This window comes from Pinibacter soli (assembly GCF_029961145.1).
Lineage (GTDB): Bacteria > Bacteroidota > Bacteroidia > Chitinophagales > Chitinophagaceae > Pinibacter > Pinibacter soli.
Genome location: NZ_JASBRG010000007.1, coordinates 2,895,588 through 2,953,258, shown reverse-complemented (window position 1 = coordinate 2,953,258; position 57,671 = coordinate 2,895,588). Strand labels below are relative to the sequence as shown.

At 39.8% G+C, this 57,671-nt stretch carries 50 protein-coding genes; 34 read left to right on the top strand and 16 right to left on the bottom strand.

Annotation, left to right across the window (positions count from 1 at the left end; genetic code table 11):
* Positions 1–155: 155 nt before the first annotated feature.
* A complete protein-coding gene (locus QJ048_RS22395; RefSeq protein WP_282336672.1) occupies positions 156–905 on the bottom strand; it encodes an LOG family protein in 750 nt (249 codons plus the stop codon).
* Positions 906–1,044: 139 nt separating this feature from the next.
* Between QJ048_RS22395 and QJ048_RS22390 the strand changes: the two genes are divergently transcribed.
* The 4 genes from QJ048_RS22390 (at position 1,045) to QJ048_RS22375 (ending at position 3,212) form a co-directional block, all read left to right on the top strand.
* Positions 1,045–1,812: an exodeoxyribonuclease III gene (locus tag QJ048_RS22390; protein WP_282336671.1), complete on the top strand. Its 768-nt coding sequence runs from the start codon at positions 1,045–1,047 to the stop codon at positions 1,810–1,812.
* A 29-nt stretch (positions 1,813–1,841) separates the two neighbouring features.
* Positions 1,842–2,162, top strand: a complete 321-nt coding sequence (locus tag QJ048_RS22385) for a DUF4286 family protein (protein WP_282336670.1) — start codon at positions 1,842–1,844, stop codon at positions 2,160–2,162.
* 187 nt (positions 2,163–2,349) lie between these two features.
* The gene (locus QJ048_RS22380) at positions 2,350–2,727 is read left to right on the top strand and encodes an HU family DNA-binding protein (protein ID WP_425607796.1); all 378 of its coding nucleotides are present in this window, start codon (positions 2,350–2,352) and stop codon (positions 2,725–2,727) included.
* Between the two features lie 362 nt (positions 2,728–3,089).
* Positions 3,090–3,212 (top strand): 30S ribosomal protein THX, encoded by a 123-nt coding sequence (locus QJ048_RS22375; protein ID WP_282336669.1) that lies wholly within the window; start codon positions 3,090–3,092, stop codon positions 3,210–3,212.
* Between the two features lie 118 nt (positions 3,213–3,330).
* On the opposite strand, the gene QJ048_RS22370 is transcribed toward QJ048_RS22375, so the two are convergent.
* Positions 3,331–4,017 carry a Bax inhibitor-1/YccA family protein gene (locus tag QJ048_RS22370; RefSeq protein ID WP_282336668.1) on the bottom strand — a complete coding sequence of 229 codons (687 nt, stop codon included), beginning with the start codon at positions 4,015–4,017 and terminating at the stop codon, positions 3,331–3,333.
* A gap of 168 nt (positions 4,018–4,185) precedes the next feature.
* The gene (gene typA / locus QJ048_RS22365; RefSeq protein ID WP_282336667.1) at positions 4,186–5,994 is read right to left on the bottom strand and encodes a translational GTPase TypA; all 1,809 of its coding nucleotides are present in this window, start codon (positions 5,992–5,994) and stop codon (positions 4,186–4,188) included.
* A 316-nt stretch (positions 5,995–6,310) separates the two neighbouring features.
* Between typA and QJ048_RS22360 the strand changes: the two genes are divergently transcribed.
* Positions 6,311–7,315 carry an alpha/beta hydrolase gene (locus tag QJ048_RS22360; RefSeq protein ID WP_282336666.1) on the top strand — a complete coding sequence of 335 codons (1,005 nt, stop codon included), beginning with the start codon at positions 6,311–6,313 and terminating at the stop codon, positions 7,313–7,315.
* Positions 7,316–7,532: 217 nt separating this feature from the next.
* Here QJ048_RS22360 and QJ048_RS22355 read toward each other — a convergent pair whose 3' ends face one another.
* From QJ048_RS22355 to QJ048_RS22345, 3 genes are all read right to left on the bottom strand, one after another.
* The gene (locus QJ048_RS22355; protein WP_282336665.1) at positions 7,533–8,633 is read right to left on the bottom strand and encodes a PA0069 family radical SAM protein; all 1,101 of its coding nucleotides are present in this window, start codon (positions 8,631–8,633) and stop codon (positions 7,533–7,535) included.
* Positions 8,634–8,665: 32 nt separating this feature from the next.
* On the bottom strand, positions 8,666–9,295 hold the full coding sequence (locus tag QJ048_RS22350; RefSeq protein ID WP_282336664.1) for a 2'-5' RNA ligase family protein: 630 nt from the start codon (positions 9,293–9,295) through the stop codon (positions 8,666–8,668).
* A 238-nt stretch (positions 9,296–9,533) separates the two neighbouring features.
* Positions 9,534–9,995, bottom strand: coding sequence for a c-type cytochrome (locus tag QJ048_RS22345; RefSeq protein WP_282336663.1), 462 nt, complete (start codon positions 9,993–9,995; stop codon positions 9,534–9,536).
* 146 nt (positions 9,996–10,141) lie between these two features.
* Between QJ048_RS22345 and QJ048_RS22340 the strand changes: the two genes are divergently transcribed.
* Complete coding sequence (locus tag QJ048_RS22340) at positions 10,142–11,179, top strand: 2-oxoacid:ferredoxin oxidoreductase subunit beta (protein ID WP_282336662.1); 1,038 nt, start codon at positions 10,142–10,144, stop codon at positions 11,177–11,179.
* Between the two features lie 585 nt (positions 11,180–11,764).
* Here QJ048_RS22340 and QJ048_RS22335 read toward each other — a convergent pair.
* The gene (locus QJ048_RS22335; protein WP_282336661.1) at positions 11,765–12,637 is read right to left on the bottom strand and encodes a cupin-like domain-containing protein; all 873 of its coding nucleotides are present in this window, start codon (positions 12,635–12,637) and stop codon (positions 11,765–11,767) included.
* Positions 12,638–12,749: 112 nt separating this feature from the next.
* Here QJ048_RS22335 and QJ048_RS22330 point away from each other — a divergent pair, with 112 nt between their 5' ends.
* Entirely contained in the window at positions 12,750–13,361 is a 612-nt protein-coding gene (locus QJ048_RS22330; RefSeq protein WP_282336660.1) for an L-threonylcarbamoyladenylate synthase, read from the top strand.
* Between the two features lie 6 nt (positions 13,362–13,367).
* On the opposite strand, the gene QJ048_RS22325 is transcribed toward QJ048_RS22330, so the two are convergent.
* Complete coding sequence (locus QJ048_RS22325; protein WP_282336659.1) at positions 13,368–14,861, bottom strand: lipopolysaccharide biosynthesis protein; 1,494 nt, start codon at positions 14,859–14,861, stop codon at positions 13,368–13,370.
* A 207-nt stretch (positions 14,862–15,068) separates the two neighbouring features.
* Between QJ048_RS22325 and QJ048_RS22320 the strand changes: the two genes are divergently transcribed.
* The 3 genes from QJ048_RS22320 to QJ048_RS22310 all read left to right on the top strand — a co-directional run bounded on the left by QJ048_RS22320 (position 15,069) and on the right by QJ048_RS22310 (position 17,715).
* Complete coding sequence (locus QJ048_RS22320; RefSeq protein WP_282336658.1) at positions 15,069–16,016, top strand: DnaJ C-terminal domain-containing protein; 948 nt, start codon at positions 15,069–15,071, stop codon at positions 16,014–16,016.
* Entirely contained in the window at positions 16,009–16,350 is a 342-nt protein-coding gene (locus QJ048_RS22315; protein ID WP_282336657.1) for a hypothetical protein, read from the top strand. The genes QJ048_RS22320 and QJ048_RS22315 overlap by 8 nt, the downstream gene beginning before the upstream one ends.
* 300 nt (positions 16,351–16,650) lie before the next feature.
* Positions 16,651–17,715, top strand: a complete 1,065-nt coding sequence (locus tag QJ048_RS22310; protein ID WP_282336656.1) for a polysaccharide deacetylase family protein — start codon at positions 16,651–16,653, stop codon at positions 17,713–17,715.
* 229 nt (positions 17,716–17,944) lie between these two features.
* Here QJ048_RS22310 and QJ048_RS22305 read toward each other — a convergent pair whose 3' ends face one another.
* From QJ048_RS22305 to QJ048_RS22295, 3 genes are all read right to left on the bottom strand, one after another.
* Positions 17,945–18,490, bottom strand: a complete 546-nt coding sequence (locus tag QJ048_RS22305) for an ExbD/TolR family protein (RefSeq protein ID WP_282336655.1) — start codon at positions 18,488–18,490, stop codon at positions 17,945–17,947.
* An 86-nt stretch (positions 18,491–18,576) separates the two neighbouring features.
* Positions 18,577–20,148, bottom strand: coding sequence for an ArnT family glycosyltransferase (locus tag QJ048_RS22300; RefSeq protein WP_282336654.1), 1,572 nt, complete (start codon positions 20,146–20,148; stop codon positions 18,577–18,579).
* A 9-nt stretch (positions 20,149–20,157) separates the two neighbouring features.
* Positions 20,158–20,877 carry a phosphatase PAP2 family protein gene (locus tag QJ048_RS22295; protein ID WP_282336653.1) on the bottom strand — a complete coding sequence of 240 codons (720 nt, stop codon included), beginning with the start codon at positions 20,875–20,877 and terminating at the stop codon, positions 20,158–20,160.
* Positions 20,878–21,206: 329 nt separating this feature from the next.
* Here QJ048_RS22295 and QJ048_RS22290 point away from each other — a divergent pair, with 329 nt between their 5' ends.
* The 7 genes from QJ048_RS22290 to QJ048_RS22260 all read left to right on the top strand — a co-directional run bounded on the left by QJ048_RS22290 (position 21,207) and on the right by QJ048_RS22260 (position 29,174).
* The gene (locus QJ048_RS22290) at positions 21,207–22,358 is read left to right on the top strand and encodes an O-antigen ligase family protein (RefSeq protein ID WP_282336652.1); all 1,152 of its coding nucleotides are present in this window, start codon (positions 21,207–21,209) and stop codon (positions 22,356–22,358) included.
* Between the two features lie 39 nt (positions 22,359–22,397).
* Positions 22,398–22,916, top strand: coding sequence for a hypothetical protein (locus tag QJ048_RS22285; protein WP_282336651.1), 519 nt, complete (start codon positions 22,398–22,400; stop codon positions 22,914–22,916).
* A 226-nt stretch (positions 22,917–23,142) separates the two neighbouring features.
* Entirely contained in the window at positions 23,143–24,480 is a 1,338-nt protein-coding gene (locus tag QJ048_RS22280) for a T9SS type A sorting domain-containing protein (protein ID WP_282336650.1), read from the top strand.
* A 57-nt stretch (positions 24,481–24,537) separates the two neighbouring features.
* Entirely contained in the window at positions 24,538–25,062 is a 525-nt protein-coding gene (locus QJ048_RS22275; protein WP_282336649.1) for a hypothetical protein, read from the top strand.
* An 81-nt stretch (positions 25,063–25,143) separates the two neighbouring features.
* Positions 25,144–26,397: a DUF1016 N-terminal domain-containing protein gene (locus tag QJ048_RS22270; protein ID WP_282336648.1), complete on the top strand. Its 1,254-nt coding sequence runs from the start codon at positions 25,144–25,146 to the stop codon at positions 26,395–26,397.
* 50 nt (positions 26,398–26,447) lie between these two features.
* Positions 26,448–27,983: a hypothetical protein gene (locus tag QJ048_RS22265; RefSeq protein WP_282336647.1), complete on the top strand. Its 1,536-nt coding sequence runs from the start codon at positions 26,448–26,450 to the stop codon at positions 27,981–27,983.
* A gap of 42 nt (positions 27,984–28,025) precedes the next feature.
* A complete protein-coding gene (locus QJ048_RS22260) occupies positions 28,026–29,174 on the top strand; it encodes a hypothetical protein (RefSeq protein WP_282336646.1) in 1,149 nt (382 codons plus the stop codon).
* 93 nt (positions 29,175–29,267) lie between these two features.
* On the opposite strand, the gene asnS is transcribed toward QJ048_RS22260, so the two are convergent.
* Positions 29,268–30,707, bottom strand: a complete 1,440-nt coding sequence (gene asnS, locus QJ048_RS22255) for an asparagine--tRNA ligase (RefSeq protein WP_282336645.1) — start codon at positions 30,705–30,707, stop codon at positions 29,268–29,270.
* Between the two features lie 332 nt (positions 30,708–31,039).
* Between asnS and QJ048_RS22250 the strand changes: the two genes are divergently transcribed.
* The 8 genes from QJ048_RS22250 to QJ048_RS22215 all read left to right on the top strand — a co-directional run bounded on the left by QJ048_RS22250 (position 31,040) and on the right by QJ048_RS22215 (position 42,193).
* Positions 31,040–32,353 carry a M16 family metallopeptidase gene (locus QJ048_RS22250; RefSeq protein WP_282336644.1) on the top strand — a complete coding sequence of 438 codons (1,314 nt, stop codon included), beginning with the start codon at positions 31,040–31,042 and terminating at the stop codon, positions 32,351–32,353.
* A gap of 124 nt (positions 32,354–32,477) precedes the next feature.
* Entirely contained in the window at positions 32,478–34,553 is a 2,076-nt protein-coding gene (locus tag QJ048_RS22245) for a M16 family metallopeptidase (protein ID WP_282336643.1), read from the top strand.
* A 56-nt stretch (positions 34,554–34,609) separates the two neighbouring features.
* Positions 34,610–34,837 (top strand): carbamoyltransferase C-terminal domain-containing protein, encoded by a 228-nt coding sequence (locus QJ048_RS22240; RefSeq protein ID WP_345774541.1) that lies wholly within the window; start codon positions 34,610–34,612, stop codon positions 34,835–34,837.
* 384 nt (positions 34,838–35,221) lie between these two features.
* Positions 35,222–38,521 carry a TonB-dependent receptor gene (locus QJ048_RS22235; RefSeq protein WP_282336641.1) on the top strand — a complete coding sequence of 1,100 codons (3,300 nt, stop codon included), beginning with the start codon at positions 35,222–35,224 and terminating at the stop codon, positions 38,519–38,521.
* Between the two features lie 136 nt (positions 38,522–38,657).
* Positions 38,658–39,641, top strand: coding sequence for a 2-hydroxyacid dehydrogenase (locus tag QJ048_RS22230; protein ID WP_282336640.1), 984 nt, complete (start codon positions 38,658–38,660; stop codon positions 39,639–39,641).
* 116 nt (positions 39,642–39,757) lie between these two features.
* On the top strand, positions 39,758–40,843 hold the full coding sequence (gcvT, locus tag QJ048_RS22225; protein ID WP_282336639.1) for a glycine cleavage system aminomethyltransferase GcvT: 1,086 nt from the start codon (positions 39,758–39,760) through the stop codon (positions 40,841–40,843).
* A 57-nt stretch (positions 40,844–40,900) separates the two neighbouring features.
* On the top strand, positions 40,901–41,374 hold the full coding sequence (locus tag QJ048_RS22220) for an SRPBCC family protein (RefSeq protein WP_282336638.1): 474 nt from the start codon (positions 40,901–40,903) through the stop codon (positions 41,372–41,374).
* 99 nt (positions 41,375–41,473) lie between these two features.
* On the top strand, positions 41,474–42,193 hold the full coding sequence (locus QJ048_RS22215) for a 2-phosphosulfolactate phosphatase (protein ID WP_282336637.1): 720 nt from the start codon (positions 41,474–41,476) through the stop codon (positions 42,191–42,193).
* Positions 42,194–42,337: 144 nt separating this feature from the next.
* On the opposite strand, the gene gloA2 is transcribed toward QJ048_RS22215, so the two are convergent.
* Positions 42,338–42,724 carry an SMU1112c/YaeR family gloxylase I-like metalloprotein gene (gloA2, locus tag QJ048_RS22210; protein ID WP_282336636.1) on the bottom strand — a complete coding sequence of 129 codons (387 nt, stop codon included), beginning with the start codon at positions 42,722–42,724 and terminating at the stop codon, positions 42,338–42,340.
* 196 nt (positions 42,725–42,920) lie between these two features.
* Between gloA2 and QJ048_RS22205 the strand changes: the two genes are divergently transcribed.
* Entirely contained in the window at positions 42,921–44,060 is a 1,140-nt protein-coding gene (locus QJ048_RS22205; RefSeq protein ID WP_282336635.1) for an endonuclease/exonuclease/phosphatase family protein, read from the top strand.
* Positions 44,061–44,420: 360 nt separating this feature from the next.
* On the opposite strand, the gene QJ048_RS22200 is transcribed toward QJ048_RS22205, so the two are convergent.
* Entirely contained in the window at positions 44,421–45,110 is a 690-nt protein-coding gene (locus tag QJ048_RS22200) for a hypothetical protein (protein WP_282336634.1), read from the bottom strand.
* A gap of 281 nt (positions 45,111–45,391) precedes the next feature.
* Entirely contained in the window at positions 45,392–45,955 is a 564-nt protein-coding gene (locus QJ048_RS22195; RefSeq protein WP_282336633.1) for a hypothetical protein, read from the bottom strand.
* A 254-nt stretch (positions 45,956–46,209) separates the two neighbouring features.
* Between QJ048_RS22195 and QJ048_RS22190 the strand changes: the two genes are divergently transcribed.
* The 8 genes from QJ048_RS22190 (at position 46,210) to QJ048_RS22155 (ending at position 55,245) form a co-directional block, all read left to right on the top strand.
* Positions 46,210–48,006 carry an ABC transporter ATP-binding protein gene (locus QJ048_RS22190; RefSeq protein WP_282336632.1) on the top strand — a complete coding sequence of 599 codons (1,797 nt, stop codon included), beginning with the start codon at positions 46,210–46,212 and terminating at the stop codon, positions 48,004–48,006.
* A gap of 426 nt (positions 48,007–48,432) precedes the next feature.
* On the top strand, positions 48,433–49,545 hold the full coding sequence (atpB, locus tag QJ048_RS22185; protein WP_282336631.1) for a F0F1 ATP synthase subunit A: 1,113 nt from the start codon (positions 48,433–48,435) through the stop codon (positions 49,543–49,545).
* A gap of 174 nt (positions 49,546–49,719) precedes the next feature.
* A complete protein-coding gene (gene atpE, locus QJ048_RS22180) occupies positions 49,720–49,938 on the top strand; it encodes an ATP synthase F0 subunit C (RefSeq protein ID WP_282336630.1) in 219 nt (72 codons plus the stop codon).
* A 114-nt stretch (positions 49,939–50,052) separates the two neighbouring features.
* A complete protein-coding gene (gene atpF, locus QJ048_RS22175) occupies positions 50,053–50,547 on the top strand; it encodes a F0F1 ATP synthase subunit B (RefSeq protein WP_282336629.1) in 495 nt (164 codons plus the stop codon).
* A 47-nt stretch (positions 50,548–50,594) separates the two neighbouring features.
* Positions 50,595–51,158, top strand: coding sequence for an ATP synthase F1 subunit delta (atpH, locus tag QJ048_RS22170; RefSeq protein WP_282336628.1), 564 nt, complete (start codon positions 50,595–50,597; stop codon positions 51,156–51,158).
* Between the two features lie 85 nt (positions 51,159–51,243).
* Positions 51,244–52,821 carry a F0F1 ATP synthase subunit alpha gene (atpA, locus tag QJ048_RS22165; protein WP_282336627.1) on the top strand — a complete coding sequence of 526 codons (1,578 nt, stop codon included), beginning with the start codon at positions 51,244–51,246 and terminating at the stop codon, positions 52,819–52,821.
* A 101-nt stretch (positions 52,822–52,922) separates the two neighbouring features.
* Positions 52,923–53,999, top strand: coding sequence for a carboxypeptidase-like regulatory domain-containing protein (locus QJ048_RS22160; RefSeq protein ID WP_282336626.1), 1,077 nt, complete (start codon positions 52,923–52,925; stop codon positions 53,997–53,999).
* A gap of 199 nt (positions 54,000–54,198) precedes the next feature.
* Positions 54,199–55,245, top strand: coding sequence for an NAD(P)-dependent alcohol dehydrogenase (locus QJ048_RS22155; protein ID WP_282336625.1), 1,047 nt, complete (start codon positions 54,199–54,201; stop codon positions 55,243–55,245).
* Positions 55,246–55,419: 174 nt separating this feature from the next.
* On the opposite strand, the gene QJ048_RS22150 is transcribed toward QJ048_RS22155, so the two are convergent.
* Positions 55,420–57,621, bottom strand: a complete 2,202-nt coding sequence (locus QJ048_RS22150; RefSeq protein WP_282336624.1) for a hypothetical protein — start codon at positions 57,619–57,621, stop codon at positions 55,420–55,422.
* Between the last annotated feature and the right edge of the window lie 50 nt (positions 57,622–57,671).

Here is a 57,671-nt window from a genome sequence, read left to right as displayed (position 1 = left end):
AAGAATGATAAATTAAAAGGATTTGAAATTTGATTAATTGATCAAATTTCAAATCCTTTTTAAGTATACTGACTTCTAAAATTTCAAAGCCATTTCAGCGATCGGAAAAATCTGTGTAAATCAGTCCAATCAGTGTCATCTGCGTTCCATTCTCTCTACGCAGCTTGCTGTTTGCCTTCAAACAACCACCATTTTCTCTTGCGTATCTTGATGGTGTAATTGGTTTTGATGTATTTTTCGATGTGTGCAATCGCTTCATCAATACTATCGGTTAGTAGTACCAGGTTGAGGTCTTCCGGCGAAATTGTTTTTTCCTCCGCCATTTTATTCATGTAGTCAAACAATGTTTTGTGATATTCTTTGCCAAATAGAACGATGGGAAAATTGATGATCGTTTTTGTTTGCACCAATGTTAGCGTTTCAAAAAACTCATCCATCGTGCCAAAACCGCCTGGCATTATAATGAACGCATAAGAATATTTTACCAGCAATACCTTTCTCACAAAAAAGTGTTCAAAGGTTATAGACTTCTGTACATAGGGGTTTGGCTTTTGTTCAAATGGCAATTGAATGTTACAACCTATAGAGTAGCCGTTATTTTCAAAAGCACCTCTGTTAGCAGCTTCCATGATGCCGGGACCACCTCCGGTAAGCGTTGTAAAGCTCATGTCAGCAATGCGTTTTCCAAATGTTCTCGCCGCTTCGTAATAAGGATGATCTTCTTTGAATCTGGCAGAACCAAACACGGTAATGCATGGTCCAACAAAATGAAGTGTCCTGAATCCTTTAATGAATTGCCAGAAAACTCTAAGCGCAAATCTGAATTCATATCCACGGCTGCGTGGCCCTTCGAGGTAAATTTGTTTCTTGGCCTTAACGACTTTCTTTTCTTTTTCCGGGGTCATTTCAATTGATCTTGGGTGAAACAATAAAGAGGCAAATCAAATGTAATTAAAAAGTAAAAAGTAAAAATTCAAAAGTAAAAATGATGCGAAAGCTTGCACAGTTTTGAATTACTTTTGACTTTATAATTAAACTTTCGCTATGCGCATCATCAGCTACAACGTAAACGGCATACGTGCTGCCATGAATAAAGGTTTCATCGACTGGTTAAAAACAGATCCCGCAGATATTATTTGTGTGCAGGAAACAAAAGCTCATCGCGATAATGTGAACCATAAAGAGTTTACCGATCTTGGGTTCCATGATTATTGGTATTCAGCAGAGAAGAAAGGCTATAGTGGTGTGGCTATTTTCAGCAAAATAAAACCTGACAATGTGCAGCAGGGTAATGGATATATGCAAAGCGACGCCGAAGGACGCGTAATACGAGCCGATTTTGGCGACATAACGCTGATCAATGCATATTTCCCTTCGGGTACAAGTGGGGACGAAAGACAAGGCTATAAATACGTTTGGCTGAATGAATTTGTGGAATATCTTGATATCCTGAAAAAGACAAGACCAAAGGTTATCGTTTGCGGTGACTACAATATAGCGCACAGGGAAATAGATATTCATGATCCAAAAGGAAATAAAAAGTCATCCGGCTTCTTACCTGAAGAAAGAGCATGGATGGATACTTTTTTTGTAAGCGGGTTTACAGACTCGTTTCGCCACATTAACGCAGAACCCCATCACTACAGTTGGTGGAGTCAGCGCTTTCCAACTGTTCGCCTGCAGAACAAAGGTTGGCGCATAGATTACATAAGCGTTACGCAAAACCTCACAGATAATATTGCCGACGCAAAAATTTATCCTGACGTAAAACACAGTGATCATTGCCCGGTTTACCTGAAACTAAAATTCTAAATTCAAAAGTAAAAATTCAAAACAAAGCAATGAACGAAAGCATTGGGTTTATATACAACGTAACATCCATGGTGAGCTGGCCCATTCATGAGGCCTGGCTCGAGTGGATGCGCACCGTACATGCGCCGGAAGTACTGGCAACAGAGTGTTTTACATCATTCAGAATATTAAAGCTGCATGAAATTGACGAGACTGAGGGACCAACCTATGCCGTGCAATATTTCGCAGAATCAAAAGCCCTCTACAACCGCTATATCACTAAGTTTTCGGAAGGTATGCGGCAGAAAGGATACGATAAATGGGGTGACAGATTTGTGTCATTTCACTCTGTAATGGAGGTTGTGCAATAATTGTGGATAATAATATTAAGTTTTTGGGCACTATTGGAAAGAAATCGTAAATTCTTTTGAAAGTCAATACTGGTAAGGATTTGGTCTTTTATGGGCTGAAATCCTTGCCAGTATTGCATTTGGGGCGATTGCGTATATCCACGTTTCCGTATCTCGTATTAGCCTTTTTCTCTATAACGCTTGTCACGTGCGGGTTTCTGACAGTTTTTGGCAGTATATAAAAGTTGCAAAAAAATTTTGTTGGAAACAAAAAGCGTATAAATTTGTCTTGCTTAAAAAATTTAAATTTCACACTATGAACAAAGCTGAATTAATCGCAAAACTCGCCGATGATGCGGGCATCACAAAAACACAGGCTAACGCTGCTTTGGATTCTTTCACAGAAGCAGTTACTAAAACTTTGAAAGGTGGTGGTAAAGTTACCTTGGTTGGATTTGGTACATTCTCTGTTTCTAAAAGAGCAGCACGTAATGGCCGCAACCCTCAAACTGGCGCAGTTATTAAAATTAAAGCTAAAAAAGTGGCTAAATTTAAAGCAGGTAAAGAATTGTCTGCTAAATTATAATGCTGGCCTCAAATTGCATTTAGACCTCGCTCATGCGGGGTTTTTTTATGCCTGAGATTGAGCACACGGATGACACAGATTAGACGGATTTGCACTGATTTTTTTCGATCAAATATGTAACTCTCATAGAGCACGACCAGCTAGTTGATGTTTTGACAGAAATCCGCACAGGCCTGATAAATTGAATTACATAAGTTTCTGAGAGTATTGTATTTGGTTCAGTTGTTCATCAAAGATCAGCGTACATCAGTCTAATCTGTGTCATCTGCGTGCCAATTCCTAAAATGTATCCGTTCAATGCAGGAAAAACGATATTTTTTGTGCATTTTTGCAGTTCAGTTAAAACTAAAAAAATTTAGATCATGGGTAGAGGTGATAAAAAAACCAAAAAAGGTAAGATCTTCAAAGGATCATTTGGCAAAAGCAGAATTGCTAGACCTTCACAAGCCAAAAAAGCAGCAGCAAAAAAAGCTAGTGCTCAATAATAAAAAAGGAGTTGAATATTGATCAACTCCTTTTTTATTAAGTAAAAATTTAAAAGTCAAAATTCAAAAACAAGCCTTGATTGTTGAGTTCTCTTTTTGACTTTTACCTTTTGATTTTTTAATTTTTATTGCTCGCAAATCTTGACAGCAAGCGCAGTATTTCAAGGTACAACCAAACGATTGTAACCATCAATCCAAACGCACCGTACCACTCCATGTACTTTGGTGCGCCCTGTTTAGCAAGGCTATCGATTCTATCGAAATCCAACAACAGATTCAACGCGGCAATTCCAACTACAAATAATGAGATTCCGATGCCGAACATGCTACCTCTGTTTGCATCGCTTACCATCATAATATCAATATTGAAGAAGCGTAGAATCATTGCTATCAAGTAGAAAACGGCAATACCTGCAGTTGCCATAAAAATTATAGACTTGAGTTTCTCCGTAACCCTAATAACATTGAATTTATACAGTGCAAACATTGCGATCACTACACCAAAAGTTAAACCAACGGCTTGTGTTACAATGCCAGGAGCAACTTTAGCAAACGCATTATTGTAAATAGCTGACACGCTTCCTAAAAATACCCCTTCCAACAATGCATAAACTGGTGCAAGGAAACTGCCCCATACAGGTTTGAAAGTCAGAACAAGTGCAGCTATGAAACCAAGTATTACAGAAACTAACATCCAGGGCATAATATTTACGCCTTGATAGAATGCATTCCATGTGAATACGGCTGAAGATATTAGCAACAATGACATCAAAAAGAACTTATTCATTGTACCTGACTGAGTCATTACCTGGCCATCATTAAAAACAACATTTTCTTGAAATCGTGCTCATCATGACAGATGAGAAATCTTAACAAATCATGACAATTATGAAAATCTGCGTTCCTGTTTTGCGCCATTAAAAAAGGGAACCACTTTCGCGATTCCCTTTCAAAATTTATAACTCAAAACCTACTAAGCTTCTACCTTCATAGATTTTTGTTGTTTCTTTCTTTCTTCTTCGTCCAAAATAGCTTTACGCATACGGATGAAGTTTGGAGTAACCTCGATACACTCATCGAACTGGATGTATTCCATGCACTCTTCCAAAGTCATAAGGCGTTTAGGAGCGATGTTGGTTGCAGCATCACTACCGCTTGCACGCATGTTGGTAAGTTTTTTACCTTCATTACTGTTGATCACAAGATCACCAGGTTTGTTGTTTTCACCAACGATCATGCCTTTGTACACTTCCTCACCTGGATCTACGAAGAAGAAACCTCTGTCTTGTAGTTTATCCAAAGAGTAACCTGTTGTTGTACCTGCATCTTTAGAGATCAATACACCATTGTTACGGCCAGGAATTGGTCCTTTCCATGGTTTGTATTCGCTAAAGCGGTGCGCCATTACAGCTTCACCCGTAGTTGCAGTCAGCATTTGTGTACGCAAACCGATCAAACCACGTGAAGGAATATCGAATTCAAGGTGTTGCATTTCACCTTTAGTTTCCATAATCAACATTTCACCTTTACGGCGTGTAACAAGATCGATAACTTTAGAAGCAAATTCTTGTGGAACGTCTACTACCAATGTTTCGTATGGTTCAGATTTCTTGCCATCAATGTTTTTTACGATTACCTGAGGTTGACCTACAGTCAACTCGTAGCCTTCACGACGCATTGTTTCGATCAATACACCTAAGTGAAGGATACCACGACCGTAAACAAGGAAGCTATCACCACTATCTGTATCCATTACTCTCAAAGCAAGGTTCTTTTCAGTTTCTTTCATCAAACGATCACGCAAGTGACGAGATGTAACGAATTTGCCGTCTTTACCAAAGAAAGGAGAGTTGTTAATGCTGAACGTCATGTTCATTGTTGGTTCGTCAACGCTGATAACAGGTAGCGCTTCAGGATTTTCAAAATCAGCGATGGTATCACCGATGTTGAAGTCTTCCAAACCAACTACTGCGCAAAGATCACCAGACAATACTTCCGTAGTTTTTTTCTTGCCCATTCCTTCGAAAACATACAATTCTCTTACTCTTGATTTTTTGATGCTGCCATCAGCTTGTACAAGCGCAATTGGTTGGTTTTCTTTGATAGAACCGCGGGTAACTTTACCTACAGCGATACGACCAAGGAAGGAAGAATAATCAAGAGAAGTGATTTGCAATTGCAGTGTACCTTCTTCTACTTTAGGCGCAGGTACATATTTTAAAATACCATCCAGCAAAGGATCGATATTGTCAATTTGAGTTAATGAGTCGTTGAACCAGCCATTTTTACCACTACCGTAGTAAGTAGGGAAGTTCAATTGTTCCTCTGTAGCATCAAGGTTAAAGAAAAGTTCGAAAACCGCATCATGCACCTCATCAGGGCGACAGTTAGGTTTATCTACTTTATTGATAACTACGATTGGTTTTAGGTTCAGTTGTAATGCTTTTTGCAACACGAAACGTGTTTGAGGCATTGGGCCTTCGTAAGCATCCACCAGGAGGATTACACCATCCGCCATTTTCAACACACGTTCTACCTCACCGCCAAAGTCGGCGTGACCTGGAGTATCGATTACGTTAATTTTAACGCCTTTATATGTTACAGCCGCATTTTTACTGAAGATAGTGATACCACGTTCCCTTTCCAGGTCATTGCTATCCATTATCAAATCACCTGTTTCCTGGTTTTCACGGAAAACGTGCGTGGTGTGTAAAATTTTATCTACCAGGGTCGTTTTACCGTGGTCAACGTGAGCAATAATTGCTATATTTCTGATTTCCATATTCTTATTTAAGTTACTAAAGAGACTTTAGTTCAGTTTAACAGGGTATAAATACCCGAAATTTAAACAAGGCGCAAAGGTACAAGGATTATATGGGCTAACCAAAGAAAGTATAGTGTTTAAGAATAACATAAAGTAGCCGTATCGGATTTTTAACAAGTGCCACAAACTGTGCCATATAATCTTTCAATGAAAATTTTTAATTTGTTATGATAAGCCGTTGAATTTTAATAAGTTCATCTTGAGAAAGAATAGGGTATAAGGTGTAAGGCGCCTAAACCCTTTACCTTAAGCCACACACCTTAATTTAGCTTTTATGAAAAAATGGATGCTCGTACCGGGTTTAATTCTCCTTGTATTGGCAATAGTATACGTTTTGGGGCCCGCGCCATCCAAACCGCTTTATAGTAATAATCTACCCGTTGTGCCTTCAGGCGGAGACAGTTTAAAAAATTATATAGCTAGCCATGAAGCCGGACATAAAGTGAAGCCCGATAATGAAGCAAGGATCATCTGGGCTAACGACTCGCTGAAAAATGTAACGGAATATTCCATCATTTACCTTCACGGATTTTCCGCTTCACAAGCTGAAGGCGCTCCAACGCACACTGACATTGCGAAAAAATTCGGTTGCAACTTGTATCTCTCGCGTTTGGCAGAACATGGTATTGACACAAGTGACGCCATGATCAATCTTACTGCCGATGAATATTGGGAAAGTGCGAAAGAAGCACTGGAAATTGGTAAGAAGATTGGTAAAAAAGTTATCCTCATGGGAACCTCTACCGGTGGTACACAAGCGCTGCAATTGGCGGCAACGTTTCCTGATCAAATTGCTGGGCTGATCCTGTATTCACCAAACATTGCCATCAACGATCCGAATGCGTGGATTCTAAACAATCATTGGGGTTTGCAAGTTGCAAGGAAAGTAATGGGCAGTGATTACAAAGTTTCTGACGATACCAGACCTGTATATAAACAATATTGGGATTACAAATACAGACTGGAAGCTGCTGTAGCATTGCAAGAAATGCTTGAAACAACAATGACTAAAGAAACTTTCGAAAAAGTAAAACAACCAGTGCTACTCTTGTACTATTACAAAGATGAAGAACATCAGGACCCTGTCGTAAAAGTTTCCGCTATGAGAAAGATGTTTGATGAATTGGGAACTTCTGCGAACCTCAAAAGAGAAAAAGCAATGCCCAACACCGGTAACCACGTGATAGGTTCCTACATAAAATCCGGCGATGTAGAAGGAGTGAAGAGGGAAACAGAGAGCTTCATGAAAGAAGTTCTAGGCATGCATGCAGCTAACTAGTGCCGCAGTTTTGTTTCACGCAAAGGCGCAAAGTTTATTTCACGCAGCGAACACAACGGAGCAGCGACACAACGAATTCAAAAGTATTTGGTTGTTACAGACGCTCTGTTTTTTACTCAGCGGTAGTGGTGCAGTTTAATAATAATAAATATTGCAATAAAACATCCCGCAGCATCGCCGCTCCGTTGCGTTCGCCGCGTGAAATCCTGAGCGTCAATCAAAACAATCTCATCTGTTCTCCGGGTCTTCGGAATTGTGTGGTGTCGAGTTCCCAGCGTTCGGCATTCAGGCCGTAGAGTTTTCCATATTTTTTGTATTGCATATTTACCATTGCGGCGATGTGGCCTTCACCGCGCATACGCACTCCAAAGCGGCTGTCGTTCACTTGTCCATCATGGCTTTGCTCAATCATGTGCCACACTTTATCTGCGCGGTCGGGGAAGTTTTTGTATAACCAGTCATGAAATAAAAACTTAATCGCTCCATTCAATCTTATAAAAGTGTAAGCAGAAAATGTTGCGCCATTTTCTGCCGCCGCTTTCATAATGCGTTGCATTTCGTGCTCATTCAATCCGGGTATCATAGGTCCCAGCATTACTCCGGCTCTTACACCAAGATCACTTAACTCTTTTATCACTCTTATTCTTTGCTTGCCTGTTGTTGTTCTTGGTTCCATTGCACGGCGCAGATCCTCATCAAATGATGTGATGGAAACGAGAATGGAAACTAATTTTTTCCTCGCCATTTCCTGCAGCAGGTCCTTGTCGCGTAGCATTCCGGCGTTCTTGGTAATCATGCCAACTGGCTGATTGAACTCATTGCAGACTTCGAGTAATTGGCGTGTGATACCAAACTTTTTTTCAGCGGGTTGATAACAATCGGTGTTGCCGCTTATGCTGATAGGCACGCATTCCCATTTGGGATTCATTAAAAATTTTCGAAGCAGTTCTGGTGCATTTTTTTTAACGATGATCTTGCTTTCAAAATCGAGTCCCGCACTGTAACCCCAGTATTCAAATGAGTTTCGGGCATAGCAGTAAATGCATCCATGTTCGCAACCCTGGTAAGGATTCATGCTGTAAAACATGCCTACATCCGGACTGTCAACCTTATTTACAATTGATTTTGCTTCTGTAAAGATGTATTGAGTAGCTACGTTTTCTTCTGTCCAATCATCAATTCCTTCTACATGCTCGCGAACGCGTTCGTCTTTTTGAAACTTATTTTTTGTGTTGTATTGAGCGCCTCGTCCTTTGTGGTAAGTATTTACATTTTCATTGGGATCCACATAATCGGGATCCATGTTATCACTATTCATGTTCACTGTTTTTCTCTCCTTCTAATTTGTTTTTATTCGAACAGCATTCCTTGTCTTGTATTCACCGGAAGATTTTGAAACTCGAAACGATGCAAGATCTGGTAAGCTTTTTCGCCAACCGGTCTCTTCAAAAGCAGCATACTGTCTGCAATAAAACGTCCTGTAAACTCTCTGTGTGAATACTCGAGCCATCCTTTCTCAAACTGCCATGGTTGTAGTTTTCTTGCAATTGTTACATGAGGCTCGTCGATAAAATGCGGTTTGTTATCCTTATCAAGCTTCATCAATAATTGCGAAGCTGTTTTAATTTCCTTCACCAGGTTTTTTATCGGCATCTTAGTGGTGACGTTGATAAAAATGGTGTGCGAAGGAAATGATGCATAATCTTTCAGCTCTACTTTAATGGGATGATAACCCATTGCAACCGGCTTGATCCTGCTGATAATCCTTTCTTCCACCATGCTTCTTTGTGTAAATTTCGCCAGCGTTATATGTGGCTTGCCTCCGAGCGCAGTCTGGGCCTGGTATGAGTTATAAAATTCCTGTTTTACTTTTTTGATCTTGTTTCTTAATTCTTCATGCGGATTCAATACCAGCAAATATTCGTTCAATGGATAACTGGGAATTAATGAAACAATCCTCATTGCAGTAATTGATTTCATGGTAAAATATTTAGTATAAATTTACTAATATATTTAGCAATTTAAAAATATTTCAAACATTGTTTTTAAGACGTGAATGGTAGGAAATTAGCCGGGGCGCTGTACGTCTCTAAATAATTGAGGTTGATATAGATTAAGCAAAAAAAAATCGGGAACCATATTTATGATTCCCGATTAGCTATTTTGAAATTTAATCTAGTGTTCTCTAATTCACGTTTCACGATTTCTCCATTTGCGACTATTTACCTGTAGGGGCTTGTGCCGGAGCAGGTGGCGGTGGAGGAGGCATTGCAGGTGCGCCTAAAGTTTCTTTTGGATGCGGGTTGCCATGGTGACAAGTTTTGCAACTGATCGCATTTGCCGTATCCAACAGGGAATTACTTTTGCCTTCAAAGAATTTTTTGTTGATCTTCAAAGTCATTCTCATCATATCGCGGGCCTGTTCTTTTTCTGGTTTGGCGTCACTTGCGAAATCCATCTTTTTAGGATCAGCGGCAGATGGTGCATGGCAGAAATTACATCTAACTCCTAATGCATTGTTAAAACCGCGCATAACCTTTTCCAAATCATCATGGCTGATGTCTTTTGGAAGTACTTTCAAATTATTCTTTTTTTCTTCGTTGGGAGATGTTGCAGCGATGTTGATTCCTACTGTGGCAACCATTGCAGCGATTACCAAAACTTTCTTAGATATCTTCATAAATGACGTTGTTTAAACTTTAGGGTGATAAAATAAATGCATTCGCCTGACAAAACCATGACAAAAGTTTAAAATCTTATGAACGGTAATTGAAAATTATTGAGGAAATTTGCAAAAATCGTTAGCCTTCTAAATATTATATACTCATGTCTACTATTGAAATAGATCCTAAACCCCTACTCACAGCAAAAGATTTTGCGACTGATCAGGAAGTAAGGTGGTGCCCGGGTTGTGGAGATTATTCCATTTTGGCGCAGGTTCAAAAGGTGATGCCGGGTTTGGGAATTCCAAGGGAAAATATTGTAATCATATCCGGAATAGGTTGTAGCAGCCGTTTTCCGTACTACATGAACACTTATGGTATGCACTCGATCCACGGTCGTGCGACAGCCATTGCATCTGGATTGAAAGCAACAAGACCAGAACTGAGTGTTTGGATCGTTACGGGTGATGGTGACAGCCTTAGCATTGGCGGAAACCACACCATTCACTTGCTCCGTAGAAATTTTGATGTAAATATTCTTTTGTTCAACAACCAAATTTATGGTTTGACAAAAGGTCAATACTCTCCAACATCAGAAGAAAGCAAAGTAACTAAGAGTACTCCATACGGAAGTATCGATCATCCGTTCAATCCTCTGGCGCTTGCAATGGGCGCGGATGCTTCATTTGTTGCACGCAGTATGGACCGTGATCCTAAACATTTGCAGGAAATGTTGGTTCGCAGTCATGCGCACAGAGGCGCATCTTTCCTGGAGATCTATCAAAACTGTAACATCTTCAATGATGGCGCATTTGAAATTTTCACTGAAAAAGCAAGCAAACCAACTGAAGCGATTTTCCTTCAGCACGGCAAGCCATTGGTTTTTGGTGCTGAGCAAAACAAAGGAATTAAGCTGGATGGCTTTAAGCCTGTTGTAGTAGAACTGGGCAATGGCGTAAGCGCCGATGATCTTTGGATCCACGACGAAAAAGATTTTTACAAAGCTCAAATATTAGTTCGCATGTTTGATGACCCTCGTATTGAGGGCCATTTGCCACGTCCGTTCGGTGTTTTCTACGAAAATGACAGAGCTTGTTATGAAGATGTATTGAACCTCCAAATCGAAGAAGTGATTGCTACAAAAGGCAAAGGAGATTTGGATAAGTTGCTGAGAGGAAATGAGGTTTGGACGATCAACTAGAAATTAGAAATTAGGAATCAGAAATTAGAAATTAATAGCGAAGAGCGTAAGTTTTACTTGCGCTCTTTTTGTTTTAAACCAACTGGCTACTTGCATCCGGCGACTTACGTCCAAAAAAATAGCCAGCGATTGAAATCGCCGGCCTGTGCTTACCTCTGAAACCACAAAAAGAAAGAGGTGAGTGTATCTGGTTTATCAATAATAATATTTTGGGAATAACCGAAGCCTTTACCAATAATAATTTGGATAGTTTACGAAGGAGTCGGGTTATTCGGGGAAAAGGTCAGATCAAATGTATTACGGTAAATACAGGAATGGATTCGAATATTGAAATCTCGGACAGGGCATTATCTGTTACGGAAAATTGGTAGTATTTGCACTGGGACTTGGAGGGTGTTCCGAAATGGAGATTGGATAGAACTGGTTAGCATCACACGGAACGACTCAGCTATAAGTTGCTAGGCTTTAAAATTAAAGACTGTTTAAATAATATGCAAGATTTTTTGCAGTAAAAAAATGTTCTTTTTTTAACACGAATTGCACAATTTGGTCAGGTAGGGCCCAAAAACCGCACATACCTGTTCGTTATGAAGCATTTGCAAATTCGAAAGTTTTTTCTTTTTTGTAATTATACCACCACTCAGGAGCAGTTTTTTTCATGAGCGTATCAATGTTTCTCATACCGAAAAGATTCCAGGCCCCTTTCAGTTTTCCAACCACAGAAGATTGTAAAGCTCTGAGGCTCATGGCGAAACCGCTATCAATATACTCCATGTGGTGCCAGTAGCCGGCCGGCATAAAAAGTGTGTCACCGTGTTCCAGGATCACTTCATAGCCCCGGGCTTTGGCTACTTCCGGGAATTTGTCGAGGTCGAGTTTGCTTTTTTTAGGGTCAAAATAATTCTCAAAGTTTGCAAAACTCAAAACCTCCCACGGTTTGCGGTAAAGTTTGTGTTGTTCTTCAAACGGGAAAAGCAGTACTCTTTTTCTGCCGGCAAATTGCGTATGCAGAATATGGGAAAGGTCGATGTCAAAGTGCATATGTGTAACAGAGCCGGAACCGCCTACAAAAAGCATAGGGAATTTTTTTACAAAGCCTTTCATCAGATCCTCCGGCCATCCGAAGTCATTTACCAGGTCTGGTGCATGTTGAAATAAATTAAAAAGAAAAATGCGAAGTTCTGCTGGGCCAGTTTTTACGATGTCGAGATAATCGCCGAATTTCATGTAATCGTCCGCCTTGTTGATTGGAGTGTAGGCGTCACTTTTTACATTGTTATAAACTCCTACTTCTACATTGCCTACCACTTGCTTAAAATAATCCCAGTTCCATTTTTCATATGCGGGCCATTGCTTTGCAAGCTGTGTCATCACTATTGGCTTCATCTCATTATAAAACTCGTTCTTAAATTCTTCTGGTCTAATGCTATCAACTTTAATTACAGGTTTCAGTTCCATAGCGAGAATTTTTTAACTACCTAAATTTAATATTAATTCATTGTTAAGTTTAGAAACAGCATGTAGTTTTTAAGGATAGGAATGCAAAAATAAATTTAAGTAATTTAGTAACATGCTTTTACACCTTCATCCGGAAAATCCCCAACCCAGGAACATTAAAACTATTGTTGAGTGCCTTAACGATGGAGGTACGATTATATATCCCACTGATACTATATATGGTTTGGGCTGCAACATATTTCAGCACGACGCCATTGAAAAGGTGTGCCGGATAAAGAACATACAGCCCGCAAAGGCCCAGCTTTCATTTATTTGTTATGACTTAAGTGACCTTAGCAATTACACCAAAAGCATTTCTACGCCCTTGTATAGAATGCTGAAAACTTATTTACCCGGTCCCTACACCTTTATTTTACCCGCCAGCAAACAGGTGCCAAAAATTTTAAAAAGTAAAAAAGACACGATCGGTCTTCGCGTGCCGGATAATATTATCGCTCAAACAATGATCAAAGAACTTGGCCACCCTATACTAAGTACTTCTCTTCCCGGAGAAATGGTGGAAGAATACACCGATCCGGAATTGATGTATGAAAATTTTAAAAACATTGTAGACATTGTGGTGGATGGTGGCATTGGCGGCATTACTCCGTCTACGATTGTTGACTGTACACAAGAGCCTCCGGAATTAATAAGAAAGGGCCTTGGTGAATGGGCAGAGGCATAATTTCCATTACCTAATGCCCAGTCTCTTCTTAACCGTTTGCCACACTGGCAATACGTCCGGAGAAAGATTGAAATAAACAGTAGCAGCACCAAATAATGCAATATACACTCCGCTTGTTAAGAACAAAGAAAACCAGGAATGCATATTGTGAAACAACAGGTAACAAATGAAATAGCAAATCAGCGATATCACAAGTACATAAACCGTCTTAATGGTAAATGGTTGCAGGTTGAATTTTTTCCAGAGGAAAACAATTCTGATCGTGTTATAAATAGTGTAAGCGATAAGATTAGAATATCCTGCACCGATGATGCCGTAACGCTTCACTAAAATAATGTTCAACGGTGCCGTCAGCGACAGTAGAATTACTCCACAAATAAACTCAAACCGCCAATAAGTGGAAGTGCCAATGATTTGGGAGTTTACGCCTGTGCCCATGTCCACAATAAATTTGAAACCAAACAATAGGACTACCATTTTTCCAGCGCGATATGCCGGGTTAAGTGGTAGAACGTTCATAACTGTGTCATAGTTAAGCCAGATGAGAGTGAAAAGGAAGATAGATATTAATAAAAGATTGATGCTGCTCCGGGAGTAAATCCGTTGAATAGTTGCCAGATCTTTATTTCTCCAGGCTTCTGACAAATAGGAAGTACTGATGGCAACCACACTTTTTTGCGGAACGCTTATGATGTTTGAAATGTAATTACTAACATCATATATCGCAACAGCCCCAATGCCCCAATAGCTCGCAATGGTAAAAGTATCCAGGCTGGCCGATAAAGTTTGGATGACCAAACCAGCGTACACAAATCCCATGAGCAGCGCCATCTTTTTCCAGTATCTTCTTGTGACCCTGCTAAGTTTAAAAGTGAAATGCAATTTGCCAACCTTCATTAAATAAAAGAGCAAACCGAGAAAGCTGACGCCCCATAGGCAGGAAAATATTTTGATGAAGAGATCAAATTTAAAACCGCCAACAATAAACAAAAGGATAAGCATGGTAACAGAAATACGATTGCCTGCTTCACGCAAAAAATTTGAGGCAACCGTTTCTTTTACGCTCCATGCATAAGCTTCCAATATGTTGAAAAAAAGATAGAAGAAGAGATAGGGAAAAACCAGAAAATAATACTGAACAAACAAAGCGGATTTATCCGAAAACTTTTTGACGACCAACGGTTCAAAAACAACGCCTACCAATGTTGTCATCACAAATCCTATAAATGCAAGGATTAGCGCAGCAGACAAAAGATCGTTGTCTTTACCCTTAAGATTGCCTTTATAGTAAGGTGCAAATTTGTAAATAACCGAAGGCAAGGCAAGGCAGGCAAAGCTGTTAAATAAATTTCCGGTGATAATGATAACCCGCGTTAAGCCAAACTGATCCGTTGTGAAAATATTGTTTTTGGCAAACAGGTAAGTATTGATTGCGCCAAATGCAAAGCCCATATAAATTAAGACGGAGGAAATGATACTTTGACGCCTAATATTACTCATGCAAACGGGTTAAAATGTAAAGTTTGATTGCAAAGATGTGGAAAATTAGGAATTAGAAGTTAGGAATCAGAAATTAGAATGGGTTTTACAGCGAGTAAGACCGAGAAGAAATGTTGATTGGTTGAGCACTTTCAACAGTTCTAAAATCTGCCCGGTTTACACGTTCTAATTCCTCATTCCTAGTTCCTAATTTCTTAAATTTATAACATGAACGTAAAGGATTACTATAAAATTTTAGGTGTTGAAAAAACGGCAACAGCGGATCAGATAAAGAAAGCCTATCGTAAACTGGCCGTGAAATATCACCCTGACAAAAATCCCAATGACAAGGCCGCGGAAGAAAAATTCAAGGAGATTTCTGAAGCAAATGAGGTGCTGGGCGACCCCGAAAAAAGAAAGAAGTACGACCAGTTTGGAGAAAACTGGAAACAGTATGAGCAACATGGCGGCAATGCTGAAAATTTTGACTGGAGCCAATGGCAAAATAATGGTGGCGGCAACCAGTACTACAGCGGCAACATGAATGATTTTTTTGGCGGTAGCGGAGAAGGAGAGCATGATTTTTCCAGTTTTTTTGAAACGCTTTTCGGACAATCAGGGGGGCGCCGGCAAAGAAGCACACGACCGGCAAAGGGCAGGGATGTACAAGCGACTATGCAAGTAAGTTTGCAGGAGGCATACACGGGTGGTGGCCGCCATATCGAGGTTAATGGTGCAAAACTGAATTTGAAGTTGAAACCCGGCCTTTACGACGGACAAATAATAAGACTTAAAGGAAAAGGTAATCCAGGTATAAATGGCGGCGAGCATGGCGACTTGTTAATTTCCATACAAGTAACGCCAACGCCCAATTTCGAACTGAAGGGAAAAGATCTTTACACTGAGGCTCCGCTTGAACTCTACACTGCAGTATTGGGCGGTAAAACAAACGTTACGCTGCTTTCCGGAAATGCCATTAGCATGAACGTACCCGCCGGTACAGACACCGGAAAGGTTTTCAGGCTAAAGGGTAAAGGAATGCCCGAATATAACCATCCCGACATGGCGGGAGATTTGTATATAAAAATGGTGGTGCACATACCCACTAATCTTTCGGAAAAGGAAAAAGAACTTTTTACGCAATTAGCTCAACTAAAAACGACTACTAATGCTTAAAATTTATGACTACCTCGACGAAGTATTGCACTCGGAAGAAATGATTCCTGAGGAAACTCCTGAACTTTCATATTCTATACACGAAGTAATGGATCAATTGGGGTACAAAGAAGAATCCTCTTATTCCGAGCCGCTCGAAAGAACGCTAAAGGCCTGCATGGCTTTGGGCATACCTATAAAAGAAAATTTCAGAAAAGTATATTGCTTCGCAAATGGTAAAATGGAGATAGACCTATATCTTTCTGCCATCGCCTGCTATTTGTTTATGATCAATTGCAACCCAAACAATCCCCTTGTGGCAAAAGCGCAGATGTTGTTCATGCTGAAGAAATGAGGACGGAATTGAAGATTTGAAAATTTGAAGATTTGAAAATGCTTTAGGTGTGTCTGTTTGAGCTTATTAGTAGCTCATCGGATTTTGGAGAGTTCATTTAAGTACTGAAAAGTTACGCCTAAAAAATTTTCAAATTCGCACATTTTCAAATTTTCAAATAAAGCACACTCTTGAAATCCCCAATCAAAAAAGCATCCCCAATAATCAGACTAAATATTCCCGCTTATTTTTTTTCTAAAAATTCGTGCGGATAGATATCTTTGATGAGTAACGTCCAATATTTATCAAAAACAAAAACCTGTGCGTAGATTCATACTAACCACATTCGTGCCTCTTACTTTATTGGCATGCAAAGAAAATAAGCCATCTTCAAAGGCAAATAGCAATACTCCGTCCGACACAACTGTCGCAGTTTCTAAAACAAGTACAGAAAGCACAAAGAAAAATCTGGCCAATGCAGATTTTAAAAGCTGTGGGCTGCCTGCCAATGAGTTAGGTCGAATTATGGTACTCGAGTATCACCTCATCGGCGATTCTGAAGACAGGTGGAAAAGAACGCCTGAAAACTTTCGCAAGGACCTGCAGATGCTGTACGATAGCGGTTATTATCCGGTATCTGTACACGATATTGCAACCGGCCACATTGATATCCCGGCAGGTACAACACCCTTTGCACTTACCTTCGACGACTCCAGCCAGGGACAGTTTCGTATGCTGAACGAAAACGGTAAAACTGTGATCGATCCCAAATGTGCCGTTGGTGTAATGGAGGATTTTAAGAAGGAACATCCGGGATGGCCGCTTACGGCAACTTTCTACGTGTTGCCGGCAATCAAACCTACACTTCGTTTATTTGCGCAGCCTGAGTATAAAAAAGAGAAACTGGAATGGCTGGTTAAGAATGGTTATGAAATCGGAAGCCATAGCTGGTACCACGAACCTCTTGGTAAATTAAGCGATGCAGATGTACAAAAACACCTCTCAATGTTTGTAAAAGAAATGAAAGCTTATTTGCCAGATTATGAAGTGCACAGCATAGCATTGCCATTAGGTGTACATGCAAAAAATCGTGCATTGGAAGAAACAGGTTCATTTGAAGGAACCACTTACAAGCATGAATCTGTTTTGCTCGTAGGATCTGCAGATAATGTTTCTCCTTACAATAAAAGTTTTAGCCGTTTAGGTATTGAAAGAATCCAGGAAGGCGATCAATATTATGGTCCCGGTGCATTCATAAAAAATCAAACCAAACACAAAACAAGATTCGTAAGCGACGGCGATCCCAAAACGATTACTGCGCCTGCTGCGATGAAAGAACAGCTGAATGCAGCGTTGGAGAAAGAATATAAGATTGTTTGGAACTAAGAAATCACCACTAAAGTACTAAGGACGCTAAGGCTCACTAAGAAGGCGCTGAAGCGTCTTTTTTTACCACAGAGGAAACGAGATTTTTTTCACAGAGTGAAGGAGAAAATACACTGTAGTTCGTTTTTGAAGTACCATAGGGCTGCATTCAGTAAGCCATCCTCCGTTCCTCTGTGAAAAAACTCCTAGTTAGGCTTAGTGTCTTAACGGTGAATATTTCGCTCTTCACTTAAAAACCTTTCTCCAGTTTGCCAGCATTGATCAGCGCATCAAGTTGCTCATTGTTTTGAGCAGTAACAGTATAGTGCGTTACGTCATTGATCAGCGTTTCATCAATCGCATCCACCATGTTTTTATAACTTGCATTTGCAGTTGGAGTGATTACAAAAACAAGATCTTTAGAAGAACCTTTCTTTGATTTCTCCAGTATAGCTTTTTTTTCGCGGATCAATTGCCCGATACCGGTCTGCTCATTGTACGATGTAAATCCTAATGCTTTTCCTTTTAGCGCATCTTCCAATGTGCCGTGATAATAAAACACTTTGTTGTTAAAGCCAGGAATGATTGTTAGCGTTTTTGACTGCGCCACTGTAATATCAGATCCATCTGCAGGTGTATAGAATCTCATGGCTCTCACCTGTGTCCACGTTGTTGTAAGAATAGAAAATGTGATTAGTAAAAATCCAAGATCAACCATTGGAGTAAGATCAACTTTTGTAGATAGTTTTTTTCTTCCATGTTTAGAAGCGCCGGAGGTTAATTGTATGTCTGCCATAGTACATCGTTTAGAACTAAGATTCGAGGGTAGAATTTTTCCATAAGGAAACGATCATTCGGTAGAGACAAGGCAATGCCTTGTCTCTACGGCAGATTTGATTTCGCTCCTCTGCATCTGTACACCAAAAAATATCGCATCAGCTTTCCACTTTTGTATTGCGGGATTTTTACTGGCTCATCTATGCTTTCAAATTTGTCTTTATAAATTGGTAAAGGATCATTGAAGAAATTGGTCGTTGTTATATAGTAGGCATCATTACCTTTTTGCAATGCAGGCTTCGTTTGATTGATGAAATAGAACTGATGAATTTCATGCACTTCACCAATTGCCAGAAAGTTGTAATTGTTTGGTCTTGCCACATACAAATCAAGATGTGATGCAGGAAACCATTTGTTGCTTATCACAGTCACCGGGCCGTTTGTAACATGCGTTGAACTGTCGCGTAGCGCTAACTGTTTAAAATCGTTTCCAAATTTTTTCCAACCCATCATATCCAATGTAAAATCATTTTCGCCTAATTTTTTTTCATCCTTATTTCCCAGATTAACCGGTGCAAAACGTACAAGAATGAAAGCGACAATCAATCCAAAAACAACTAAACCATTTGCAGCCATTACACTTTTAGGAATAAAGAAATGATTGTTCAATAATTTATCTGTCAGGTAAATGGCGGTTAAAATGATGAGTGCACAAAAGCCAGGACCGTTCCAATGCGGCAACGTATCCATGAAAAGTGAAAGACCCAGGAACAGGGCAATAACGGGAAGACTCATACATAATAGAAAAATTTTCTTTCGCTGGTTGAGCCTGATGCCGCCGCGAATGCAAGCTACCACTGCTATCACGTACAACACATAATTGATGGGGTTCTGATAAGCAAAGCCACCAAATATTTCTCTAAAAAAACTATCTGTCTGCAAATGAAAACCATGCTCCGAAACCCTGCCACCATGATATTGAAACGTCATGAAATGGTTCGCAATGTTCCAACCAACGATTGGAGCAAGAAAGATCAACGAAAGAAAAAATGATACATAGATTAATTTAACCCGCAGCCATCTTCTATCGAAAAACAAAATGTAAAAACCAAGGCATCCCCAAATTAAAAGACCATGGATTTTACTAAGCATACAAAGCCCGATGCTAATACTTAACAGAAAGAAATTCTTTTTCGGAATGGCATAACCTTTTTCCGAAGCAAAAATTTTCACCGCATAATAAAGTGAAAGCAACCAAAAGAAAAGCATTGGTGTATCAGGAAGAATCAACAGCCCCGTAATAACATTTGCATAGATTGAACTATTGTACAGTAGTGCGGCGAGATAGCCAGCGTTCTTGTTTTTTAAAAGCGCAGTGGTTTTGAAGATCAGGTACATGTTTGCCAATGAAAAAATAAGCCCTGATAATCGAATGAACCACTCCTGCTTAAGCATCATACCAAGAGTGGAGAACCTGATGCAAAGCCCAACTAAAGGAGGATGATCAAAATAGTTCCAGTCAGGATAGAAAGCGTACTGAACGTAATAAACTTCATCGTTGGATAGTTCTGTTCCGTAAGCAACTATGCTTTTAACGATCCATGTAAAAAGAATAATGGCCCACACCCATTTTGCTGACAATTTTTTTTTGTGAGGCTGTAAAGTAAGAGAGGTCATTTTTTAAAATTAAACAAATCTTTCAACCAATGGCCAGTTGGCCAGGAAGGATTTCTTTACTAATTGACGACAGGTAACTTTGAATCTGCGCCACATTATTGTGTTATTATGAAGGTTATAACAAACAACGGCAGTGAATGTTCCCACAAAAGCGCCTGCACAAACATCCGCAGGAAAATGCTGACCGAGATAAATGCGTGAATAGCCGATTAGCCATGCGATGAAAAAGAAAACATAAGTCTGCCACTTGTGTTTAGTGGCAAGCGCCAACAACGCAAGCGTCGCAAAAGCGGTGATGGTGTGGCCGGAAGGAAAGCTGTTTGAATTATGTACCACTACACCGGGAACACTTCTTATAAGGCCCTCTGTGCCAAAATAAGAATGTGGTCTCGGTGAATGGAACATTAGTTTGAAAATGCAGGATAATAAACCAGATACGAGAAAACTTATTAATAAACTGCCCGCAAGTCTTTTTCTATTGATTGTAACTAAAAACATTACCAGGATGATTGCGAATATTCCATCACCGAGGAAAGTAAGCGCTTTGAAAAAAACGTCGAAGAAGGCGTTGTGCTCGTGATTAATTATTACAAAACCTTGTGTTTTGGTAAACACAGATAAATATATAAGGCTCAAAATAAACGGTATCCAGTATGCGAAAATGCATGGATATTTTCTCAGTGGCTCCAAAGAGTATCGGTTTAAAAGATTCAGTCGATCGTTGCTCATAAGAGATGTATTATTACAAAAGTATTTGGCGCTTTGCTGTTCGAACTTTGATTGAAAGTCCCGTCTGACAAGGACTTTGCCGGGTATTTATTTGTAATAAAGGAGTAAAAGTAAAGGTCGTGTATTACGAAATGCTTACGTGAAGGTTAACGATTGATTACGAATTGTGAATGATGTGTTATTGTAGAGATACGAGAGATGGGTTCAAGCGCCCGAGGGTGTTAATAATTGCTGGAAGCCAACTGTTCTAAATTAGAAAATGAAGAATGCGGATAAAAAATAAATGATACTTTCGGCGCCTTAAACCACCTAAATCCTGTGTTTTTACGATGCCAAAAAATCTCACAATCGCTAGCATTGTTGCGCCTGTTATTCTCGCGCTATTCAATACTTCCATATTTGGATACCAAGGATTGACGTCCTATTTTGGGTTTACCATTTTTGCCCTGGTAGTTTTTTTACTAAGCGTCTACGCGAGCGACAAAATTTTAATCCCATTTCCTGTATTTATTTTTTCAGGACTTGTTATTTATGTTTCATTGCATGGTGTTGTATTGCGAAATTTTAATCTGACCCACTACTACTGGATTTGCAGTTTGGTATTTCTTTGGGCCATTGCAATGAACAGGGAGAACAAAATATTTGCCCCAATGGTATTCAGCGTATTATCTTATACTGCGGCCATAGAGTCCTTGATTGTGTTGATGCAATGGATGAAATGGCTGCCTTCTAAAAATGATTTCTTCAGCTGTACGGGAACATGGCAAAATCCTAATGTAACGGCAATGTTTCTTTCCATGTGTATATATGCCGTTCTTCAGAAGTTAACAGCTTCCAAAAAGAAATCGTTCTTATACTTCACTTTAACAATCATATTGCTGGCGGTTGTTGCGCTTCAATGCCGCACAGCTATTCTTGCTGTGCTACTCTTTCTGATTGGGCATTTTATGCGTAAAGGGTCTGCAACCAACGCATTGATAAAGAAACAAAACAATTTAAAACCGCTCTTAATAATTGGATGCGTGTTGATTTTGTTTTCTCTTTTGCTTGCCTTCAAATTTAAGATAGCCTCTACTTCCGGAAGGTTAACTGTGTGGAAGAATAGTATTCAGCTCATTTTGCAAAAACCGATTTCCGGATATGGAATAGGAATGTTTGAAAAAGAATACAATTTTTTCATTGCTCAACATAATAATCCTTCCAATGACTATGTGAACATGCCCTACAATGATTTTCTTGAATTTGGTGTGGAAGGTGGAATAATAGCCATACTGTTATGGTTTGTTTTTGTTGTATCTGTTATTTACTATCGTTACAAAAAGAATTATTCCTTGTTGCCGGTAATTGCATTTTTGATTATTGAAATAACAAATTTTGGCTTTCAGGCAATTCCTGTATTTGCTTTGTTTTTGTTATACTGTTTACTTCCTGAGAATGACGGCATGAAAAGGAAACAAGCAGGCAATACCCTTTTTTGCTGATCGACTACTTTCCCTATAACAAAGGTTGGCAAGTGGTGTATGATCACAGTTTTGTTAGCATTGTTTGTACACCAGGTTGCATTTGCGTTTGGGTTATATCGATTGGAAAAAATCAGCAAAAAATCATATACTGCAAGTGAAATATTTGAAGCCTACAGATCGCTACCATCATTAATTAAAGGACATGAATTGTATGAAATAAAATATGCGATAGCTAGTCAATCCTCTAACCGTTTTGAAGAAGCCTTGACTCATTACAGGCTTGCAATGAATATGAGCAGCGAGGCTAATATATGGGGACGCGCAGGTTATTGCTGTCAGCGATTGACCAAATATGACAGCAGCTTTTACTACTACAACCTTTGTTATAACCTACAACCTTATAGGTTAATGCCAAAGTTTGCTTTGCTCAATTTGTATATACAAAAAGGAGATACTACTGCCGCGAAAATAATGGCACGTCAGATTATTGATTTACCACTAAGAGTGGAGAATAAAAACAGTTCATACATTAGAAATTATGCGCTCCATTTTTTAGATAGCATGGCACATAATTAACAGTAATTCTCAAGTTTATAGAAAATATTTTTTTGTTAAAATTATTTTTCACATCTTCGTAAACAGTCTGTTAAGGATCAAAGACTATTTGCTAAGGCTCATTTTCACAAACGATTTTATTTTTCCAAAAGGCATTGTTTTTTTCTTTATAGGTTCCAGAGTTGCCCCATTAACCGCCTACACAACGTAATACTACCTACCTTTTTTAATTAAAAATTAAACGCGAATGAAACGTATTTTACTTTACGTACAAGTGTTCTGTGCGGTGTTATTACTTAATCTCCAAACACAGGCACAGGGTTCATATTATTTCAACCCAAATAGCGGTTATGGTAGGCTTCTTCAGGGAGACGCTTTTATAACAGGTAAGGGAGCTATTGTAAATGTGGACAGTGCAATTAGATGGTATAATGCGGCGTTGGAGTTGAATTATTTCAACGCTTATGCGCATTTGGCGAACATCTATTACAAAAGTGGTTTAGTGCCGCAAGATTTCAGTAAAGCAGTCCAATATTACAAAAAAGGAAGCGATCAAAATGATCCTCAGTGTGAATTTATGCTGGGTTACTGCTATTTTAAGGGATTGGGGTTGCTTCAAAGTTATGAATCCGCAGCTTTATTTTTCCGACGTCTTGCTAATAAAAATATCCCGAATGCACAGCACTTTTTAGGCTGTATGTTTAGAAATGGCTATGGTATGCCAGCTAATAGTGATTCTGCTAAGTATTGGTTGAATAAAGCAGCGGCCCAAAATTATAAAGAAGCTATTCATGAATTAGTGTCGGAGCCGTTGCCAGAGAATAAGGAAATAGCAAACCCGGAACTATTGGGGCAAATAAATACGTTGAAAAAATATCATGAGCAATTTGACGCAGCTGCAACTAACGACATTAGCGGCAAGTATGCTGGCTACGCAATCTATCAAGATTTTAGCGGTAAGCATATTCAAAAAATAGTGGCTCTCGAACTAAATATTAAGAATGTAAAGGGTGAATATACAGGTACATGGACAGAGAAAAGTGATGCAGGAATTATAACAGCTGATATTAAGGGGACGTTTAAGGACAATCATTTCTTGTTTGATTCCAGCAGCCAATATACAAGAAACGATCAGTATAGCTATGAACATAACGAGCGTTATCGTTTTGATGATGGCTCACTCAATATCAAGTATGTACAAGACAGTTTATTCTTGGCAGGCGATACAAGGTTTTATTCGCTCACTAGAAAAGAGCCTGGACAACCGATGTATATAGCTCTATCAAAACAGATTGTACAAGAAAAGAAACCAACGATTCTTTCTCCATTGCAGAAACTCATTGTAAGCCCTAATCCTGCAAGCGCTTTTGTAAAGGCATCCTTCACTCTAGATCAAGCCGAAAGAACTCAGTTATTGCTGACGGATCTGAATGGACGGGTGCTACAAACAATTCCAGCATCTTTATTACCTGCGGGTAGTTATACCTACTCATTTAATGTACAATCCTTACCAGCGGGAACTTATGTTATACAGGTTGCTGTACAGAGTAAGATAGAAAGCAAAATGTTCATTAAAGTAAATTGACAAGCATTTATTAAAATTCATCGACAATCAATTTCTCTGACAAATAAAATTTAGACAATGAAACATCTTCGATATATTCTACTACTTACGATTCTTTTATTAAGTTATACATCAAACGCCTTTTCTCAAAATTATGGGCAAGAAGCTGCTGCTCAATATTACGACCCAGGATATTATGGCAATAACTTTAACGATACTTGGAATAATAATAATGGAGAGTTGGTTTCACAAGATATATACCAAACTTCAATGGAGCACGATTATTCTCCCGATGGAACTTATCCGGATATTAGGTGTTTCTTTCATGCGGAAATTGTAAAAGATCCACACACTGGACTAGTGCAAAATGTGGTTATCGATCCAATTACTGCAGATCCAATGCAGTGTACCGCCGTAGACTCTTGGGGAAGACTTTCTACAAGAAAGCTAACGCTTTTCAATCATGTTAATTATTTTAATGTAGCGGGAACGTCAGTTCAGGTTTTCTGGAATTGTCTTATTAACAAGTTGTTTTTATATGCGGACGGTAGACCGCCGCGCAATCCCCCGCCTACGAGCGTATCTAAAACTGCTATGTATTGAGAGTAAGTCAAAGCTAAACTATCGGTTACAGATGATATTTATCTGCTTGGCAGAAATAAATATCATCTGTAACCTAATAATTTGAAAATCGAAATGACAAATAATTACAGTTATTCTGATCAAACATCCTTTTTTGTGAGGGATAGAAAAGTCGATTTAGTGCGACTGGCAAATTACGAAATGATGCTCCTGTTTTGGAAAGTAGGTTCGAAGATCGACGAATATCTTTCTGCAAATTTGACAGACTCACACCAACAAATAAAATATCTGTCTACATGGCTTTCGCAGCATTATGGAAAATCTTTTTCATTTTCCAATTTACAGAAGATGGTCCGATTTGCAACTCAGTTTGAAAACTTAGAAATTGAGCAATTTATATCATTTATCTCTTGGTCTCATCTCTTGTTTATTTTAGATGTTGATGACATTGAAGATAAGCTTTTTCATATCAAAGAAACTGTTCAGCAAAATCTGTCTGTTGAAGAGCTAGAAAAACGGATAAAGGAAGCGGCTTTGAAAAAAATCAGTACCCCCGAAAACAATTTATTCAAAGCTTTAAAAAATAAAACATTTACAGCACTGCTAACTACCCGCACAAGAGCTGAATATTATAGTCATGAAAGAAATCATCTCAGAACAGATCTAATTAGACAATTGAATTTGTATTCGCAGTTACTGCTGACTAATCGTAATAGTTCTAAAAAGGCTACCCCAACCGACTCACAAGAGCGTTTTATAAATTCGCTTTATGAGATGATAGATGAACATATTTATCACGGAAATCAGCGGATGAACAGCCACATGAATTTATCTTTTTGGCAACTTGGAAAGAAACTTGTAAATCTAACAGATACTAAAGGTTCATTACCGCTAAATGAAATAATGAGCAATCTTCGTCAAACCCATGGGAAATTGTTTACAAAAAAGAATATTTTAAAAATGATTGAATTTGCTCAGGTTGTTCCTGATTCAACGACTGCTATGCAAATTGCAAAAAATGCAAGATGGGATCAAATATTATTTCTTTTAACTGAAATCACTGATCCTAATAAACTTGTTTTTTATGCATTTTGTATTTCAGAAGAAGGGCTGAGTAAATCCGCTTTGAAAGAAAAAATTAGTAGCAACGCATTTGATCATGCAAGTGAAGCGCTTCGATCAATAGCAGAACTAGCAAAGAAGGAAACAACTGTGGAAAGAAAATCGACGCGTAAAGGCAACTCAGTTTTTAATATTGATACAATATATATACCCGTTAAATATGGAGCTTGCAATAAGCTAATAGTCAAAAATATAGTAAAGCAGTTATACTTCCGACAGTTTGCCGAGTTGTAAACTAACGGCCCTGAGATTTCTAAAAAAATATTGACAACCTTTCCTGTATTATGAAAATGTCCCTTCGATTAATGGTCGCTTGCTTTGTTTGCATAGCACTAAAAACACATGCGCAAGAAAGAGCATATTCTCCATCCATCCTTTCGGCTTTAAAAAAAACAAAAAACAGAAAGGAACTTGAAAAAGCGCTACAGTATTTTTATAAAAATGGCGATAAACAAAAGATCAGTGCGATAGAATTTCTAATAAGCAATATAGCAGTCCATTCATCAAATGATTTTTACTGGGAAGATTATAAAGGCAATCGCGTACCGATTAATGAAATCAATTATGCCAAATATATAGACTATCTCAATGCTGTGGATTCTATTAAAAAAGTAGTGATAGGGTTGCACCCTGAGAGCGTTGTGTATAATGATGCAGATACAATTACTGCCAGTTATCTTATAGATGAAGTTAATACCAGTTTTGATAAGTGGAAACAATCACCTTTATCTTTAAGTTTTCCTGATTATTGTGAATATCTATTACCGTATCGGACGAGTGTAGAACCACTTCAAAATTGGAGAAGACGATACGAGAGCAAATTTTCTTCGGTTGGTGCGGTAGCAACTGAGAAAGGGATTAATACAAAATCGTTAACTGATATCAAGAATATAATTACATCTTATATCGCTCCGCTACCTGGTAAAAACCTTAAGAATGATCCTCAGTACATATTGGGTCCGATAAATATTTTGCTCCGTACCCATGACGAAGGAGACTGTCAAAATATGGCGGCTTACCGGACATATATATTGCGTTCCCAAGGCATTCCTGCTACTGTTGATATAGTACCATTTTGGGGAACTTCGACCGGGAGCCATTATTCAACAGTTACGATGGAGAGTGGAAAAGAAAGAATAGCCGCAGAGACAGGGATGCTAACGTCAAAAGATCTAATCAGGGAACCGGCCAAGGTACTACGTACAACTTTTTCCTCTCAAAAAAATACCATAGCATCATTGACCGATGAAAAGAATATTCCCCCTGGCGTTTTACGCAATGCAAACTATTTAGATGTAACGAAAGAATATTGGTCTGTACAGGATGTTCAAATTCCCTTGTTTTTCCGCAAAGTATCTGCTCCGTCTTATGTATTTGCCTGTGTTCTTAACGGGCTTGAATGGAGGCCTGTGTGGTGGAGTCGCACAGCAAATAATAGAGCTGTTTTTACCAACATGAGCAAAGGTGTTGTTTACTTGCCCATGTATTATGTAGCGAACAAACTACAGCCTGCGGGCAATCCGATTGCAGTAGGCAGCAATTCGAGCAACCTGCTAAGCCCCGATACGTTGCATAGACGTATCGTTCAAATAAAACAACAAGACTCGTATTTGATATTCAGACCCGGTAAAAAATATACGATGTTTTATTGGAACAATCGGTGGACACCTATCAATACGCAAATACCAAACGCACAAACAAAGGAATTAGTGTTTGAAAATGTTCCTAAAAATGCGTTGTTATTGTTGGTTCCGGAATATAGCAAGGGTTTGGAGCGTCCATTTATTATTACAAACGAAGGAGAAAGAGTTTGGTTTTAGTCTGCCGAATAAGAAGCGAATTAAAATAAAATACGTACGCAAATGAAAAAAGTTAATTACTATGTTATTGCAATAGTGTGCGCCTTGCTATTGCCATGTAAGATGTTTTCACAAATCAAATCATCCATCTTAGAAAAAAAAACAGAGGTAGAAAACTCAATATTCGACTTGGCCTTATCCAATGAAAAACATCTGCATTTGGAGGATATTCAAAAAAATAAACTAATCGCACTTTCAACTAATTTACAAAGCTTAAACACAAAGCCTTACTTTGACAGAGAAGAATATGAAGCAGCCGGGCTTTCTAACACTCTAAGTGAAGAACAGTTTTTAAAGTTGATTGCTTTAAAAAATCAAAAAACAGTAGCTATAAAAACAAGCAACAATTGGGATAACTTATTAAGGTTGGAGTATACCAAGGGACTTGATAGCGGAAAAGCAAAAAGTGAAATGTCTGATTATTATTCAAAACTAATGAGTTTTCAGGGGCTAAAGAATAACATGCTGATTGTAAAAAATAACCTCTACGTTAGTGATGCTTTTTATCAGTCGCCCAAAGATTATTATTCTAAAACCCGCATCGACTCCATAACTAATATTATAGAAAAGCAAAGTAAAAATATGCCAGAAGCTTTGGCAATGTTGTACGAGATTAAACAAGGTTCTCCAGCGAGACTTGTTATGCGAGCCAAACGATTGATCAAAGCAGACAGGAGCGGGGAGATTGGTTATACAATAGCCATGTGTGATTCCCTCAAGCTATCGAATAATCAATTGGACAGCCTGATAGAGGCGGGCATTCAATATCAGAACATTGACAACAACAGCAAATGGCTACAGTCTATTCCTTTTCAAAGCGAACATTTGTACCAAATTTTGACAGAAGAGCAATATCTACAAATGACAAATATGAAATGGGATACACAAAATACTAAAAGAGTGAATGATGCATGGAATGAACTTGTTAGGAGGAAACTGGTTGATCGCTCTATGAATGAGCAGGAAGTCAAAACGAATATTAAGATCTATTATCAGCAGAAGCAGTTTATAATGAGTCGCTATGCATTTGTAGAGAAAGAAAGGGACCGAAGAGTTCTTGTACTGGATAAAAATAAGCCCTATCTTCTTTCTATGCTGGAAGAGGCAAGAAGTTCTTCAAAGGGCAATGCAAATAGCGGTTATGCATGGTGAGTTCTGGCTTTTACGAATGTATGATATCTTTCTTTAGTTAAAAATAAAGTCCCCGTGACAACGGGGACTTTATCCAAAATGAAATATTTGTTATTAAAATTCTGCTGTTTTTGGTGTTCTTGGGAAGGCGATTACGTCGCGGATATTTGTCATGCCGGTAACGAAAAGCACCATGCGTTCGAATCCTAAACCGAAACCTGCATGTGGTACTGTACCAAAGCGGCGCGTATCAAGATACCACCAAAGCTCATCAGCAGGAACGTGCATTTCTTTCATTCTTGCCTCAAGGTTTTCCAATCTTTCCTCTCTTTGTGACCCTCCTACAATTTCGCCAATGCCGGGAGCAAGAATATCCATTGCCGCTACTGTTTTACCATCCTCATTCAAGCGCATATAAAAAGCCTTGATGTCTTTTGGATAGTTCGTAACAATCACCGGTTTTTTGAAATGCTTTTCTACCAAATAACGCTCATGCTCGCTCTGCATATCAATGCCCCATTTCACCTCGTATTGGAATTTTTTCTTTTTGTACGCAGGAGATTGTAACAAAATATCAATCGCCTCAGTATAAGTAATGCGTTCGAAATTATTGTTCAATACGAATTCCAATTTTTCGATCAATCCCATTTCACTGCGTTCGGCCTGTGGTTTTTGTTTTTCTTCTTCTGCAAGGCGTTGTGCAAGAAACTCCAGGTCCTCGCGGTTATTATCCATCGCATGCTGAATAATGTATTTGATAAATTCTTCCGCAAGATTCATGTTGTCTTCCAAATCAGAGAAAGCCATTTCCGGCTCAATCATCCAAAACTCGGCAAGGTGACGTGCTGTATTTGAATTCTCTGCGCGGAACGTTGGTCCAAACGTATAAATTTCGCCAAATGCCGTAGCGCCCAGTTCTCCTTCCAATTGTCCACTAACTGTAAGGTTGGTAGATTTTCCGAAAAAGTCTTCTTTAAAATTTACAGAACCATCTTCGTTACGCGGCGTGCCATCAAAAGGCAAAGAGGTTACGCGAAACATTTCACCAGCACCTTCTGCATCGCTCGCAGTAATAATAGGTGTGTGCAAATACACAAATCCTTTTTCGTTGAAAAACTTGTGTATAGCGAATGCCAATGAGTGGCGAACGCGGAACACGGCACCAAATGTGTTGGTACGGAAACGCATGTGCGCAATTTCACGCAGGTATTCCAGGCTAGGGCGGTTTTTCAGTTGAAGAGGATATTTTTCAGCATCACTATCACCCAGTATTTCCAGTGTTTTTGCTTTTATTTCAATTTTCTGTCCCTTGCCCATAGAAGGAACCACCTCGCCCGTTACTTTAACGGAAGCGCTGGTAGTAAGTCTTTTCAGCAAGGCATCGTCAAACTGACCCAATTCCAAAACGATCTGTATATTATTATTAGTGCTGCCGTCATTAACCGCTAAAAACTGGTTGTTACGGAATGTGCGTACCCAACCCATTACTGTTACTTCATGGCCCGTTTGCTCCGAGGCCAGCAATTGCTTCACTTTAATTCTTTTGTTGAACATATACAGATTTTTAAAAGGAGAGCAAATATAACTAATGTCGGGTGAATGGCGGAAGATAGGCGTATAAGGTATAAGGTTCAGGTTGTAAGGAGTGAGTTCGTTATAGCGTATTCACCGTTTGCCATTCGCGATCACCCACACTTTATGACCTATACTTCATGCCTTGACCTGTTCGTCCCCTATTTCTGCCGGTTTGAATGTTCGATTTCAGGGAAAATCCAGCTTTTCTGGGAATCGGACGTATTAAAAAAATAATTGCTTGCCGCCCGACACAAATAGTTTAATAAATAAATGACTATTAGTAGTTTTAGCGGCTTAAAAATCAACTAAACATGAACAAAAAGAAATTGATGCTTATTGCTACGGCAGCACTGATGGGTGCCGGTGCGATGGCTCAACAGGTGAAATTTGTTGAATATGATCTTGACAACGGATTACACGTAGTGCTCCACCAGGATAAAAAAGCTCCTGTAGTTGCGGTAACTGTTATGTACCACGTAGGATCAAAAAACGAACAAGTGGGTCGCACAGGATTTGCCCATTTCTTCGAGCACTTGTTGTTTGAAGGTTCTGACAATATCAAACGCGGCGAATTCATGAAGATCGTTTCCAGCAATGGAGGCCAGAACAACGCCAACACAACACAAGACAGAACTTTTTACTACGAAGTATTTCCTTCAAATCAACTGGAGCTTGGCCTATGGCTGGAAAGCGAAAGAATGCTTCACCCGGTGATAAATGAAATAGGCGTAAAAACGCAAAACGAAGTTGTAAAGGAAGAAAAAAGAATGCGTATAGATAATCAGCCATATGCAAAATTCAATGAAGAAATTTTCAAACGCTTATTCACAAATCATCCTTACCACTGGCAGACAATTGGCTCCATGGAAGATCTGGATGCAGCGAAACTCGAAGAGTTCCAGGCATTCTTCAAGAAGTTCTATGTTCCAAACAATGCAGTGTTGACGATCGCAGGTGATATCGACGTTGAGAAAACAAAACAATTGGTTGCAACTTATTTTTCTGATGTACCTAAAGGTGCACCGGTAGTACAACCAAGCATTAAAGAAGCGCCGATCACAAAAGAAATGATCGACACCGCTTATGATGCGAACATTCAAATTCCTGCTGTTTTCGCGGCTTACAGAACGCCGGGCAGCACAACAAGAGATGCGCAGGTGCTTGGCCTGGTAAGCAAAGTGCTATCTGGCGGAGCGAGTTCTCGTTTGTATAAAAAAATGGTAGACGATAAAAAGAATGCATTGCAGGTAGCAGCATTCAATTATTCATTGGAAGATTATGGCGCATACATTACGCTTGCATTACCAAACGGCAACGCAAAACTGGAAGATCTTTTGAAAGATATGGATGAAGAAGTTGCGAAATTGCAAACTGACCTGATCAGCGAGTCTGACTATCAAAAATTGCAAAATCAATTTGAAAACGATTACGTAAGTGCAAATACCAAAATGGTAGGCGTAGCTGAAAATCTTTCTGACGGATACACTTACAATAAAAATACCAACGAGGTAAACGAGGAGTTAAAAAAAATCCGTTCAATTACCCGTGAAGAAATTCGCGACGTGGCGAAGAAATACCTGAATAAGAACCAGCGCCTTGTACTTTATTATTTGCCTAAGAAATAAGAAATAAGTAAAAAGTAAAAAGTAAAAATTCAAAATGACCGCACCATATAGTTCATGATGAACCGCAACCATTTTTGAATTTTGAATTTTGACTTTTATTTTCATCAACAAGAAAAAATAATTAATGAAAAAGATATTCATCATAGCCACTACTGCATTGATCTTCCATGCATCAATGGCACAAAAAATAGACCGCTCCCAAAAGCCCAAAGCGGGCCCAGCACCGGTAATCACTATTACAGATCCTGTAAAATATACTTTACCAAATGGCATCACCATATTGGTTGTAGAAAACCACACCTTGCCAAAAGTAGCCGCAGGTTATTCTATTGATGCAGGGCCTATAGTAGAAGGCAGCAAAGCGGGCGTATTGGGATTGATGGGAGAAATGCTCAACGAAGGAACCTCTAAAAGATCGAAAGCAGAATTTGATGAAGCGGTAGATCAAATGGGTGCTGACGTAAATCTTAGTTCAGGTGGTGGTTCAGCATCTGCATTGACACGCTATTTTGACAAAGCATTTATGTTGATGGCAGAAGGCATACGTAATCCTGCATTTTCACAATCGTCTTTCGACAAATTAAAAGCGCAATCATTAACCGGCCTGAAGGCAAATGAGCGCAGTGCAAAAGCTATTTCCGGAAGAGTAGTGGGGGCTTTGACTTACGGCAAAGACAGTCCTTTTGGTGAATTCGAAACAGAGGAAAGCATCAACTCGATAACACTTGCTGACATTAAAGCTGCTTATAGTAAGCATATAACGCCTTCAAGGGGTTACCTGACTTTTATTGGAGATATTAAACCGGAGGCAGCAAAAGCTTTGGCAATAAAGGCTTTTGGCGATTGGAAAGGTGTCGCGCTAACTCTTCCAACTGTAGCGAATGTTAATAATCCTGCGAAAACAGAAGTTAATCTCGTAGACGTGCCTAATGCGGTGCAATCTGAAATCACGGTAACCAACCTGGTTAATCTGCCAATGAGCAGCCCTGATTATTTTGCGGTATTATTGGCAAACAATATTCTTGGTGGCGGTTCAGAAGCACGCTTGTTTATGAATCTTCGTGAAAAGCATGCATTTACTTACGGTTCTTATTCAAGCATCAGTGCCAGCCGTTATCAATCAACTTTCAGTGCTTCTGCTTCTGTAAGAAATGAAAAAGCAGACAGTGCCGTTTCTGAAATTTTGGGTGAGATCAAAAGAATGAGGGAGACGAAAGTTTCAGATGAAGAATTGAAAAATGCAAAAGCATTGTACAATGGTAATTTTGCTTTAGGCATGGAAAATACCGGCCGAATTGCAACTTTCGCAACGAACATTTTGCTTTACAATCTCCCCAAAGATTTCTATCGCAATTATTTGCAAAAAATAAATGCAGTAACTGCTGAAGATATTCAACGTGTTGCTCAGAAATATTTCAACTACAGCAACACACGCATTGTTATTGTAGGAAAAGCTGAGCAAGTGCAACCAGGACTGAAAAATATGGGCTACGCAGTTAATCATTATGATAAATACGCAAACCCTGTTAGCGGTGCTACTGCAAAGGCAACCAATATCTCTGCTACAGATGTCGTTAACAACTACATCAAGGCAGTTGGTGGTGAAGCGGCTATAAGAAAAGTGAACACCGTGCTCATGAGCATGGATATGAATGTGCGCGGAATGACGCTGGATGCTGTTCAAAAAGCAATGAATCCGAACAAAGAGATGACGGAAGTGAGCAGAGGAGGTAACGTAGTAATGAAAGATATGTTCAACGGTGAAACCGGATATCAGATGCAGATGGGTCAAAAAAGAGACATGGATCCTAAAGAACTTGCTGACAAGAAGGCTAAGAAAAACATTGTGGATCAGTTGAATTATAAAGAACCGGGCTATAAACTGGAAATGAAGGGCATTGAAAAAGTGAACGGAAAAGATGCGTACAAAATAGTTGTTACCAGTCCTTCAGGTAAAGAAACTGCAGAATATTATGATATCAACACCGCGTTTCTTTTAAAACAGGAAACTTCAAGTGTTGGGTCAGGAATGGATCTTTCACAAACTGTGCAATTTGACAACTACACTAAAGTGAATGATGTGCTTTTCCCTTTTGCAATAACCTTAACTGTAGAAGTTGGTGGCAACTCAACCGACATTGCATATAAGGTAAAAAGCGTTAAGATTAATGAAGGCGTAACAGCTGACGATTTTAAATAATTGCAAAGAATTTAGTCCTTTTTCAAAAAAAGTCTACCATTTATTGGTAGACTTTTTTGTTTTTGGGAAATCAGCATAAGTTTTGCTGGGTTGACAAAACGATTTCTCCGGACTATTATAACCTGATAGATTGTTTCAGAGAAAAAACAGGCGTTCCAATTTTATTAAACACATCTTTTAATGAGAATGAACCAATCGTAAATTCTCCAGAAGAAGCATTGAACTGTTTTTTACGCACGGAGATGGATATGTTGGTTTTGGAAAATTTCATAGTGCGCAGATAGCAGCCAAAATTTTAGACGGAGAGATTCAGCCGATTCATAGGTGTTGCTTTTAGGCAACAGACAATATTAATACAAGGCCCGGTGATCAATTCATCGGGTCTTTGCGTTGCTTTATCGATTGATTGATGCCGTTTCTTTTTTGTAACGGCACATAAATGCCTGCTTTTTGTGCAGTTTACCCACAACCTTTTTGTGGCCAATGTTAACGCAATATGATCAACAACTAACATTTAACCACTAACAATTTTCGTCTAACTCATTGCATGTCAGTGTTCACCTTTAATCGCTTAACATTGCGGTAACATTAGGATAATATTGCGTTAATGTTGTCTTAACATTGTGTTCATAGCTGAACTAGAGTTTTGCATAAAATTTAACACACAGATGCAACGTCTACTAATGCTATGCATAGCCTTTATGACTATGACAGCTATTTCTAAAATCTATGCCCAGGAAACAACTGCTACATTGAGCGGATCTGTCTCTGGTGTCACTGGCGAACCTGCCCCGGGAGCTACCATTCTTGTAAAACACGAACCCACAGGTTTCAAAACAAGCACACAAGCTAATAACAAAGGATCTTATGTTATCCCTAACTTAAAAGTTGGCGGACCTTACACAATTACTATTTCTTACGCTGGTTCAAAAACAGAAGAATTTAAAGATGTATACCTTTCATTAGGTAACAACCCTGATGTTAACCTGGCGTTCAAACAAAGCAACAGCGAACTGAAAGAAGTTACTGTTGTAGCAGCTGGAAGAAAAACAGCAGCTGCTGGTCTTAGTGTAGGAAAAGTTCAATTGAACACTCTTCCTTCTATCGGCCGCGGTATTGGCGATTTCACAAGACTTACTCCTCAATCAAACAACAACTCATTTGCGGGTAGTAATTTCCGTTATAACAACTTCACATTGGATGGCGCTATTAACAATGACGCTATTGGATTTAGCAACTCCGCTGGTGGAACGAGTGGCGGTGGCCAAAGCGGTACAGCGGGTGCTGGTACACGTACTAACCCTTACAGCCTTGAAACTATCCAGGAGATCCAGGTACAACTCGCTCCATACGATGTAAAGCTTGGTAACTTTACAGGTGGTAGCGTAAACGCTGTAACCAAAAGCGGTACGAACGAATTCCATGGTTCATTATATGGTTTCGGCCGTAGCCATGCTTTGATTGGTAAAAGCGTAGACGGTTTGAAAACCAAAATGAGCAATGACTTCTACGATTATCAATCAGGTTTCACATTAGGTGGTCCAATCGTTAAGAACAAAGCCTTCTTCTTTATCAACGCGGAACTTGGCCGTGGTCAAATGCCTACATTCTACAATGCAGGTGACCCAGGCGCTGCAATGACAAAAGCTGAAGGTGACGCGATCATCAACAGAATGAAAACGAAGTACAACTACGATCCAGGTACTTATACTCCAGGTGTAATTTTCACAAACAGTAATAAATTCTTCGCTAAACTGGACTTCAATCTTAGTGCAAAAAGCACTTTGATGATCCGTGGCTTGTATACTTCTGGCTGGGGTAACAACCTTGAGCGTACTACAACCAACTTCCAGTTCTCTTCTGCTGACTTTACACAACACACCAACAACATTAACCTTGTTGCTGAGTTGAAAACAAAGATCAACAACAACGTCAGCAACCAGTTTATTGCGAGCTATATTAATGTACATGAGTACAGAGATTTCCCAACTCCAATGAATGCTTCTGGTCAACCTTATGGTGTTCCGGCAACTCCGTTCATCAGTATCGATAACGACCGTATCTGGTTGGGTACATGGAGAGAAGCTTCTATCTATAACATGAAGCAGCAAACATTTGAAATTACTGACAATGTAACTGTTACAAAAGGAAACAACAAATTCACTTTTGGTACTCACAACGAGTTTTACAGCCTGTCTTATGGTTTCTTGAACTCATGGAACGGTCGTTGGGAATATGCAGGAGGTTTGAACAAATTCCTTGTTGATCAACCTTCGCGTATCCGTGGTGTGTTCCCAAGAAGCACAGACATTAAAAACGATAGAAATTCTTTGTATGACAACGTGCCGGGAAGCAGCTACAATGTGAACCTGACAAGTTTGTATGCACAGGATGAAATTGCGATCAATAAAAAATTCAAGATCACCCCAGGTGTGAGAATTGACTATCCGTTCTTAGGAAAAAATTTCGCACTGGATACAGCTTTGCGTAACACGCCTAACTACACATCTTCTAAACCTACTTATTCTCATACTCCATTTAACGAGTTTACGAATAAATGGTTGGGCGACGCTACAGTATCTCCACGTTTAGGTTTTAACTGGGATATCAAAGGAAACCAAACATTGGTATTGCGTGGTGGTGCAGGTATCTTCGTAGGTCGTATGCCATTCGCATGGATGGGTTATGCTAGTACATTGACAGGTAACAACTTTGGAAACATTGACTACAGACCAGCTTCTGGTACAGTTGTAGGTTTGGCAATGGATCCAACACACCTGAAAGATACTGTTGCAAATCACTCTGCTTCGGCAGCAAGTACACGTGAGGTTGATATCGTAGACAACAATTTTAAATTGCCTGCAATCCTTCGTTCAAACATCGCTGTTGATTATAAATTCGGTAAAGGATACAAATTGACATTGGACGCGATGTACACAAAAACGATCCACGATGTTAAGTTCCAACAGATCAACGTAAAGGATAGCGCTCAGTATTACTCTACTGGTCCTACTCAAACTCCTTACTATGTTGGTGGTAAAAACAACAACCAATACTCTAACGTGTATTTGCTTAGCAATACAAGTCAGGGTTACCGCTACAACTTAACTGCACAGTTGAGCAAAGCAACAAACGGTATTCCTGTAGGTAAATACTCTACATTGAACCTTAACTGGATGGTGGCTTACACTTACGGTATGAGTAAAGACGTTGCGAACGGTATCCGTAACTCATTCCAAAGTAACTACGAGGTGAACCCTTCGATCAATCCGCAGAATACTCCATTAGGTTATTCAAACTTTGATCTTCGTCACCGCATCGTTGCTACAATTAGTGGCGCGTTGAACTGGAGCGCAAGCAACTCAACTTCACTTGCATTCTTCTACTCAGGTCAGGCTGGTAGCCCATACTCTTTAATCTACACCAACGCACCATTTGGTAACTCATCAAACGCACCGTTGCCTTACATTCCAAAAGATCAGAATGATATTCATTTAGCTGACTACACAAAATCTGACGGAACAGTTTACACTGCAGCCCAACAGTACAGCGATCTGAATAAATTCATCGAGGGTGATAGCTACCTGAGCAAACACAGAGGTCAATATGCTGAGCGTAACGGCCTACGTACTCCATGGAACCACCAACTTGATATGAAGTTGATGCACGAATTGAAATTGGGTGGTGGTAAACACTCACTTCAATTTAGCTTCGATGTGTTGAACGTGTTAAATCTGATCAGCAACAGCATGGGACACATGACGTTTGTAACCAACGTTAACAACTACACAGTTAACTTCCTGAAATTCGCGAACGACGGTTCAGGCAAAGCTCCGGGTTCACCAGCTTCTGGTTATACACCAACATACAACTTCTTGCCACCACCTGCAGGTGTGGATCATTACTACACTAATGATCCTATCAACTCTCGTTGGCAAGGTCAGTTCGGTATCAAATATTCTTTCTAATAAAGTATTATGCTGAATACGCAAAGAGGTCGCCTAAGGGCGGCCTTTTTTGTTTAGGAATCCTCCTTTCTAACTTCTAATTCCTAATTTCTAATTCCTTCTTTACTTTCGTAATACAACATTAAAAACCTACATCATGCAAATAGCCTTCTATTCTACAAAATCTTACGACAAGCAATACTTCGACGCGTGCAATAAAGAACAAAATATCATTTACATAGAAACACAACTCAACGAGCAAACAGTTGCGCTGGCTGAAGGCTGCGATGCCATTTGCGCTTTTGTAAATGATGTGTTGAACAAAAAAGTAATTGCCGAATTGGCGAGGCTCAATATCAAACTCATTGCCATGCGTTGTGCCGGTTATAACAATGTAGATTTGGAAGAGGCGCGGAAAAATGGAATCACTGTTGTACGTGTGCCGGCTTACTCCCCTTACGCAGTGGCAGAACATGCGCTGGCACTCATCATGACTCTCAACCGCAAAACACACAAAGCCTACAACCGCGTAAGAGAGGGGAACTTTTCCCTGGAAAAACTTACCGGGTTTGACCTTTACGGAAAAACAGTTGGCGTGATAGGTACTGGAAAAATAGGACAGATATTTTGCGATATCATGCAGGGGTTGGGTTGCAGGGTTCTGGCATTCGACATCATCGCCAATAAAGAACTGGTTGCAAAAGGAGTGGAGTATTTGCCGTTGGTAGATCTGCTGCCACAATGCGATATCATTTCTTTACACTGCCCTTTATCGGAACAAACGCGCCACATCATCAACGAGGAAACGCTCGGCATGATGAAGCTGGGTTCCATGCTGATTAACACTAGCCGAGGCGCACTGATTGATACAAAAGCTGCCATTGAAGCGCTAAAAACCGGTCAGCTCGGTTATTTGGGGATCGACGTGTACGAGCAGGAAGAAAAATTATTTTTTACCGATTGGAGCGAGGCTGTTATCCAGGATGATGTGATCATGCGTCTTATGAGTTTTCCCAATGTGCTTATCACTGCTCACCAGGCCTTTTTTACCGAAGAGGCCCTCGAACAAATTGCAGAAGTCACCCTCAGTAATATCAAAGCCTTCGAAACTGGCAAGGAATTAGCTAATAAAGTCATCTAATAATGTGGGTTTTGGGCCCATTCTGCAAAGAAAATGGGATGCTTTGTGTAACAAAAGGCAATCTGAAATTGCTTTCTCCTATTTTTGCAGGGCTTAAAACTAAATTAAACAGTACAATGAAGAATACTCCTTTTACCCAAAAACACATTGCTCTGGGTGCAAAAATGGCTCCATTCGCGGGCTACAACATGCCTATTTCTTATACCGGTATCAACGACGAACATGCTACAGTGCGCAACAACGCAGGTGTTTTTGACGTGAGCCACATGGGCGAATTCATCTTAAAAGGAGAAAATGCGCTGGATCTCATTCAGCGTGTAACAAGCAACGACGCTTCAAAACTGGAAGCCGGAAAGGCGCAATACAGCTGCCTGCCAAACGAAAATGGTGGTATCGTAGATGACTTGCTCGTGTATTGCATCGAGCCAAACAAAGTGTACATGCTGGTGGTAAACGCTTCCAATATTGAAAAAGATTGGAACTGGATTTCTGCGCGCAACACGAAGAATGTAGAAATGCACAACATTTCCGACAAAACATGTTTGCTAGCAATACAGGGCCCTAACGCTACTAAAATATTGCAACAGCTTACAGAAGTTGACGTCCTTAATCTTAAATATTACACTTTCGTAAAAGGAACTTTTGCAGGAGTAGAAAATGTTTTGATCAGCGCGACAGGTTACACAGGTGCCGGAGGAGTGGAGATTTATTTTGAAGATAAAGACGGTGCTGCAGACAAAATCTGGGATGCTATTTTCGAAGCGGGTACTCCCAAAGGCCTGAAAGCTATTGGCCTTGGCGCAAGAGACACATTAAGACTGGAAATGGGCTTCTGCCTTTACGGAAACGATATTGACGATACAACAAGCCCGCTGGAAGCAGGCCTTGGCTGGGTCACCAAATTCACAAAGGATTTTACGTCGAAAAGTACTTTTGAAAAACAAAAAGCAGAAGGGATTAAAAGAAAACTGGTAGGCTTTGAAATGATCGACAAAGGCATTCCACGCAGTCATTATGAAATAAAAGATGCCGAGGGAAATGTATTGGGATTTGTAACATCCGGTACCCAATCTCCAAGCCTTGGAAAAGCCCTGGGCCTTGGTTATGTAGCTACTTCACATGCAAGTCTCGATACCGAGATTTTCATTGCAGTACGCGATAAATTATTGAAAGCAAAAGTGGCTAAAATACCTTTTGTATAACAGAATCAATTACCAGCTATTTAATTTGATAGCTGGCAATTTTTTTAAACGCATAATATGCCAACAATCCATATCACTACGTTTATAGCCGCGCCTGTAGAAAGAGTATTTGATCTTAGCAGAAGCATTGATTTGCACAAAAAGTCAATGCCGCATACAGAAGAACAGGCAATAGCCGGCACTATCTCCGGCCTCATTGGCATGAACGAATCAGTGACATGGCAGGCCAGGCATTTAGGAAAGAAAAGAGTTTTGCAGTCAAAAATTACCGCACTGCAGAAGCCTGAAATGTTTACCGATGAAATGCAGAAAGGCGATTTCAAAAAAATGAAACACGACCATCATTTCAAACCGGTTGCGAATGGAACAATTATGGTCGATGTCGTACATTTCGAGGCGCCATATGGAGTTATAGGAAAGCTTGTCAGCAAACTTTTCCTTACAAAATACCTGAATAAACTTATCGAACAGAGAAACGCGGTCATTAAAGAGTATGCCGAATCTGAAAAGTGGAAATTGATACTAAACTAGTTGTTAGCCGATAGCTGTTAGTTGTTAGCATTTCTATAGTAAGTTGCGCTCTCAACGAACCACTATCAACTACCAACCAACAACTAACAACCTAACTAGATGAATAAACCAACCCTTTTTACTTGTCTTTCGCCCGCCTTATTACATTTGTACGATTTGAATCAATCTGTAGTCGTTATCATAGATGTGTTTCGCGCCACATCAACCATCTGTACGGCTTTGTACAACGGTGCAAAAGCTGTTGTTCCCGTTGCGGATGTTGAGCGTTGTAAACAGATTGGCGCAGAGATCGGGGGTATCACAGCAGGTGAAAGAGATGGAAAAGTAATTCCCGGCCTGCAGTATGGAAATTCTCCGGCAGAATATCCACGCGACTTTATCGAAGGCAAAACGCTTGTACTTACCACCACCAATGGAACCAAGCTCCTTCACATGGCGCTGGAATGTGGCGCGTCCGAGGTAGTGACGGGCTCCTTCCCCAATCTTTCAGCAGTATGTGATTTTCTCGTAAAACAAAATAAGAATGTGATCCTCGGCTGCTCTGCATGGAAGGATCGCTTTAATCTCGAAGATACTTTATTCGCAGGGGCGGTTATCAGCAAAGTGAAAGAGCATTTCACCATTCACTGCGATTCTTCCCTAATGGCAGAAAACATGTATGAGTTGCATAAGAACGACATGGAAAATTTCATCCAGCTAACCACGCACTGGCACCGCCTGGCAGCCTATGGCCTCCAAAAGGACCTTCAATACTGCGTTACAAAAGATGTAGCCAACGTGCTGCCGATTTATAGGGATGGGATGCTGGTAGTTGGCTAATTTGAAGATTTGAGGATTTGAAAATTTGAAAATGCTTTATGTGTAGCATCGGAAGAATTTTTTAACCATTTTTTCGGGGCAAGAGGTAACCATTTAGTTATAATGCTACGCCTTCCATTTTCAAATTTTCAAATCCTCAAATTTTCAAATTGAGTAAAGCTCCAGTGGGACGCCATCCGGGTCTGCAAAAAACGTGAACTTCTTCCCTGTATATTCATCCACTCTTATAGGTTCCGTTTCTATTCCTTTTGAATTCAAATCGGAGATGGTAGTTTCTATATCGTCAACTAAAAAAGCGAGATGCCTGAGTCCGCAAGCTTCGGGTCTGCTAGGCCTTGTGGGAGGGTTAGGAAAGGAAAAAAGTTCGATCACATAGTGGCCGTTCAAAGCAAGGTCAAGTTTGTATGAATCTCTCTCTTTGCGATACACCTCCTGTATAACGGAAAGGCCCAGCTTATTTACATAAAAATCTTTCGACACGGCATAGTTACTGCAAATAATAGCTATATGATGAACATTTTGTAAAGACATGTGTATTGTGTAAAGTAAAAAGTCAAAAGTAAAAAAACTGTAGAAGTTGTAAGTGATAAGTTTTAAGTAATAGGTTTTAGGTTGTAAGTTAGTGAGTAGAATTCATGATGATAGACCGGTTGTTTATTTCATTTTTATCAAGGGCCTAAAACTTAAAACTCATAACTCATAACTTAAAACTTTCTAACTTTAAGGCATGCAGCATCTGTTCCGCACATTTACCAAACGCTTCTTCATTATCTCAAACATAGTCGTAGCAGCCATTTTTTTGCTGGCGTGCTGCACCGCATTTCTCAACCCTGATACATACTGGTTCATTTCCCTGCTGGGTGTTACGTTTGTAGCATGGTTGATAATGAATTTTGGATTTGTAATATTCTGGCTTTTGTTCAGGTCGAAGTGGGCGCTGCTTTCATTTGTTGTAATGTTAATTGGATGGAAACAGATCAACGCATGTTTTGGCTTTCATCCTTTCGCAAAATTTGATCAAAAAAAGCAAGCAAACAGTATACGCGTAATGCAATGGAACGTTGCTCGCTGGGATGAAATGAACAAATATTGGGCACCGGGAAAAAAGTCTAAGAGAAAAAAAATGTTTGAGTACATCGCCAACAACGATATCGACATTTTGTGCGTTGAGGAATTTTTTGAATCAAACAATACAAAGGAGTTTGCGAAGAACATTCCTTATATAACCGACAGTTTGCATTTTCCTTACCACTACTTTGCAATGGATCACAGGCGATGGGATAGCTTGTATGAAACAGGTGTAGTTATATTCTCTAAATACCCCATTGTTGATACTTTCAGAAAACGCTATGGCGGCCCCGATTCCTTAAAGAACAATGAAAGTTTTATCTGGGCAGATATAGATGTAGATGGTAAACGAATTCGCGTATTTACCACTCACATGCAATCAATGTTATTTGGTGGAAAAGAGTACAGGCAAATAAAACAATTACGTCAGTCTGCCGACAGCGCTGTTGAAAACACCAAAGGAATTATTAAAAAATTCAGGCAAGCCTATGCATTGCGCATGCACCAGGTAAATGTGATAAAGCCCGTACTCGATAATAGTCCCTATCCTGAAATTATGTGCGGCGATTTTAACGAAGTGCCCAACTCGTACATATATTTTCAAATGAAAGGCGATCGGCAGGATGCGTTCAGTAAAAAAGCATTTGGCATCAGTAGAACATTATCATTTATTTCACCCACTCTTCGCATAGATTATATCTTGCCCAACAAACAATTCAAAGTTCTGCAATACAAAAGCGATAAGGTCGCGCTTTCAGATCATTATCCGGTGATCACGGATTTGCAACTACCGGAGTAATTGAAAATTGAAAGTTGAAAATTGAAAATGAAGGGCTGGCTGCGACCAATGTTCTAAATTATATTCTACAGCTGAAGTGTGCGACGCAACGAATGCTCAATGGTGCTTTACTGCTGACTTCATAAAAAGTCTAGCTCGAAGAGTGTTGTCGCAAATTACTTACGCTATATGCATAGAGCATTTTCAATTTTCCATTAAATAAAAAAGCCCGGCATAGACATGCCAGGCGAATTGATCGTACCCTTTAAAACTATACGTTCTTAAATGAGTTTGATTAAAATTTTTGAAAAGCCCTGATTGAAAAAAAAGGGCTTTGTTTGTTGATGAATGTACCCTTTAAAGTATGTTAGAATAATTTAGTTAGAACTTGATAAAACGTTGTTCGAATTTTTCATCAGCGCAGGTTGCAACCAATGAATATTTCCCTGCAGAAAGATCCTTCACGTTTACGGATGCTTGTCTTTCTGCGTTTTCAGTTTGCCATGTTTTTACTTCACCGCCATCTGCATTGAAAAGCTCATAGCTAACCGGTTTCTTTTTCCAGCTTTTAGGAAGAGACAGCTCGAGTGACTCAGTAGTTGTGTTTACAGATGAAGACGATACCGATTGTTGTTTAATTTTTGCTTCGCGAAATGATTTCACCTCAGACAGTTTAAAATTGTTCAGGCTGTCTACGATGCGTATTCTGTAGTAAATTGTTTTGTGAGAATTCTTAGCAACCCTGTCACTAAAAAGATAAGCCTGTTTTTCTGCAGCATCTGTGTTAGCAAAAACTATGGCAGCATCTTTATAGTTTTTGCCATCAAGGCTTTTTTCTATTACAAAATAATTGAGGCTGCCTTGGCCGCTTGTCCAGTTAAGACAAACTTTATTGTTGCTGATATTAATTGAGAAATTTTCTACACTGCTGTTTGTTGCAGGAGTATCAGAAGCAAACGCGTTAGAGGAAAATATGATAATTGCGCCCGCAAAAGCCAGAATGGGCAAGTGTTTTGTGCATGATTGTAAAGCAACAGAGATTGCCTGTTGGAATGGGTACAAAGTTTTCATAATTAAAATTTTATATGCCGAGTGCGATAATGCGAACTACTAAATAGCATACCGGAAAACATTTGTTCTTCTGTAGGAATGGACAACGTTAAACTGGAAATAGGTACGGTTATTTCTTTGGGGAATTGGAGAGATGTATGGCAAAGATTAAACGGGATTTTTGAAAATGCAAGCTTTTTATTTTTTTTCTTTTTTGGGGAAGATGAAAAGTCGCCATAATGAAATTGAAAATCAACCTATTGCAGTGGTAATATTTTTTTTGAAAAAAAGAATGCTAACGTCTACTTGTATGCGCCTGTGTAAAGACTAACGCAAACTGCCGTTGCTAACAACATGTTTTTGTCAAGCAGACTTGCATACTCAGTGACAAAAAAGGTATCGTGAATATTTTTCTTGTGAACGATTGCAAGAATGTGGTTATATATATCGTGCATCGCAAAGCTGGACATGGCAGAGTTTGCAACGATTTTGGCAACATGCATTTCGTCCTTGTTGATTACATTGAATGAAAGGTTGTTGAATTTTATTTTAGGAGAGATTTTATAAATGAGCTTTTCGTCTTTGTCAAAAACCCTGAAGCTTCTGCGCCAGATAGCGTTTGACTGTTTAACCCTGGCAAGAGTGTTGCCATTAACACTCGTTATTTTAAATGCGCATGAATTTCTTTTGTGCGAAAGAAGAATATCCAACAGCTTTAAATTGTTTGACTTTTCGTGAACGATGGCCGCGAATAACTCCCCATTCTCTTGATAGATATTATAAGGACTAAAAAGCTTCAGGCAGTCTGTATTTGTGCTAACGCGAAAGTCTCTTTTCAGAAATGGGTTTTCAAGAATTGTGTCCACTCTTTTTTTTACAAAGTTCCATTCATGCTTGAAAGTTGCATGGTAAATAGGACATAAGTCTTGTGAAAAAGAATCAATTTTGACGCAAACGGGTAATGATAGAAGATCTTAGAAATTTAGGGATCGCTCAACTAAGCCCGTAAAATACCATTCCGTCACATCAGTTAACACGCAAGATAGAAGCGTAGTAATCGGTTGGCTCCGTTGGTGTAATAGTAGTGTTTATTCATTGACGGATCGCTTATCTTTGTTTTATGGCAGAAGCTTCAGCGAAGAAAAAAATCTTTGATTTTGCGTTATTAAGAAGAGTTTTCCAGATAGCGGCACCTTATAAGAAGAAAATATATTTATCGATTTTTCTTGCCATCCTGCTAGCTATCTTTTCTCCCATACGCCCGTATCTCATACAGCTCACAGTAAATAAGTACATTAAAAATGGGTTGCTTCAGATGATCGTTGACATCACGATCATCCAAATGGTATTGCTGCTCATCGAAACAGGCATACGGTTTTATTTCTCATTTATTACTGCATGGCTCGGTCAGTCGGTGGTCAAGGACTTAAGGGTAAAAGTTTACGACAAAATATTGGGGCTTAATCTCTCACAGTTTGACAAAACACCGATCGGCACACTAACAACACGTACCATTAATGATATAGAATCGATCAACGATATTTTTTCTGATGGGTTGATCCCTATCATCGGAGATCTGCTTTCGATTTTATCCATCTTAATAGTAATGTTTTGGGTAGATTGGAAACTTGCATTGATAAGTCTTTCTCCTTTTCCATTTATAATTGTCGCCACTTATTTCTTTAAGGAAAGCGTAAACAAATCATTTATAATGGTGCGTAATGCCGTGGCGGCTTTGAACGCGTTTGTACAGGAACACCTTACGGGAATGGCCATAGTGCAGGCTTTTGCTGCGGAGGAAAGAGAATTTACAAAGTTCAAAAAAATTAACCGCGAGCATAGAAATGCCAATATCAAAGCCATTTTCGCGTACTCCGTTTTCTTTCCTGTAGTAGAAATAATTCTTGCGGTATCCACTGGGCTGCTCGTTTGGTGGGCTGCTACCCAAGCCATGAATTTGTCTGCAGATCAAGCATTGGCCCTTACAGGGAAAATGATCTCGTTTATACTGTATCTCAACTTATTATTCAGACCATTACGTGTAATTGCAGATAAGTTCAACGTACTGCAAATGGGAATGGTGGCCAGCGAACGTGTTTTTAAAGTACTGGACAACCAGGATTATATTAAGACGCAGGGAAATTATGCTCCGGCGCAAACGAAAGGAAAAGTGGACTTCGACAAAGTTTGGTTCAGTTATGTAGATGATAAATATGTCTTGAAGAATATTGATTTCAATATACAACCCGGCGAGACTGTGGCGCTTGTTGGTCACACAGGAAGCGGTAAAACGTCCATTATCAGTCTTTTGAACAGACTTTACAGCATTCAAAAGGGTGAAATTAAAATTGATGACGTTAATATTAATGACTATTCAGTGGAGGCGCTTCGCAGTAAAATCGGGATCGTTTTGCAGGACGTGTTCCTGTTTTCCGGATCTGTTATGGACAACATCACTCTTCGTAATAAAGATATCCCGTACCAGAAAGTGGAAGAGGCTGCAAGGTTGATCGGTGTTCACGACTTTATAATGCAACTTCCAGGCGGCTATGATTATAATGTAATGGAAAGAGGCAGTACACTTTCCATGGGGCAAAGGCAGCTGATATCGTTTATTCGGGCATTATTATATGAACCGTCAATTCTTGTACTCGACGAAGCTACTTCGAGTATAGATACTGAAAGTGAGCAACTTATACAGCATGCGATAGATACACTGATCACAGGACGCACTGCCATTGTAATTGCCCACAGACTTTCTACCATTCGCAAGGCAGACAAAATAATAGTGCTGGACAAAGGAGAAATCAAGGAAATGGGCACCCACGACGAGCTCTTGAATCTGGGTGGATTTTATGCTAAATTACATAGTCTGCAGTTTGAAAAACAAAAAGCTGCGCCTGTTCAAATAAGATAAATGGGATATAAATAAGCATTATACTGACAATAATCTACCTTCCGATGCTCCGAAATCCGAAAAGAAACTGCTTGTTCCAAAAACAGATGAAGAAAGATTAAGGGAAGATATATACCGGTCGGATCTTGAAAAATTCCTTCTCTTTAGCAGGATGCTTAAGCGCAACGAAATGTTCAAAAAGGCTAAAATCACCCATAAGTAAAAAATTAGGGACATATTTCAGTGAGTTCTAAACGAAATAAGTTTTACAGCTCCAGATCGATTGCTGAGATTTTGATAAAAATCAGGGAAATGAGGTAAAAAGATGAGAGGTGATAGAAAGTTGGGCTTTTTTGAACACGGGAATAACTTTTTTTCGTTTTCAACTGTCTATTTTCCAATTATTAGCCATCCATCCTTATCTTTGCCGCAAATTTCAGAACAGGTATGACCCTCAGAAGTGTTAAATCTTTACTGGTTGCGGCTTTCAGCCTACTCAGTGTCTTTTTTTATTATGCGTCAATGGCTCAGCCAAAAGAGCATGAAACGCACGAACAAGCGAACGCTGACCACAAAGAAGGTCATTCCGAAAAATTTAATGCAGGTGAATCCATCTTGCATCACATTGCAGACTCTCATGAGTTCCATTTTTTTACTTTAGGTGAAAAGCATTTCACAATGCCTTTACCGGTTATTGTTTATTCTCCTCAACGCGGTTTAAGCGTGTTCTCTTCTTCTAAATTCGAAGAAGGTGAAGTTGCTTACAACGGTTACAAATTAGAACACGACAAGATCGTTGCTGTTGATGCAAATGGCGCTGTCGATGAAAGCGTTAAAGCATACGACTTCTCCATAACTAAAAACGTATTTCAAATGCTATTGGCTGTGATCCTTCTTATCTGGATCATGACAAGCATCGCAAAAAAATACAAAGCACAAGGTCACAACGTTGCTCCGTCTGGTTTCCAGAATGCAGTGGAGCCGGTTATCACTTTCGTTCGTGATGATGTTGCGAAACCAAACCTTGGTCACAAGTATGAAAAATACATGCCTTATTTATTAACTGTATTTTTCTTTATCCTTATTAATAATATTATCGGTCTTATTCCAGGTTCGGCAAACGTAACAGGTAACATTGCCTTTACAGCTTTGCTGGCTGTAATTTCTTTCATAGTGATTATGATTAGTACAAATGGTCACTTCTGGGGTCACATTTTCTGGCCTCCCGGCGTGCCTTTCCTTGTAAAACTGATCCTGATCCCTGTAGAGTTGTTAAGTATCTTCATTAAACCAGCGGCATTGATGATCCGTCTTTTTGCGAACATGACGGCTGGTCACATTGTTATACTTAGCTTTGTTTCTTTGATTTTCATTTTTGGTCAAATGGCAACGGTTGCTGGCTGGGGTTTCACTCCTGTATCCATCGCGTTTTCCGTTTTCATTTACTTTATAGAAATATTGGTAGCATTCATCCAGGCGTTCATCTTCACGAACCTAACTGCGGTATTTATCGGTCAGGCATTCGAGGGGGAGCACCATGATGAGGCGCACGCACACTAAGCAATCAGGAATTAGAAATTAGAAGTTAGGAATTAGTGCGTCTCTGGGTAGTAAGTTTGGAGCAACACAAAACTCACAACTCATTACTCAAAACCAAAAAACAGAACTCAAAACTTTTTTTATAAATCTCAAAACTCAAATTGTATGTCAATGATGGTTTTATTAGCGTCTGGTATGGCACAGTTAGGTGGTGCTATCGGTGCTGGTCTAGCTGCAATCGGTGCAGGTATTGGTATCGGTCAAATCGGTAAAGGTGCAGTTGAATCAATCGCTCGCCAACCAGAAGCCGCTAACGACATTCGTGGAAACATGATCTTGACTGCAGCGTTCATCGAGGGTGTTGCCCTTTTCGCTGTAATCGCAGGTTTGTTGGCTGTATTGTCTACACAATAATCCACGTAAAAGAATTCTGCACTCAACGCACAGGGCCGAGAGTGCAGTTTTTCTATAAAGTAGTTTTGAGAAAAAAGGTCAGTTTAAAAATTACAACTATCAAATAGCTTATATATGGAATTACTAATGCCCGCTTTAGGCTTTTTCTTTTGGACACTTGTCGCTTTCCTTATCGTGTTCCTGATTTTGAAAAAATTTGCATGGAAACCGATCCTTACAACTTTGAGTGCGAGAGAAAAGAATATTGCTGATTCTATTGCTACAGCAGAAAGAGTGAAAAACGAAATGGCGCAAATGAAAAGCGAAAACGAAGCTTTGATGGCGCAGGCTCGTGAAGAAAGATCTGCTTTATTGAAAGAAGCTCGCGATGCCAAAGACAAAATCGTTCACGAAGCGAAAGAACAGGCAAAAGCAGAAGCAGCTAAAATTGTAGCAGATGCTCAGGCTGTGATCAATCAACAAAAAATGGCTACGCTGGTAGAACTTAAAAATCAGGTTGGTGTATTGGTTTTGGATGTTGCAGAAAAAGTATTGCGCAAAGAGCTGGGTAACAAACCAGAGCAAGAGCAATACATCCAGCAACTTGCAAACGACATCAAACTGAACTAAATATTATTTCAAGCGTAAACATTCCTGGTAAGAACCAGTAAAGCAAAATGCAAAACCTACGTTTAGCAACAAGATATGCAAAGTCACTTTTCGATCTGGCGGTTGAAAAAGGCCAGGTTGATATAGTGTATAATGATATGCTCGTTTTGCAGGCCATCTGCAATGCAAGCCCGGAGTTTAAAAGAATATTGGACAGCCCTATTATAAAAGCAGATAAAAAGAATAGCATCCTTGAAGCAGTTACCAATGGTAAAGTGAGCGAGATGACTACAGGCTTCAATAAACTGATGGTTAAAAAGGGGCGCGAGAGCGAACTTTCTGATATTATTTCGGCGTTCATTAAAGAATACAAGGAATACAAAGGCATCAAGGTATTGAAACTTACTACAGCTGTTCCTGTAAGTGATGAGATCAAAAAAGAACTGGTTGAGAAAATCCAAACTCAAACTCCAATCAAAAACATCGAGCTTCAGGAAATAGTTAACCCTGATGTGATCGGTGGATTTGTTTTGCAGTTGGATGATATGGAAATTGATACAAGTATCAGATCACAGTTCAACAAAATAAAGAAGCAGTTCCTGAACAACGACTTCGTTTACAAGCTAATTTAACGCGTTCGAGGAAACTTCAGTTCACAGATGACCTTTAACGATTGACATTTAAAAATTAAGTTAACAACATAAACATTCATTCGATATGGCAGAAATTAAACCCGATGAAATATCGGCGATATTGAGGCAGCAGTTGAGCAACTTCACCGCTGCTGCAGACCTGGAAGAAATGGGTACCGTTTTACAGGTAGGTGACGGTATTGCCCGTGTATATGGATTGGGTAATGTACGCAGTGGAGAGTTGGTTGAGTTCGATAATGGAGTTCAGGCTATCGCCATGAACCTTGAAGAAGATAACGTGGGTGTGGTATTGATGGGTGAAGTAGGAGAAATCAGAGAAGGTGCTAAAGTGCGCCGTACAGGTTTGATCGCATCTATTAACGTAGGTGAAGGTTTGCTTGGCCGTGTGGTAAACACTTTGGGTAACCCAATCGATGGTAAAGGTCCGATCACTGGTGAGCGTTATGAAATGCCTCTGGAGCGTAAAGCACCAGGTGTAATTTTCCGTGAGCCGGTAAAAGAGCCTTTGCAAACGGGTATTAAAGCGATCGATGCGATGATTCCAATTGGTCGTGGTCAGCGTGAGTTGATCATTGGTGACCGCCAGACTGGTAAAACAGCTATCGCGATCGACACCATCATCAACCAGAAAGAATTTTTCAAAGCAGGTAAACCTGTTTATTGTATATATGTAGCGATTGGTCAGAAAGCATCTACTATCGCCGGTGTGATGAAAACATTGGCTGATAACGGTGCGATGGATTATACCGTAATCGTATCTGCATCTGCATCTGAGCCAGCTGCATTGCAGTTCTATGCTCCGTTTGCAGGCGCTGCGATTGGTGAGTTCTTCCGTGATACTGGTCGTCCTGCATTGATCATTTATGACGATCTTTCTAAACAAGCTGTTGCTTACCGTGAAGTATCATTGTTGCTTCGTCGTCCTCCAGGACGTGAGGCTTATCCAGGTGACGTATTCTATCTGCATAGCCGCTTGCTGGAAAGAGCTGCAAAAGTGATCAACAAGGATGACGTTGCTAAAAAAATGAATGATCTTCCTGATTCGATCAAACATTTGGTAAAAGGTGGTGGTTCTTTGACTGCGTTGCCAATTATCGAAACTCAAGCTGGTGACGTATCTGCATATATCCCTACAAACGTGATCTCAATTACAGACGGTCAGATCTTCCTGGAAGGTAACTTGTTCAACGCAGGTATCCGTCCGGCGATCAACGTAGGTATCTCTGTAAGCCGTGTGGGTGGTAGCGCTCAGATCAAATCAATGAAAAAAGTTTCTGGTACATTAAAACTTGACCAGGCGCTTTACCGTGAAATGGAGGCCTTCTCTAAATTCGGGGGTGACCTTGATGCTGCTACTAAACTGGTGTTGGACAAAGGTGCACGTAACGTGGAAATCCTTAAACAACCTCAGTACTCTCCATACACTGTAGAGAAACAAGTTGCGATCATCTATCTTGGTACACAAGGTTTGTTGCGTGAAGTTCCTGTAAGAAGAGTGAAAGAATTTGAACAGCAGTTTCTTTCAGAACTGGAAACAAAATTCCCTGATGTATTGACTGATTTCAAAAAAGGTAATTTACCTGATGATGGAATCAAGAAAATGGTGGAACTGGCAAGACAGATCATTCCTCAGTACAAATAAGATATTTAGATCGATATATTTAAAAGCGGCTCTTGTAGCCGCTTTTTTTATGCGCCTTATGCAATTTCAACCTTTCGTGCATCCTACTGTAAACACGCCGTATGAGCACTAAAACTACGCTTCAAATCGCCGATCCCTGCCATGAGGATTGGAACAAAATGGATCCCGCCGAAAAAGGCAGATTCTGCCAAAGTTGCGCCAAGCATGTCGTTGATTTTAGTCTGCTAAGCGATAAGCAACTTCTGGAATATTTTTCCAAACACAAAGGTAACACGTGTGGCCGTTTCCGTGGTGATCAGCTTGATAGGCCGCTGGATAGTCAAGAGGCCAGAATCAAAGTATCTCTGTGGAAATGGTTCATGACCGCGGGTTTGGGAATTTGGTTCAGCAACAAGGCGGTGTCGCAAACAGGAAAGGTTCAAACAAAATGCGAGTCAAAAACACAGCCGCAGGATATGCAGGAGGTAGTAACTGTCGGTATGGTGCTGCCTGCGGAAGACGAGGAACCTGCACACCATGCGACCCACAAGAACTTGCACATAACAGGAACGGTAGTTAATAAAGCAAATGAGCCATTAGGAGGAGCGAGCATTTCGCTGAACGGTAAAGCGTATAAAGTTTCGGCAAATGATGGGACATTCAGCATTAACGCGAAAGTTCCGATAAGTAAAGACAGTGTAGAATTGTCTTTTTCTTCCATTGGTTATGAAACAAAAAATGTAAAAGTTTTATCTGCCAACAAAAAAGATATGGTCGTCGAAATGACTCCTAAAGCAGTCGAACTAAAAGAAGTGGTAGTAACGGGCTATGGAATCCAGGGAAAAGTCTCGCACATTGTCGGCGAAGTATCGAGTGTTCGTTCAACCACCTTAACGCAGGTTGTCGATTCAGTAAAAAGATTTACTGCCAATACCTTCGACAAAGCATCGTTCAAAACTTATCCCAACCCGGTACCGAAAGGCAGTTTTGTAAACGTAACAATGAAAGATGAAGGAACTTATTCTCTTCAACTGATCAGCAATTCATCTCAAATAATTTCATCACAAAAAATAACGTCTGCGAAGGGCGAGCTTTTTCAATTGCAAATATCATCATCTCTTGCTTCTGGCATTTATTATATTAGAGTGGTGAATGAACAAACAGGCAAGCTGTATACGGACAAAGTGGTTGTATTGTAGAGTTGAAAATTGCAAATTGAAAGTTGAAAATTATTAGACCGTGAACCACGATAGTACCTCTATTCTTTTGTTTCCTACCCTGAAAATTTGTTTCCCGTGCACAACGCCAACAACTCTTAACTTTCAACTTTCAATTTTCAATTTTTTCAACTCTCCCAAGGTCTATCTTTGCTCATCTGTTTATTTAAAAATTCAACCAATGATAGCAACAAAAGCATATGCAGCGCAGAGTGCCATAACTCATTTGGCACCTTATGATTTTGAGCGCAGAGATGTTAGACCAGATGATGTTCAGATAGAAATTCTTTATTGCGGTGTTTGTCACTCAGATCTTCACCAGATCAGAAACGAGTGGGGCGGTTCTATTTATCCAATGGTGCCAGGACATGAGATTGTGGGCAAAGTGGTAAACATAGGATCGAATGTAACAAAGTTCAAAGTAGGTGATATAGCTGGCGTTGGCGTATTGATAGATTCATGTCGCGTGTGCGATCATTGCAAACAAGACCTCGAAAACTATTGCGTAGAAGGAATGACCGGTACTTACAACGGTTACGAACGCGACAAAAAAACAATAGCACAAGGTGGTTACTCAACACAAATTGTAGTAGATGAAAAATACACTTTGAAAATTTCCCCAAATGCAGATCTTAAAGGTGTAGCGCCATTGTTGTGTGCCGGCATTACCACTTACTCTCCTTTGCGTTATGTAGGTGTAAAAGAAGGAGTGAAAGTTGGTGTTGTTGGCCTTGGTGGTTTGGGTCACATGGGTGTTAAATTTGCTGCTTCATTTGGCGCAGAAGTAACTATGCTAAGCACTTCAAAATCTAAAGAAGCGGATGCGAAAAAATTAGGGGCTCACAATTTTGCGCTGACTACAGATGCAGAAGGCATGAAAAAATACCACAACTATTTTGATGTAATTCTTGATACAGCCTCCGCAAATCACAGCTATGAACAATATCTTGATTTGCTTGCTTTGAATGGTAAACTGATTGTTGTCGGCCTGCCTGAACAACCTTCGCAAGTAGGTGCGTTTAAGTTACTGAACAATCGTAGAAGTATCATTGGCTCTATGATTGGCGGGTTGAAAGAAACACAGGAAATGCTTGACTACTGCGCGGAAAAAAATATCACTGCTGACGTAGAAGTCATCAACATACAAGATGTTAACGAAGCGTACGAGAGGATGTTGAAAGGAGATGTGAGGTATAGGTTTGTGATTGATATTGCGTCTTTGAAGTAATTAAGAATTAAGAATTCTTCGAGAGTTGACCATTTGTTATTATTGATCAACCTTTCGTACAAAAAGAAAGAGGGCTGCATTCTATTATGAGCGCAGCCCTCTTTTATGTTTAACTCAGATTCAAAACCTGATCGCAAGTAGAATAGAATGTTCGGCCTGGTGAATTCTTAATTCTTAATTTTCCTCCACTTCCACTTGCTTCTTATAAGCCTTTATAAACAGCGCACCCAAATTCTTATACGGTGGAATATAGTCTTCAAATCTGCTTTTGGCTTCGCCGGTAAAACGTTTGGATAGGTCGCCCCACATACTCATCCATTCGATATTTTTGCCATTACGGATCGCTTTGTTGATCTCTTCTAAAATGGGTTCATTCACTGTTCTTGTTCCTACTTGTTTGGAGGATATGATGTGTGCATCTTCGCTAATGGAAAGCACTTCGTGTAAATTATTATACCCACCACAAGAGCCGAGAATTACAATTTTTGCCGAAGGCTGAATTTGCTCCAATGAATACTTTACGTGATAGCTGTGACCACGGTGTATGAAAATGGTAGGGTGAATGTCCTTTGAATCAAGATATTGATCCAATGCAGCCTGAGCCTTTGCATCGGGATCATTTTCGCCATACAATGGTTTGTTGGCAAATATCCAAACCGGTTTGCCTTTGGTAGACTTGATCGTTACCCAGTTAGGATTTTCTGCGACGCTCCACTCCGGTTTTCCACGAAACAGGCTCATGAAGTTTGCGTAAGAGTTTTGTCCGTCCTTATCTTCATCTCCATAAAAGAAAACCTGCTGAACGATGCGTCCACTGTCATCCACCAACGCATTGTAATTGACAGAGTAGATCGGTGGAATCCCAAGCTTTTGAGCAAGGTCAATATTCTTGCTGGTGTCTGCAGATTCAAACAATGTCTTTTCCAGCATATACACTACCTGTCCGTTTTTATCGTTGTTTCGCTGGCAACGCGTAAAGTTCCAGTTTGCTTCATCCAGCATCAGCTGTGCCACCTGCTTATTCTTTTCAAAAATGCTGCTGTAAGAATCCGCTACGTCTACCGCGTCTTCCATGTTTTTTGCAGTAGCAGATTTTTCCAGGCCAAACATAAATGCACGCATCAATGAAGTTGCATTTTCCTGCGGCATCGATTTTAGAAAATCATTCAAAGTGTTATAGGCAGCGGCCATTTTAATAAACTTCCTGAAGTAATCAGCATTCACACTTAAGATCAGGCTGTCGCCGCGAGGCACTTTCATTTTTTGAAAAATGCGTTTGAATACGCCGATATAGCTGGATGTGTAAATTTCTTCTTCACCCAATACACACAAATAATAAAGCTCCTGTGCATTGAGCGGTTCGAGCACTTTGAACCTCACAGGATCAGGGCTGTCGTGCAAGCCATTGATTTGAGAAATGAACGCATTTTTTGCTTTGCTTACCATCATTTTTGTAAGCGCATCCATTTCCATTGGTGTATCTTTTTGTGGTCCTATAACGCGGCCCACATAGTCGACCCTCGTCTTTACGAGCAACTTATAATAGCTTATATCGTTTTCCTTTTGCTTATCAATTTCCTCAATGGTGATCTTGTTTTTCACCAGCATATCGAGAAACGGAAAATACAACTGCCCGCTTTTGCTTTTGGATAGTAGTACAATTGTTTGCACCAGTGAGTCTTGATTGGAATGTATTCGTCCGCTCAGCTTGTCGTGCGCCGATGCAAAGTCGTACAAACGCATCGGGTCATTGTGTGCAGCTACGGCGATCAAGCTATCAGTGAAAGGAAGATCGGTATTTGTTTTAAGTGTATTTAAAATTTCAGCCGGATGGCTTGCCAGATATTTTCTGATGATAATAGTTTTCGAAGCCTGCGTTCCCGGATTTTCCGGAAGTACCATAAAGCAATCGATCAATATTTTGCCAACGCCGTAAATGTTATTATTCACCACCGGCACAATACTTTGCCCCTTGGCATCCAACAACATTCCCTGCTCAAATCCATTTACCAGCGCCGGTGCCATGGTAACGGGGAAATCTCGCTTCTTATAATTTGTAACGTATCCTTTCAGCATGATTTCCAAACCGCGCAGATATTTGATTTTGGCATTGTGTGAAAGCGTGGAATCCAGTTCTATTGTTTTCTGCAGTTCATCTACCTTATCAATCAGTGCATATTCTATTTGCAGATTAACGGTTTCATCCCGGGCAATCATTATAGTAGAATCGGCTTTCCCGTCAAGTGAGTATACTTTTTTCTGATACTTGTCTACTGCATCATGAAAAAGGACCCGTCGTTTATCAACAGGGTAGTTTTGTGCGTCTGCATTTTGTAGTAATGCCAAGCTAAGGACCAGGGCGATTAATTTATTCATAACTAACGGCTTCCAATTATTAGCAAAAATACTATCAATAAATATACCTG

What these genes read in the sequence shown, in the direction of transcription:
- QJ048_RS22305 (WP_282336655.1), bottom strand. Translation starts at nt 18,490, where the DNA reads ATGGCAGACATACAATTAACCTCCGGCGCTTCTAAACATGGAAGAAAA.
- QJ048_RS22330 (WP_282336660.1), top strand. Translation starts at nt 12,750, where the DNA reads ATGCTTTTACACCTTCATCCGGAAAATCCCCAACCCAGGAACATTAAA.
- QJ048_RS22355 (WP_282336665.1), bottom strand. Translation starts at nt 8,633, where the DNA reads ATGAATAGTGATAACATGGATCCCGATTATGTGGATCCCAATGAAAAT.
- QJ048_RS22275 (WP_282336649.1), top strand. Translation starts at nt 24,538, where the DNA reads ATGAAACATCTTCGATATATTCTACTACTTACGATTCTTTTATTAAGT.
- QJ048_RS22390 (WP_282336671.1), top strand. Translation starts at nt 1,045, where the DNA reads ATGCGCATCATCAGCTACAACGTAAACGGCATACGTGCTGCCATGAAT.
- QJ048_RS22160 (WP_282336626.1), top strand. Translation starts at nt 52,923, where the DNA reads ATGAGCACTAAAACTACGCTTCAAATCGCCGATCCCTGCCATGAGGAT.
- QJ048_RS22395 (WP_282336672.1), bottom strand. Translation starts at nt 905, where the DNA reads ATGACCCCGGAAAAAGAAAAGAAAGTCGTTAAGGCCAAGAAACAAATT.
- QJ048_RS22150 (WP_282336624.1), bottom strand. Translation starts at nt 57,621, where the DNA reads ATGAATAAATTAATCGCCCTGGTCCTTAGCTTGGCATTACTACAAAAT.
- QJ048_RS22320 (WP_282336658.1), top strand. Translation starts at nt 15,069, where the DNA reads ATGAACGTAAAGGATTACTATAAAATTTTAGGTGTTGAAAAAACGGCA.
- QJ048_RS22375 (WP_282336669.1), top strand. Translation starts at nt 3,090, where the DNA reads ATGGGTAGAGGTGATAAAAAAACCAAAAAAGGTAAGATCTTCAAAGGA.
- QJ048_RS22335 (WP_282336661.1), bottom strand. Translation starts at nt 12,637, where the DNA reads ATGGAACTGAAACCTGTAATTAAAGTTGATAGCATTAGACCAGAAGAA.
- atpB (WP_282336631.1), top strand. Translation starts at nt 48,433, where the DNA reads ATGACCCTCAGAAGTGTTAAATCTTTACTGGTTGCGGCTTTCAGCCTA.
- QJ048_RS22385 (WP_282336670.1), top strand. Translation starts at nt 1,842, where the DNA reads ATGAACGAAAGCATTGGGTTTATATACAACGTAACATCCATGGTGAGC.
- QJ048_RS22155 (WP_282336625.1), top strand. Translation starts at nt 54,199, where the DNA reads ATGATAGCAACAAAAGCATATGCAGCGCAGAGTGCCATAACTCATTTG.
- QJ048_RS22315 (WP_282336657.1), top strand. Translation starts at nt 16,009, where the DNA reads ATGCTTAAAATTTATGACTACCTCGACGAAGTATTGCACTCGGAAGAA.
- QJ048_RS22265 (WP_282336647.1), top strand. Translation starts at nt 26,448, where the DNA reads ATGAAAATGTCCCTTCGATTAATGGTCGCTTGCTTTGTTTGCATAGCA.
- QJ048_RS22285 (WP_282336651.1), top strand. Translation starts at nt 22,398, where the DNA reads ATGATCACAGTTTTGTTAGCATTGTTTGTACACCAGGTTGCATTTGCG.
- QJ048_RS22345 (WP_282336663.1), bottom strand. Translation starts at nt 9,995, where the DNA reads ATGAAGATATCTAAGAAAGTTTTGGTAATCGCTGCAATGGTTGCCACA.
- QJ048_RS22290 (WP_282336652.1), top strand. Translation starts at nt 21,207, where the DNA reads ATGCCAAAAAATCTCACAATCGCTAGCATTGTTGCGCCTGTTATTCTC.
- QJ048_RS22300 (WP_282336654.1), bottom strand. Translation starts at nt 20,148, where the DNA reads ATGACCTCTCTTACTTTACAGCCTCACAAAAAAAAATTGTCAGCAAAA.
- atpF (WP_282336629.1), top strand. Translation starts at nt 50,053, where the DNA reads ATGGAATTACTAATGCCCGCTTTAGGCTTTTTCTTTTGGACACTTGTC.
- QJ048_RS22250 (WP_282336644.1), top strand. Translation starts at nt 31,040, where the DNA reads ATGAACAAAAAGAAATTGATGCTTATTGCTACGGCAGCACTGATGGGT.
- QJ048_RS22205 (WP_282336635.1), top strand. Translation starts at nt 42,921, where the DNA reads ATGCAGCATCTGTTCCGCACATTTACCAAACGCTTCTTCATTATCTCA.
- QJ048_RS22190 (WP_282336632.1), top strand. Translation starts at nt 46,210, where the DNA reads ATGGCAGAAGCTTCAGCGAAGAAAAAAATCTTTGATTTTGCGTTATTA.
- QJ048_RS22350 (WP_282336664.1), bottom strand. Translation starts at nt 9,295, where the DNA reads ATGAAATCAATTACTGCAATGAGGATTGTTTCATTAATTCCCAGTTAT.
- atpH (WP_282336628.1), top strand. Translation starts at nt 50,595, where the DNA reads ATGCAAAACCTACGTTTAGCAACAAGATATGCAAAGTCACTTTTCGAT.
- QJ048_RS22230 (WP_282336640.1), top strand. Translation starts at nt 38,658, where the DNA reads ATGCAAATAGCCTTCTATTCTACAAAATCTTACGACAAGCAATACTTC.
- QJ048_RS22200 (WP_282336634.1), bottom strand. Translation starts at nt 45,110, where the DNA reads ATGAAAACTTTGTACCCATTCCAACAGGCAATCTCTGTTGCTTTACAA.
- QJ048_RS22360 (WP_282336666.1), top strand. Translation starts at nt 6,311, where the DNA reads ATGAAAAAATGGATGCTCGTACCGGGTTTAATTCTCCTTGTATTGGCA.
- atpA (WP_282336627.1), top strand. Translation starts at nt 51,244, where the DNA reads ATGGCAGAAATTAAACCCGATGAAATATCGGCGATATTGAGGCAGCAG.
- typA (WP_282336667.1), bottom strand. Translation starts at nt 5,994, where the DNA reads ATGGAAATCAGAAATATAGCAATTATTGCTCACGTTGACCACGGTAAA.
- QJ048_RS22295 (WP_282336653.1), bottom strand. Translation starts at nt 20,877, where the DNA reads ATGAGCAACGATCGACTGAATCTTTTAAACCGATACTCTTTGGAGCCA.
- QJ048_RS22280 (WP_282336650.1), top strand. Translation starts at nt 23,143, where the DNA reads ATGAAACGTATTTTACTTTACGTACAAGTGTTCTGTGCGGTGTTATTA.
- QJ048_RS22220 (WP_282336638.1), top strand. Translation starts at nt 40,901, where the DNA reads ATGCCAACAATCCATATCACTACGTTTATAGCCGCGCCTGTAGAAAGA.
- QJ048_RS22235 (WP_282336641.1), top strand. Translation starts at nt 35,222, where the DNA reads ATGCAACGTCTACTAATGCTATGCATAGCCTTTATGACTATGACAGCT.
- QJ048_RS22325 (WP_282336659.1), bottom strand. Translation starts at nt 14,861, where the DNA reads ATGAGTAATATTAGGCGTCAAAGTATCATTTCCTCCGTCTTAATTTAT.
- QJ048_RS22370 (WP_282336668.1), bottom strand. Translation starts at nt 4,017, where the DNA reads ATGACTCAGTCAGGTACAATGAATAAGTTCTTTTTGATGTCATTGTTG.
- QJ048_RS22260 (WP_282336646.1), top strand. Translation starts at nt 28,026, where the DNA reads ATGAAAAAAGTTAATTACTATGTTATTGCAATAGTGTGCGCCTTGCTA.
- QJ048_RS22245 (WP_282336643.1), top strand. Translation starts at nt 32,478, where the DNA reads ATGAAAAAGATATTCATCATAGCCACTACTGCATTGATCTTCCATGCA.
- QJ048_RS22340 (WP_282336662.1), top strand. Translation starts at nt 10,142, where the DNA reads ATGTCTACTATTGAAATAGATCCTAAACCCCTACTCACAGCAAAAGAT.
- gloA2 (WP_282336636.1), bottom strand. Translation starts at nt 42,724, where the DNA reads ATGTCTTTACAAAATGTTCATCATATAGCTATTATTTGCAGTAACTAT.
- asnS (WP_282336645.1), bottom strand. Translation starts at nt 30,707, where the DNA reads ATGTTCAACAAAAGAATTAAAGTGAAGCAATTGCTGGCCTCGGAGCAA.
- atpE (WP_282336630.1), top strand. Translation starts at nt 49,720, where the DNA reads ATGGCACAGTTAGGTGGTGCTATCGGTGCTGGTCTAGCTGCAATCGGT.
- QJ048_RS22215 (WP_282336637.1), top strand. Translation starts at nt 41,474, where the DNA reads ATGAATAAACCAACCCTTTTTACTTGTCTTTCGCCCGCCTTATTACAT.
- gcvT (WP_282336639.1), top strand. Translation starts at nt 39,758, where the DNA reads ATGAAGAATACTCCTTTTACCCAAAAACACATTGCTCTGGGTGCAAAA.